The sequence below is a fragment of the Pseudoduganella ginsengisoli genome, assembly GCF_009720865.1.
Taxonomy (GTDB): Bacteria; Pseudomonadota; Gammaproteobacteria; order Burkholderiales; family Burkholderiaceae_D; genus Rugamonas; species Rugamonas ginsengisoli.
The window spans coordinates 115,343-159,601 of record NZ_WNLA01000017.1 but is presented as its reverse complement, the minus strand read 5'-3'; the positions used below and the strand labels follow the sequence as shown (position 1 = coordinate 159,601).

At 60.6% G+C, this 44,259-nt stretch carries 42 protein-coding genes (1 of these 42 running past the window's edge); 18 read left to right on the top strand and 24 right to left on the bottom strand.

The window, feature by feature from the left end:
* Positions 1–89 precede the first annotated feature (89 nt).
* From GM668_RS22130 to GM668_RS22105, 6 genes are all read left to right on the top strand, one after another.
* Positions 90–2,318, top strand: a complete 2,229-nt coding sequence (locus GM668_RS22130) for an SDR family NAD(P)-dependent oxidoreductase (RefSeq protein WP_155441117.1) — start codon at positions 90–92, stop codon at positions 2,316–2,318.
* A gap of 30 nt (positions 2,319–2,348) precedes the next feature.
* Entirely contained in the window at positions 2,349–6,887 is a 4,539-nt protein-coding gene (locus GM668_RS22125; protein ID WP_155441116.1) for a type I polyketide synthase, read from the top strand.
* A 13-nt stretch (positions 6,888–6,900) separates the two neighbouring features.
* Complete coding sequence (locus GM668_RS22120; protein ID WP_155441115.1) at positions 6,901–7,191, top strand: hypothetical protein; 291 nt, start codon at positions 6,901–6,903, stop codon at positions 7,189–7,191.
* The gene (locus GM668_RS22115) at positions 7,188–8,021 is read left to right on the top strand and encodes an alpha/beta fold hydrolase (RefSeq protein WP_155441114.1); all 834 of its coding nucleotides are present in this window, start codon (positions 7,188–7,190) and stop codon (positions 8,019–8,021) included. Before GM668_RS22120 ends, GM668_RS22115 begins: the two co-directional genes overlap by 4 nt.
* Before the next feature lie 2 nt (positions 8,022–8,023).
* Positions 8,024–9,307 carry a nucleotide disphospho-sugar-binding domain-containing protein gene (locus GM668_RS22110; protein WP_155441113.1) on the top strand — a complete coding sequence of 428 codons (1,284 nt, stop codon included), beginning with the start codon at positions 8,024–8,026 and terminating at the stop codon, positions 9,305–9,307.
* Positions 9,308–9,411: 104 nt separating this feature from the next.
* Positions 9,412–10,047 carry a carboxymuconolactone decarboxylase family protein gene (locus GM668_RS22105; RefSeq protein ID WP_229499701.1) on the top strand — a complete coding sequence of 212 codons (636 nt, stop codon included), beginning with the start codon at positions 9,412–9,414 and terminating at the stop codon, positions 10,045–10,047.
* 117 nt (positions 10,048–10,164) lie between these two features.
* Here GM668_RS22105 and GM668_RS22100 read toward each other — a convergent pair whose 3' ends face one another.
* A complete protein-coding gene (locus GM668_RS22100; protein WP_229499699.1) occupies positions 10,165–10,647 on the bottom strand; it encodes a hypothetical protein in 483 nt (160 codons plus the stop codon).
* A gap of 210 nt (positions 10,648–10,857) precedes the next feature.
* On the opposite strand from GM668_RS22100, the gene GM668_RS22095 reads away from it, so the two are divergent.
* Positions 10,858–11,484 carry a glycoside hydrolase family 25 protein gene (locus tag GM668_RS22095; protein WP_155441111.1) on the top strand — a complete coding sequence of 209 codons (627 nt, stop codon included), beginning with the start codon at positions 10,858–10,860 and terminating at the stop codon, positions 11,482–11,484.
* A 101-nt stretch (positions 11,485–11,585) separates the two neighbouring features.
* Here the strand turns inward: GM668_RS22095 and GM668_RS22090 are convergent, their stop codons facing one another.
* From GM668_RS22090 to guaB, 3 genes are all read right to left on the bottom strand, one after another.
* Entirely contained in the window at positions 11,586–11,774 is a 189-nt protein-coding gene (locus tag GM668_RS22090; protein ID WP_155441110.1) for a DUF1653 domain-containing protein, read from the bottom strand.
* Between the two features lie 180 nt (positions 11,775–11,954).
* Positions 11,955–13,565 carry a glutamine-hydrolyzing GMP synthase gene (guaA, locus tag GM668_RS22085; RefSeq protein WP_155441109.1) on the bottom strand — a complete coding sequence of 537 codons (1,611 nt, stop codon included), beginning with the start codon at positions 13,563–13,565 and terminating at the stop codon, positions 11,955–11,957.
* Positions 13,566–13,663: 98 nt separating this feature from the next.
* Entirely contained in the window at positions 13,664–15,124 is a 1,461-nt protein-coding gene (gene guaB / locus GM668_RS22080) for an IMP dehydrogenase (RefSeq protein WP_155441108.1), read from the bottom strand.
* 137 nt (positions 15,125–15,261) lie between these two features.
* Here guaB and GM668_RS22075 point away from each other — a divergent pair, with 137 nt between their 5' ends.
* From GM668_RS22075 to GM668_RS22055, 5 genes are all read left to right on the top strand, one after another.
* A complete protein-coding gene (locus GM668_RS22075) occupies positions 15,262–15,798 on the top strand; it encodes a DUF4124 domain-containing protein (RefSeq protein ID WP_155441107.1) in 537 nt (178 codons plus the stop codon).
* Positions 15,799–15,841: 43 nt separating this feature from the next.
* A complete protein-coding gene (gene gntR / locus GM668_RS22070) occupies positions 15,842–16,870 on the top strand; it encodes an HTH-type transcriptional regulator GntR (RefSeq protein ID WP_155441106.1) in 1,029 nt (342 codons plus the stop codon).
* 215 nt (positions 16,871–17,085) lie between these two features.
* Positions 17,086–17,670 carry a gluconokinase gene (locus tag GM668_RS22065; protein WP_229499697.1) on the top strand — a complete coding sequence of 195 codons (585 nt, stop codon included), beginning with the start codon at positions 17,086–17,088 and terminating at the stop codon, positions 17,668–17,670.
* Positions 17,671–17,701: 31 nt separating this feature from the next.
* Positions 17,702–19,018 carry an MFS transporter gene (locus tag GM668_RS22060; protein ID WP_155441105.1) on the top strand — a complete coding sequence of 439 codons (1,317 nt, stop codon included), beginning with the start codon at positions 17,702–17,704 and terminating at the stop codon, positions 19,016–19,018.
* Between the two features lie 59 nt (positions 19,019–19,077).
* The gene (locus GM668_RS22055; protein WP_155441104.1) at positions 19,078–20,127 is read left to right on the top strand and encodes a porin; all 1,050 of its coding nucleotides are present in this window, start codon (positions 19,078–19,080) and stop codon (positions 20,125–20,127) included.
* 27 nt (positions 20,128–20,154) lie between these two features.
* Here the strand turns inward: GM668_RS22055 and GM668_RS22050 are convergent, their stop codons facing one another.
* Both GM668_RS22050 and GM668_RS22045 read right to left on the bottom strand, forming a co-directional pair.
* Complete coding sequence (locus GM668_RS22050) at positions 20,155–20,457, bottom strand: RnfH family protein (RefSeq protein ID WP_155441103.1); 303 nt, start codon at positions 20,455–20,457, stop codon at positions 20,155–20,157.
* Positions 20,447–20,881, bottom strand: coding sequence for a type II toxin-antitoxin system RatA family toxin (locus GM668_RS22045; protein ID WP_155441102.1), 435 nt, complete (start codon positions 20,879–20,881; stop codon positions 20,447–20,449). The genes GM668_RS22050 and GM668_RS22045 overlap by 11 nt, the downstream gene beginning before the upstream one ends.
* A gap of 73 nt (positions 20,882–20,954) precedes the next feature.
* Here GM668_RS22045 and smpB point away from each other — a divergent pair, with 73 nt between their 5' ends.
* The 3 genes from smpB to GM668_RS22030 all read left to right on the top strand — a co-directional run bounded on the left by smpB (position 20,955) and on the right by GM668_RS22030 (position 22,774).
* Positions 20,955–21,404, top strand: coding sequence for an SsrA-binding protein SmpB (smpB, locus tag GM668_RS22040; protein WP_155441101.1), 450 nt, complete (start codon positions 20,955–20,957; stop codon positions 21,402–21,404).
* Positions 21,405–21,521: 117 nt separating this feature from the next.
* Positions 21,522–22,229 carry a hypothetical protein gene (locus GM668_RS22035; RefSeq protein WP_229499695.1) on the top strand — a complete coding sequence of 236 codons (708 nt, stop codon included), beginning with the start codon at positions 21,522–21,524 and terminating at the stop codon, positions 22,227–22,229.
* Entirely contained in the window at positions 22,229–22,774 is a 546-nt protein-coding gene (locus GM668_RS22030) for a FlgO family outer membrane protein (protein ID WP_155441100.1), read from the top strand. The genes GM668_RS22035 and GM668_RS22030 overlap by 1 nt, the downstream gene beginning before the upstream one ends.
* Before the next feature lie 16 nt (positions 22,775–22,790).
* On the opposite strand, the gene GM668_RS22025 is transcribed toward GM668_RS22030, so the two are convergent.
* From GM668_RS22025 to GM668_RS22010, 4 genes are read right to left on the bottom strand one after another with little or no spacing between them, the layout of a single operon-like run.
* The gene (locus GM668_RS22025) at positions 22,791–23,642 is read right to left on the bottom strand and encodes an NAD-dependent protein deacetylase (protein ID WP_155441099.1); all 852 of its coding nucleotides are present in this window, start codon (positions 23,640–23,642) and stop codon (positions 22,791–22,793) included.
* A gap of 55 nt (positions 23,643–23,697) precedes the next feature.
* Complete coding sequence (locus GM668_RS22020) at positions 23,698–24,177, bottom strand: YbaK/EbsC family protein (RefSeq protein WP_155441098.1); 480 nt, start codon at positions 24,175–24,177, stop codon at positions 23,698–23,700.
* 9 nt (positions 24,178–24,186) lie between these two features.
* The gene (locus GM668_RS22015) at positions 24,187–24,435 is read right to left on the bottom strand and encodes a DUF1272 domain-containing protein (protein ID WP_155441097.1); all 249 of its coding nucleotides are present in this window, start codon (positions 24,433–24,435) and stop codon (positions 24,187–24,189) included.
* Positions 24,436–24,444: 9 nt separating this feature from the next.
* Positions 24,445–24,978 (bottom strand): DUF1993 domain-containing protein, encoded by a 534-nt coding sequence (locus tag GM668_RS22010; RefSeq protein ID WP_170305759.1) that lies wholly within the window; start codon positions 24,976–24,978, stop codon positions 24,445–24,447.
* A gap of 102 nt (positions 24,979–25,080) precedes the next feature.
* On the opposite strand from GM668_RS22010, the gene GM668_RS22005 reads away from it, so the two are divergent.
* Entirely contained in the window at positions 25,081–26,583 is a 1,503-nt protein-coding gene (locus tag GM668_RS22005; protein WP_170305758.1) for a ComEA family DNA-binding protein, read from the top strand.
* A gap of 165 nt (positions 26,584–26,748) precedes the next feature.
* The gene (locus GM668_RS22000; RefSeq protein ID WP_155441094.1) at positions 26,749–28,734 is read left to right on the top strand and encodes a sialate O-acetylesterase; all 1,986 of its coding nucleotides are present in this window, start codon (positions 26,749–26,751) and stop codon (positions 28,732–28,734) included.
* 75 nt (positions 28,735–28,809) lie between these two features.
* Here the strand turns inward: GM668_RS22000 and GM668_RS21995 are convergent, their stop codons facing one another.
* The 5 genes from GM668_RS21995 to ppsA form a co-directional block, all read right to left on the bottom strand.
* Positions 28,810–29,223 (bottom strand): DUF4259 domain-containing protein, encoded by a 414-nt coding sequence (locus GM668_RS21995; RefSeq protein ID WP_155441093.1) that lies wholly within the window; start codon positions 29,221–29,223, stop codon positions 28,810–28,812.
* An 11-nt stretch (positions 29,224–29,234) separates the two neighbouring features.
* Positions 29,235–30,161, bottom strand: a complete 927-nt coding sequence (locus GM668_RS21990) for an SPFH domain-containing protein (RefSeq protein WP_155441092.1) — start codon at positions 30,159–30,161, stop codon at positions 29,235–29,237.
* 33 nt (positions 30,162–30,194) lie between these two features.
* Positions 30,195–30,614 carry an NfeD family protein gene (locus GM668_RS21985; protein ID WP_155441091.1) on the bottom strand — a complete coding sequence of 140 codons (420 nt, stop codon included), beginning with the start codon at positions 30,612–30,614 and terminating at the stop codon, positions 30,195–30,197.
* Between the two features lie 105 nt (positions 30,615–30,719).
* A complete protein-coding gene (locus tag GM668_RS21980; protein WP_155441090.1) occupies positions 30,720–32,078 on the bottom strand; it encodes a 3-oxoacyl-ACP reductase in 1,359 nt (452 codons plus the stop codon).
* A 73-nt stretch (positions 32,079–32,151) separates the two neighbouring features.
* Positions 32,152–34,590, bottom strand: coding sequence for a phosphoenolpyruvate synthase (gene ppsA, locus GM668_RS21975; protein ID WP_155441089.1), 2,439 nt, complete (start codon positions 34,588–34,590; stop codon positions 32,152–32,154).
* A 276-nt stretch (positions 34,591–34,866) separates the two neighbouring features.
* Between ppsA and ppsR the strand changes: the two genes are divergently transcribed.
* Positions 34,867–35,718, top strand: a complete 852-nt coding sequence (gene ppsR / locus GM668_RS21970) for a posphoenolpyruvate synthetase regulatory kinase/phosphorylase PpsR (protein ID WP_155441088.1) — start codon at positions 34,867–34,869, stop codon at positions 35,716–35,718.
* 292 nt (positions 35,719–36,010) lie between these two features.
* Here the strand turns inward: ppsR and GM668_RS21965 are convergent, their stop codons facing one another.
* From GM668_RS21965 to bamA, 9 genes are all read right to left on the bottom strand, one after another.
* Positions 36,011–37,207, bottom strand: a complete 1,197-nt coding sequence (locus tag GM668_RS21965) for an EAL domain-containing response regulator (RefSeq protein ID WP_155441087.1) — start codon at positions 37,205–37,207, stop codon at positions 36,011–36,013.
* A gap of 41 nt (positions 37,208–37,248) precedes the next feature.
* Positions 37,249–38,034: a TrmH family RNA methyltransferase gene (locus GM668_RS21960; protein WP_155441086.1), complete on the bottom strand. Its 786-nt coding sequence runs from the start codon at positions 38,032–38,034 to the stop codon at positions 37,249–37,251.
* Complete coding sequence (gene rnhB, locus GM668_RS21955) at positions 38,031–38,660, bottom strand: ribonuclease HII (protein WP_155441085.1); 630 nt, start codon at positions 38,658–38,660, stop codon at positions 38,031–38,033. The genes GM668_RS21960 and rnhB overlap by 4 nt, the downstream gene beginning before the upstream one ends.
* On the bottom strand, positions 38,657–39,811 hold the full coding sequence (gene lpxB / locus GM668_RS21950; protein ID WP_371868756.1) for a lipid-A-disaccharide synthase: 1,155 nt from the start codon (positions 39,809–39,811) through the stop codon (positions 38,657–38,659). Before lpxB ends, rnhB begins: the two co-directional genes overlap by 4 nt.
* The gene (gene lpxA, locus GM668_RS21945) at positions 39,795–40,586 is read right to left on the bottom strand and encodes an acyl-ACP--UDP-N-acetylglucosamine O-acyltransferase (protein WP_155441083.1); all 792 of its coding nucleotides are present in this window, start codon (positions 40,584–40,586) and stop codon (positions 39,795–39,797) included. The genes lpxB and lpxA overlap by 17 nt, the downstream gene beginning before the upstream one ends.
* The gene (gene fabZ, locus GM668_RS21940; RefSeq protein WP_155441082.1) at positions 40,586–41,068 is read right to left on the bottom strand and encodes a 3-hydroxyacyl-ACP dehydratase FabZ; all 483 of its coding nucleotides are present in this window, start codon (positions 41,066–41,068) and stop codon (positions 40,586–40,588) included. The genes lpxA and fabZ overlap by 1 nt, the downstream gene beginning before the upstream one ends.
* 17 nt (positions 41,069–41,085) lie before the next feature.
* Entirely contained in the window at positions 41,086–42,132 is a 1,047-nt protein-coding gene (gene lpxD / locus GM668_RS21935; protein ID WP_155441081.1) for a UDP-3-O-(3-hydroxymyristoyl)glucosamine N-acyltransferase, read from the bottom strand.
* Positions 42,133–42,156: 24 nt separating this feature from the next.
* Positions 42,157–42,618 (bottom strand): OmpH/Skp family outer membrane protein, encoded by a 462-nt coding sequence (locus tag GM668_RS21930; RefSeq protein ID WP_155441135.1) that lies wholly within the window; start codon positions 42,616–42,618, stop codon positions 42,157–42,159.
* Positions 42,619–42,722: 104 nt separating this feature from the next.
* Positions 42,723–44,259, bottom strand: the 3' portion of a protein-coding gene (bamA, locus tag GM668_RS21925; RefSeq protein ID WP_155441080.1) for an outer membrane protein assembly factor BamA. The gene runs 800 nt beyond the window's last position; 1,537 of the gene's 2,337 nt are visible here — the last part of the coding sequence; its start codon lies beyond the right edge, outside the window — the gene reads right to left on this strand; the stop codon is at positions 42,723–42,725.

The window sequence follows — 44,259 nt, the reverse complement described above, 5'->3', positions numbered from 1 at the left end:
TCACCAGTGACGCCAACTCGGTTCAGGCAACGCTGGTTGGTATCCAGAGCATGATGGGCTGGGCATAAGCAATTCAGCAGCCAGCTTGAATGCAGGCTGACGGACGGAGGCAAGCTTTTTTTCCATCACACTCTTTCCCTACGCGGCGCTCTCCCGGTCTCATCGAGCGCAAACTCCGGGCGCTGATTTGCGAGCGCACCGGCTATCCCGAGGAAATGATCGAGCTCGATCTCGACCTGGAAGCCGATCTCGGCATCGACTCGATCAAGCGCGTCGAATTGCTGTCGGAAATCGGCAAGGACCTGGGCGTGGCCGGCGCCGGCGCACCCGACCAGCTGGGCGACGATGCGGCGCAATTCCTGGAAGAAGTCTCCAGGATCAAGACACTGCGCGGCATCAGCACGTGGCTGGCCGGCTATGTGAGCCGGACTGCCGAACCTGCCGCACCGGCCCCGCAGCCATCGCATGAACCAGCCGCGCTGGTGGCGTATGACCGCAGCACCATTGAAGCCCGGCTCCGGGCGCTGATTTGCGCGCGCACCGGTTATCCGGACGACATGATCGATGCCGACCTCGATCTGGAAGCCGACCTCGGTATCGATTCCATCAAACGGGTCGAATTGCTGTCCGAGATCGGCAAAGAACTTGGCCTGGCCGGTACCGGCACGCCCGACGAACTAGGCGACGACGCCGCGCAATTCCTGGAGCAAGTTTCCAGGATCAAGACACTGCGCGGCATCAGTACCTGGCTGGCCGACTACAGCCAGCCCAAGCAGGCAGCGGTGCAAGCACAGCCGCCGCGGCAGGCTGCGCCCTCGCCCGCCCAGGCCGCGCCGCAGGTCCCGCTCAGGGTGCTGGAAGTGCTGTACACGCCGCAGCCGCTGCAGCCCGCTGCCCCAGCGCGTCTGGCTGGCAAGACGCTGCATTGCATCGGCGCCCCGGCCGCCCTGTTCGACGCGCTGCACGAGAAGCTGGGCACGCTTGGCGCTCGGCTGCAGCCGCTGGAGCGCGGTGCGCTGCAGACCGGCCTGCAGCTCGACACCAACGGCATCCTGTACTTCAACCGCGACGACGATCCCTACCAGGACGTGCTGGGACTGTTCCATGCGCTGCGCGCCTGCGATGCGCGCACCATCGACACCGTCATGACGATCCAGAGCGACGCCGCGCCACTGCGCCATGACGATGGCCGCTACCATGCTCCGTCATGCGGCAGCGGCGCCAGCGGCATGCTGGTGAGCCTGCGCTGGGAATGGCCGAAAGTGCCGGTGATCCGCCCGCTGATCCTGCATGACATGGCGCAGCTCGACACCGAAGCGCTGGCCGCGCGCGTGCTGAGCGAAATACTCAGCCAGCCCGAGATCCTGGCGCAGCCGGTCGCCTATTGCGACGGCGTCCGCCACGTGCGCAAAGCCTTGCCAAGGCCGGCCTATGTGAGTTCGGCTGAAACGCTGCAGTTGCCGCCGGAGGCCGTGGTGGTGATAGTCGGCGGCGCCAAGGGCATTACCAGCTGGTTCGCGTCGGCGTTCGCGGAACGCTACCGCTGCCGCATCGTGCTGCTGGGACGTTCGCCGCTGCCGGCTGGAGATGAACCCTTCCCTGGCGCCGACACGGCGCCCGCGCTGCGCCAAGCATTACTGGCACAGCAAGGCGGAACGACGCGTGCCCGGGATATCGAGGCAACCGTGAACGCGGTCCTGGCCGACAAGCAGATGCGCCGCACGATGGAGGAACTTGGCAGCTTCGGCAGCGAAATCCAATACCTGCAGGCCGACGTTACCGAACCGGACCAGGTTGACACCGCGCTGCGCTGCGTGATGGAACGCTATGGCCGCATCGATGGCGTGCTGTTTGGCGCCGGCATCCTGGACGACCGCTTCCTCAAGGACAAGCAGGAAACGTCGCTGGCGCGGGTCTACCACACCAAGGCCAGCGGCGTGGAAAATGTGCTCGACAGCCTGGGCCGCCTGACGGAACCGGCCTTCGTCGTGTTCTTCTCCAGTATTTCCGCGACGCTGGGCAACCGCGGCCAGACTGATTATTCAGCCGCCAACGCTTACCTCGACAAGCGCGCGATGGCGTTGAACGCCAGCCGCAGCGGCCACTACCTGTCGGTCAACTGGGGCCCTTGGGAAGGCGCCGGCATGATCGATGCGACGCTGCAAAAACACTTGGAAGGCATGGGTATCCACGCCATCACCCGCCGCCAGGGCGTCGATTTCCTGTTCGACGAACTGGGCGCCGGCAAACGGTCCAGCCGCCTGATCGCTACCTGCGTCAAGGATGAGGCGCTGTTCTGGAACGAGGAAACCTTATGAGGCGCGCGGCATTGGTACAAGGGAGCCGCCATGGGATTTAAAGTCGCCATCATCGGCATGGCCTGCCGCTTTCCGCAAGCGCCGGACCTGGGCGCCTTCTGGAACAATATTCAAGAGGGCGTGGACGCCATCAGCGCCTATCCGATGGCGCAGCGCTGGGGCAGGCAGGCCGGCTATTACACGCCCGGCAGCGCACCCAGCCTGGAACAGACGTATTGCAGCCGCGCCGGCGTCGTGGCGGACTTACATTTCGATCCGCTCGCCTACGGCATTGTGCCGCGCGAGGTCGAGGAAGCCGAGGCCGACCAATTCATCATGCTGGACCTGGCCCGCAGCGCGCTGGCCGACGCCGGCATCGTACGTACCGGGCGCGAGAAAACAGCGCTGCCGGCCGGCGTCATCGTGGGCCGCACCATGCCGATCGGGCCGGTGACGATACGCTTCCTCGACCGCATCAAGCTGCTGCCGCAATTGCGCCAGGGCTTGCGCGACAGTTTCCCCGGGCTGGACCCGTCCCAGCTCGACGCCTTCGCCGAACGTTTCGTGGCCGAGCGCAAAGCTGGTTTCGACAGCAGCCTGACGCGCAACCTGGTGCCCGGTTTTGCCGCTGCGCGCCTGGCCAACCGGCTCAACCTGAGCGGACCAAGCTACATCCTCGACGCCGCCTGCGCATCGTCGCTGGTGGCCATTGAAAACGCCATCATGCAGCTGCAACTGGGCCGCTGCGACGTGATGCTGGCCGGCGGCGTGCACGTGCCGCTGACACAGGGCTACTGGTCCATGTTTACCAATATCGGTGCGCTGTCGCGGCAAGAACAGATCCGTCCCTTTGACCGGGGCGCCGATGGCCTGCTGCTGGGCGAAGGCGCCGGGCTGGTGGTGCTCAAACCGCTGGCGGCGGCGCTGGCCCACGGCGACCGTATCCACGCGGTCATCGAAGGCGCCGGCAGCTGCGGCGACGGCCGCGCGGAAAGCTTGCTGGCGCCATGTTCGGACGGCCAGGTGCAGGCTTTCGATACCGCCTGGCGCAATGCCGGCATGGACCCCGGCCGCGCCGGCTATATCGAATGCCACGGCACCGGCATGCCGCGCGGCGACGAAGTGGAAAGCAGTTCGCTGCTGCGCTTCTTCGGGCCGCATATGCAAGGACGGCATGTGGCGCTGGGATCGGTCAAGTCGATGATCGGCCACACATTGGGCGCGGCCGGTATCGCCAGCGTCATCAAGACCGCCTGCGCACTGCGCGACGGCGTGCTGCCCCCGTCATTGCACTGCCGCGAATTGCGGGCCGACCTGGCCGCGCAAGGCTTCCACGTGCCGCGGCACAGCGTGCCTTGGACCGGCGCGGGCCGCGTGGCCGGCGTCAGCGCCTTTGGCTTTGGCGGCATCAATGCCCACCTGGTCATGAGCGCGCCGCCCGTGCCTGCGCGGGCCAGCGTGCCCGTGGCGCTGGCGCTGACGTCCCCCGCACTGGCCACGCAGGAAACCGTGCTGGCGCTGGCCCGGCCTGACCTGGCCAGCCTGCTGGCGGACCTCGACAGCGGCGCGCTGCATCCAGGCGCCGGGCCATGCCGGCTGGTGCTGTTCGACCCCACGCCGGACCGCATGGCCAAGGCGCGGCGCATTGCCGCGCGCGGCCAGCCCTGGCGCGGCAAGCAGGATATTTTCTTCACACCCGAGGGCTTGCTGGGAGCGGGCGGCAAGCTGGCTTTCCTGTTCCCTGGCTTGGGCAACCAGGTCAACCCGGATTTCCGCGAACTGGCGCAGCGCTTCGGTGTCGATCTTGCGCGGCTGTCGGCCGGGGGCGACGACGCGCTGGTCAGCACCAGCTTGCAGACCGTGTTTTCCACCAATACGCTGTACCATGTGTTCGGCGCGCTCGGCATTGCCCCCGACGCCATTGCCGGCCACTCGCTGGGCGAATGGATCGCTTGCGTATCGAGCGGCATGATCGGTGCGGCGCAACTGGAAATCCTCATTGCGCGCCTGCTGGCCCTGCAGGATAGCGTGATGGGCAAGGGTTATTACCTGGTCGCGGTCTGGGCCGGCGCCGACAGCGTGCGCGCGCTGCTGGCCGGCATCGACGGTGCCGCCATCGCGGTCGATAACTGCCCCGGCCATTGCGTCATCTGCGGCAGTGCCGCCGCTCTGGAAATTGCCCGGCAGCGCCTGCGTGCACAGGGGCTGCTGTCGGTCGATATGGGCGTCGAAGCGGCATCGCACACGCCGTTCATTCGCGCCGGCCTGCAGGGTATCCGCCCGCTGGTGGAGCAGATCGTGCTGTCCGAACCGGCCGTGCCGATCTGGTCATCGAGCCTGGCTGGCCCTTATCCGCACGCTGCAGCCGAAGTCAAGGAAGTCATCATCGACAACATGGCCACGCCAGTGCGCTTCCGCGAACTGGTCGGGCGGCTGTACGACGATGGCTTCCGCGTCTTCCTGCAAGTGGGTAATGCCGGCTTGAGCGGCTTCGTCGCCGACACCCTCAAGGGCAGCGATTACATGGCGCTCGACGCCGGCAGCGCGGGCAAGAGCAGCGAACAAATGCTGCGCCGTGCCGCGGCTGGCTTGTTCGCCGAAGGCAAAGCGATCGATTTCACACGCTTCGGCATGTGCGCGCAGCGGGATGAAGCGGCAGAGGCGCAGGAAATCGCCGCGCCGGCGCCGGTGCGGGCCGCACTGATGTCGCTGGACGGGAACTTGAATGAATTGCATGCGATGCCCGGACTTTCATTCGTGGCGGGTGCGGCGGCATCGGCTGCGGCTTCGGCTGCGGGCGCCGGTCCGGCAACGCTGCCGATGGTCCAGTCGCTGCCGCCCGGCGCGCTGGCTTACACGGACTTGCATACGCTCAGCATGGACGTGTTCCAGCGCGCGCAGCACGATGTCCTGGCGGCTTTTGGCGCGGCGTCCAGCCGGTCCCCGTCGCTCGGCCTTTCAGCGGTCCCTGCGCCCATGCCGCTGAGCGAAGCCGGCGTGGCGATCGCTACGCCGGCTGCCGCTGCGCCGGAGCCACTAAGCGCCGCGCCGATTGACCCGCATGCAGTCGTGCACCGCCAAACCATCGAGATCGACCACGGGCGCTTCCCGGAACTGTACGACCACGAGATCTACCAGTCCCATGAAGGCCGGCCAGTTGCCGAGCGTTCGGCCGTGGTGCCGATGACGATGATGATTGAACTGGCGTGCGCGCTGGTGTCGGACTATCTGCCGGGCTGCAGCATCCGCGCCGTCCACAAGGCATTTTCCTTCCGTTTCGTCGACGTGCGCGGGCCGCTGGCGCTGGAGGCGCGCATCTATCGCAAAGAGCGCAACCTGTATGCGGTGGTGGTGGAAGACCGCTTTTCGTGCCAGGTGGAGGTGGCCGACAGTCTGCTGGCAGCGCCGCCGCCGTCGGGCGCCGGACGCCTGCTCGATTCCGGCCACGTGCCGCCCTTCCCTTTGCAGCTCGAGCAAATTTACCGCGACCGCTGGCTGTTCCACGGCCCGCTGTACCAGGGCATCAAGCAGCTCGGGCCGATGGACGCCAGCGGCATGACCGGCGTGGTCGCGCATGCCGGCGGATTGGGCGCGCTGGTCGACAGCGCCTTCCAGGTCGCAGGCGTGTGGTTCTGCTCGCACTACGATGAAGACAACGTCGTGTTGCCGCTGAAGGTCGGGAAGATCGAGTTCTTCGCACCGCTGGCGGCGCTGCGCAATCCGTTGGACCGTTATGACTGCCAAGTGTTCACGCGCCGCGTCAGCGAAACAGAGTTCGTCTACGACCTTGAGCTGAGCCGCGCAGGCGTGCTGCAGGTGCGCGTCAGCGAATTCACCGGCCGGCGTTTCAGCGGCGACCCGTCGCTGTTCGCCATCTTCCGCACTCCCGAGCGGCTGAACCCGATCAGCGAACAGCTGGAGGACGGCCTGTTCGTGTTCGACCTCGCGTTCCGCTCCAACTGGACCAGGGTCATGCTGACCAAGAGCTACCTGACCGGCCGGGAAACGGAGCGCGTCGATGGCAGCAAGACGATGGGCCAGCGCAATGCGGTCTTGCGCGGCATGGTAGCGGCCAAGGATGGCCTCAAGCAGTGGCTGGCGCAGCACCGCGGTGTCGACAGGCTGTTCCCGTCTGAAATCGAAATCAGCCACGACGAGCAGGGTGCGCCGCTTGGCATCGTAGCGCGGCAAGACGCGCCGCTGCTGCTGTCAATCAGCCACAAGCCTGACATCGCTGCCGTGATTGTCGGCGGTACACAGCGCGTCGGCATTGACGTGGAATACATCGAGCAGCGCAGCGCGGCGTTTGAGCAGCTCAATTATGACGCCGACGAAATTGCCTTTTTTGCGGCACAACCGGACGCCGAGCGGGCCTTCTGGCAAACCCTGTTCTGGACCGCGAAGGAAGCGTGGGGCAAATACAGCGGACATGGCCTGGCCGGCGCACCGCGCCGTATCAAGGTACGCGACGTGCGTACGAGCGGCGCCGGCTGGCGCGGACAAGTCGAAGGAACCTTGTTCCATGCGCGCCGCCATCAGGATGGCCACGTCATCAGCTGGGTGCGCGAACAGCATGAAACACAACACTAATCTGGGAACAACGATGGTAATGACACAAGAACTGGCCATACGGGCCATCCGCGACGCGGTCCACCAGGTCGTGGGCGAGGAATGGGCGCAGGAAATGGTGATCGATGGCGACACCAGCTTGAGCGGGGGATTGGAGCTCGACAGTATCGAAATCGCCAAGGTCATTGAAATCATGCTCAGGCGCTTTCCCACCGTCGATTTCGAGTCCTGGTTCGGGCAGATGGCCATGCAACAGATCGCCGGCTTGACGGTGGGCGATATTGCCGCATTCATTGCGTCCTCTCGCCCGGAGCTGGCGGCGTGACGGCCGGCGCGCCCGAGCTCAATGCCGTGTCGCTGGGCGGCGCGAACCGGCGCACCATCCTGTTCGTGCATGGCATGGCCGGCACGGCCGGCCTGTGGGTGCTCGGCTATGCGTTCCGGCTGACGAAGGATTATCACGTTGTCGCTTATGACCAGCGCGGTCACGGCCTGTCGCCGGCGCCGCCATGCGGCTACCGGCTGGCCGACCATGCCGACGACCTGGAACGCGTACGGCGCCGCTATACGGATGGTCCGGTGGTGGTGGTCGGCTACAGCTACGGCGGCCACATTGCCACCCAGTGGGCGATGCGCTACCCGCAGTCGGCGGCGGGACTGGTGGTGATTGATACGCCGCCGCTGCCGGTGGCGGCGCAGGATATCGACGCCATGCTGGACGGCGTCAGTGCAGTGCTGGGCGGGGATTTCTCGCCCAGCGGCGGGTTCATCGATCCGCTCAAAGACACCCTGCGCGACTATATAAAGCGGCGCCGGCGGGCCGTCTTGAACGTCAAGGCCCGCCTTGACGTGTTGAAGCAGACGCGCTTCCGGCAAGAGGTGCTGAGCGACCTGCCATTCAGCGACGCGGCATTCGAAGGCATCGCCTGCAAGACCGCCCTGATTTACTCGAGCCACGCGGGCCATCACGACTACGCACGGCGGCAACAGGCGCTGGTCAACGAGTGCACGCTGACGATCCTGGAAGGCGGGCACGATTTCGTGATCGGGCGCGCCGATGCCGTCGCCGCAGCGCTGCAATCGTTCCTGGCGGAGCTGCCCGGCGCGGCGTGGCAACCAGCGCCCATACCGGCGCAGTTTGCGGTGGTGAGCTAGCGATGGCGCGCATTGTTTGTGCGGCGCCGCCGCTGTTCGGCCACGTGACGCCGCTGGTGGCGCTCGCGGAGCGCTTGCGCGCACGCGGCCACGACGTGCTGGTAATCGACTATTTCAGCAAGCCGTTCTGGCTGCCGCCGGGCCTGCAGCGCGTGGCCATCCCGTCGTTTAACATCGAGCACAAGATCGGCGCCGTGGCCGATGGCAGCCTGGTGACGGAAGCGCTGCAAGCCTTGCAAGAATTTTGCCTCGCAGTCCATGCGGATACGTTGCGCCATTGCCAGCAGTTCGCACCGGATTTGCTGCTGTTCGACCAGTTGCTGCCGCTGGCGCCGCTGCTGGCGGGAACACTGGGCTGCCGCTTTGCCTACACCATCAGTTCGCCGCTGGAATTCCTGCCAAAAGACGACCTGCCGTCCTGCGTCAGCAAGGGGATGGCGGACGCGTTCAACACGCTGTTCGCCGGACTGTGCGCGGATCTTGCGCGCAGCGTGCCAGGCTGTGGCGACGCACAACCTTTGCCAGCGCAGTATCTGTGCTTTGCCACACCGGCCTTTTGCGGTGTGGCGCAGCATGCGGCTGGCGCCAGCGGTATCAAGGACAACAGCACCGGCACCACTGGCGCCGCGCCAGTGTCTTTTGTCGGTCCGGCCTTCGTGCGCCGTGATCCGAGTGAGGACGACGCGGCCCTGGCGGAGCGGATTGCGCTTTTCAAAGGCAGGAAATTTTTCGTTTCGCTGGGCTCGGTGCTGGCCGGTGTGGAACAAAACCGTGCGGCGGCATTGCGCATCTTCCGCAATATCGTGTTGTCGCACAATGAGGCGGATTGCCTGTTCCTGTTTTCAGCGCCGCCCGCCCTGCTCATGGACGCGCTGGCCGGCTTGCCGATCGAGGCCACCGTCCTGGCCAGGCCGTTCGTCAACCAGTTCTATCTGATGGAGCACTTCGACCTGGTCTTTGCACATGGCGGCTACAACACGTCGGCGGAATGCCTGTATTACGGCGTGCCGGTCATTGCGTTTCCTTTCGTGTTCGACCAAACCTGGGTCGCACAGCGCCTCGAGCAGCTAGGCGCCGGTGCGCGCGTATCGCGGGTGCGCCATACACCGGCGATGCTGCGCGCCCTTGCCGGCCGCCTGCTGGGTGACCCGGGCGCGGAGGCGGCGCTGGCCCGCCTGCAGGGCGACGTACGGCGTTTTGATGGCGCGGCGCATGGGGCGCAGGCGATCGAGGTGCTGCTCGGCGCAGTTCCCTCACACGGTATTACTTCCGTAGCGCGCAGCTAGGGCCACTGGCAGCCTTTCGCCAGCGGTAGCGCAAGGGGTCGCTACGCCGGGCTATAATCCGCGCTTTCACTTCCTTACGTATATTGGACTCTATGGTTTGCCATTTGCGCAAAGCGCTCTATGCGGGAGCGGCGCTCATCAATCTTGCTCTTTCCCAGGTAACTCATGCGGCCGATCGCCTTCCCGTGATTCCCGCTGAGCAGTACTCAGCTGAACAAAAACAAGCGGTCGCGGAATACGAAGCCGTTCGTAAAGCCCATATTTTCGGACCGTTCGAAGTGATGCTGCATAGCCCGGCAATGATGACGAATGCACGGGAAGTCGGCGACTACATGAAAGCGGGTTCGGCAATCCCCCGCAATTTGGCGGAGCTCGCGATCCTTTACATCGCGAAGGACTGGAGTCAAGACTACGTTTGGTTCCAGCACGTGCCTTTAGCGTTGAAGGCCGGCCTTTCACAGTCTCACGTGGACGCGCTCGGCATCGGTCAAAAACCTGCGAACATGAGCGATGACGAAGACGCCACCTATGCGTTCGTAAACGAACTGGTTCGGAATCGCCAGGTGTCGGATCAAACCTTTGACCGCATCAAGGGGCGCTTTGGGAACAAGGGCGTGGTCGACCTGACCAGCTTGACTGCATTCTATGTGCACCTGTCCATGCAGCTGAATGTAGCGAAATTCAAGCTTCCGCAGGGCGCCGCAGGGATCCCTCGCCATGCGGAAGTTGGCAAACCTTAGTGGCGTAAATTTGCTGCGTTGGACGGGTTGGCACTGCGCCCGGAGCACCCTACCCGTGGAACCAGCCCTGTGGCCGATGAAAAGCATTTGCAGGCCGCCAGGGCGCTTCGCCCCCGCCTACTTCCAGAGGTAGCAGTACGTTTCGGACGACTCAATATTGTCGCCAACACTGCCATCCGGATTCACAACCTTTACCCATCCGTTTGGCTTCCCCGGGCTGCTGGGCTCCCCGCAGTTCGTGTGAACCCAATGGATGCCACCGGCGAAGGTTTGGCCGCACACCTCCAAAGTGTCGCCGACCTTGATGGCCTTCAGCGAAGCAGGGACAGCATTGCTGTTTTTCACGTAGTCCTTCGCGAACACATTGTCGATCGCGACGTCCAAATTCTTGCCGCCGCCCTGCTGAATACGGATGTGGGTATGGCTAAGCTTGACTCCCTGCAACACGTCTTTCGCCGCTTTGAAGGTCGGGCCGCTGACCACCTTCCCTACCAGAAGCGTCCCGCTCGCGGCAGTGCAGGCTTCCTGCTCGGTCGCCCCCGCGGGCGCCGCGCCGCCGATTACCAGCAGCATGACCAGAAACATCCCTTTGTTGCCCATCCTTCCTCCTTCAGCGTTAAATACGTCGTCACGAATGGAAGGGGCACGTTCATCCACCGTGGGCGTTCCGTGCTCCCCGCAAAGTTTCAGCACGTAAAGTTATCGCAGATAAGTTGACTCTTGTCAAAGTATCCTTTCCAATTCAGTGCATTGAATTACCTGTCGACTAACTTCTAATCTGCCGGTTTGCAATGCCTTGGAGAAGAAATCATGCTGAAGGGAATAGATGTGTACGCAGGCGACGGCGCCATCGAGTGGCACCGGGTGGCCGATGACGGAAATGCGTTTGCGTTTGTACGCGGCGCGTATGGCGACACGCTGGACAAATCAGCTCCCCCGAATGCGGCAGCTGCCCGTGCAGTCGGGATGAAAGTCGGCGTTTACCATTTCTTCCGCGCCCGGATCGACCCCAAGATTCAACTACAAACCCTGATTCAGGCGCTTGACCTGGCCAATGTCGGCCCTGGCGATCTGCCGCCAGTAATTGATATTGAAGATAATCCCAAATACGACGGCCCTTGGGACACGCGCGACAATGCGGCCTATCTGGCCGGCGTAGCGGACTGGGTGGCGCAGGTTCATCAGCGCATTGGCAGGGCGCCGATCATCTATACCCGAGCCAGTTTCTGGGCTCAACTGGATAATCCCGCTGGCTATAGCGCCTGTCCGCTCTGGGTGGCGAGCTACCGCCCTGATACGCCAACACTCCCCAGTGGCTGGCCCGCGTATGCGTTTTGGCAGTACAGCGACGCAGGCACAGTTCAGGGAGTCGCCGGGCACGCCGACGTCAACTACTTTAATGGCGATGCGGCGCGATTGAAGACGCTCTTGATCTAGTTCACAACTTATCCCAGTGGCATTCCCCAGCAGCGCGGACACTTGCGGTTAGTAGATGACTGAGGAGTGTGCACCATATTCATGGCGATGCAGTTCGCAAATCAGTCAATCGGCACAAAGCGTTGTACCAACTGTCCATCCACCTCAATCTGTTCGAAGAACACTGAACGCGGGCGGCACCAGATCGAGCCGTCCGCCGCCCGGTAGACAACCAGCGGCGTGAGGTCTGCCTCCATCGTGGCCTCGCAAACCAGTTCGTATATGCCGCCTTTGTAGTGTCGATATCGCATCTATTTTCCCCAAACTGTTTATACAGTATTTCAGATTATTCTTGGAGACTGCTATTCATGGGATTGGGCCGTAAGGCGACCCAGAATGCACCTATAAAGCCAAAAAGCCGCTGATGATCCAATCCGAATCATCAACGGCCTTGATTTACCGTTTTACATCAGCGACTTAAAGCGAGCTCATCATTCCCATTCAATGGTCGCAGGCGGCTTACCCGAAATATCGTACACCACACGGTTCAGCCCACGCACTTCATTGATAATGCGGTTCGACACCTTGCCCAGCAACGCATGCGGCAAATGCGCCCAATGCGCCGTCATGAAGTCCTGCGTCTGTACCGCGCGCAGCGCCACCACGTAGTCATACGTGCGGCCATCGCCCATCACGCCCACGGATTTTACCGGCAGGAACACGGCAAACGCCTGCGACGTCGCTTCATACCAGTTCTGCGGCACGGCATCCTGGTCAAAGCCCGGCACCACGGTGGCCTCATAAGGCGTATTACGCAATTCTTCAATGAAGATCGCATCGGCCTGGCGCAGCAAGTCCGCATATTCTTTCTTCACTTCGCCCAGGATACGCACGCCCAGGCCAGGGCCTGGGAATGGATGGCGGTACACCATGTCATGCGGCAGGCCCAGCGCCACACCCAGCTTGCGCACTTCATCCTTGAACAGTTCGCGCAGTGGCTCCAGCAATTGCAGCTTCATGGTTTCCGGCAGGCCGCCCACGTTGTGGTGCGACTTAATTGTCTGGCCTTTCTTGCCCTTACCGGCGGACTCGATCACGTCCGGGTAGATCGTGCCCTGCGCCAGCCATTTTGCATTGACCAGCTTGGCCGATTCCGCATTGAACACTTCAACGAATTCGCGGCCGATGATCTTGCGCTTCTGTTCCGGATCCGTCACGCCGGCCAGCTGGCCCATGAACTGGTCCGTCGCATCGACGCGGATGACTTTGACGCCCAGGTTCTTGGCGAACATGTCCATCACCATCTTGCCTTCGTTCAGGCGCAGCAGGCCGTGATCGACAAACACGCAAGTCAGCTGGTCGCCAATGGCGCGGTGGATCAGCGCGGCAGCCACGGACGAATCCACACCGCCCGACAGGCCCAGGATGACTTCATCGTTGCCCACTTGGGCGCGGATTTTTTCCACGGCTTCGGTAATGTAGTCCGGCATGTTCCAGTCAGCCTTGATGCCGCAGATTTCGTGCACGAAGCGGCCCAGGATGGCTTTACCCTGCACCGTATGCGTGACTTCCGGGTGGAATTGCACAGCGTAGAACTTGCGGTCTTCATCGGCCATGGCCGCGATCGGGCAGCTGTCCGTGTTGCCCATCAGCTTGAAGCCTGGCGGCATTTCCAGCACTTTGTCGCCGTGGCTCATCCATACTTTCAGCATGCCGTGGCCTTCGTCAGTGACGAAGTCGGCGATGCCATCCAGCAGTTTGGTGTGGTTGCGGGCGCGCACTTCCGCGTAGCCGAATTCACGTACCAGGCCGTTTTCCACTTTGCCGCCCAGTTGGGCCGCCATGGTTTGCATGCCGTAGCAAATGCCCAGCACCGGCACACCCAGTTCGAACACGGCTTGCGGCGCGCGTGGCGAATCACCTTCCAGGGTGGAGTTATGGCTGCCCGACAGGATCACGCCGGAAGCGCCATAGTTGCGCACGAAGTCGTCGCCGATATCGTACGGATAAACTTCGGAGAACACGCCGGAATCGCGCACGCGGCGGGCGATCAGCTGGGTGACCTGGGAACCGAAATCGAGGATGAGGATTTTAGAGTGCATGGATGTGGGTAAAAGCTAGGGAAATGGGGTACAGAATGACGCACATTCGGTGAAACAACGCCGGCACCGCGTTGCGCAGGTGCCGGCGTTTATGGAGCTTATTCCGAACGGTAGTTCGGCGCTTCCTTGGTGATTTGCACATCGTGCACGTGCGATTCGCGCATGCCGGCCGACGTGATTTCAACGAATTCCGCTTTTTCGCGCAGTTCGTCGATGGTGGCGCAGCCGCAGTAGCCCATGGACTGGCGCACGCCGCCGACCAGCTGGAACAGGATCGCCAGCACGGAGCCCTTGTAAGCCACACGGCCTTCAATACCTTCCGGCACGAACTTGTCTTGCTTCATGGTCGCGTCCTGGAAGTAGCGGTCTGCCGAACCATCGGACATCGCACCCAGCGAACCCATGCCACGGTACGATTTGTACGAACGGCCCTGATACAGGATCACTTCGCCTGGCGCTTCTTCGGTACCGGCAAACATGGAGCCCATCATGACGGTCGAGGCGCCGGCTGCCAGCGCCTTGGCGATGTCGCCCGAGAAGCGGATGCCGCCGTCAGCGATACATGGCACGCCCGTGCCTTCCAGTGCTTGCGCCACATTGGAGATCGCGGTGATCTGCGGAACACCCACGCCTGCCACGATACGGGTGGTGCAAATCGAGCCAGGACCGATACCGACTTTCACCGCGTCCGCGCCGTACTCCACCAGCGCTTTGGCGGCGGCAGCGGTAGCGATATTGCCGCCGATGACGTCCACTTGCGGGAAGCGTTCCTTGATCCACTTCACGCGGTCCAGAATGCCTTGCGAATGGCCGTGGGCGGTGTCAACCACCAGCACGTCCACACCGGCCGCGACCAGCAGTTCGATCCGCTCTTCATCCTTGGCGCCCACGCCGACCGCCGCACCCACCAGCAGTTTGCCGTGCTTGTCTTTCGACGCATTCGGGTGCTCGGTCGACTTCTGGATGTCTTTTACCGTGATCAGGCCGCGCAGTTCGAAGTTATCGTCCACCACCAGCACGCGCTCCAGGCGGTGCTTGTTCATCAGGCGCTTGGCTTCGTTGGTGTCCGCGTCTTCCTTCACGTACACCAGCTTGTCGCGCGGCGTCATTTTCGCGCGCACTTCCGCGTCCAGCTCTTGTTCGAAGCGCAAATCGCGGTTGGTGATAATACCAACTACTTGTTTACCCTCTACCACCGGGAAGCCGGAAATGCCATACTGCTCCGTCAGCTTGATGACTTCGCGGATTTTCATATCCGGCGGAATCGTGATCGGATCACGCAGCACACCTGCTTCGAAACGCTTGACGCGGGCCACTTCGCGGGCCTGGTCTTTCGGCTTCAGGTTCTTGTGGATGATACCGATGCCGCCTTCCTGCGCCATGGCGATGGCCAGGCGGGCTTCCGTCACGGTGTCCATGGCAGCGGACAGCAGCGGAATATTCAGGGTGATGTTACGGGTCAGGCGAGTCTTGAGGGACGTATCCGCAGGGAGGATGTTGGAATACGCTGGAACGAGCAGCACGTCATCGAAGGTGAGTGCTTTTTGGAGTAAACGCATAGTATTTCCTATTGGCGCAAAAGTAGATTATACAGAAAATCAGCCATTTCGTCTTTACCCCGTGGAAATTCCGTGATGGAGATTGACTTCAAAGGTGATTCATGGAGAATCTGCCTGTCCGACAAAGGGTTGCCACGATGAAACATTCACAATTCCACCTGCTGGCCGGCGCGCTGCTGGCGGCAGCGTTGACAGCGCCGGCCGCGCATGCACAGTCGCCTTACATCTGGATCGATGACAAGGGGATGAAACAGCTGTCGGACCAGCCGCCGCCGCCGTCCGTGCCGCCGAACCGCATCTTGCGGGCGCCGCGCAATGCGCCAATTGCGCCCGCCCCTGCCGCGGATAGCACCGCGGCGCCGGCTGCGGACAGTGACAAAGCTGCAGCCGATGATAGGGCGAAGCGCCCGCCAACGCTGGCGGAACGCAATGCGGACTTCAAAAAACGCCAGGCTGAAGCGGCATCGGCCAGCGAGAAAGCTGCGCAGGAAGCAGCGCAAAAGTCCGCCCAGGCGGCGAACTGTGAAAGTGCACGCAGCGACCAGGCCGCGCTGGACTCGGGAATGCGCATGAGCACGTTTGATAAGGAAGGGCAACGCAGCTATTTGACGGATGCCCAGCGCGCGGAACGCAGCAAACAAAACAAGGCAATCCTGGCAGGATGTGCGCGCTGACCGTACACTGCGGGATTCCGAGACAAGAACAGAACCACAATCAATGAGCAGAACAACTAATGGCAAGAGCCGCGCCAGCGGCCGTGTAACCCTGGCGGCGGTGGCCGCACATGCCGGCGTGGCGACCATGACGGCGTCGCGCGCCATCAGCCAGCCGGAACTCGTGTCGTCGCTGCTGCGCGAACGGGTGGAAAAGGCTGTCGAAGAATTGGGTTACGTGCCAAACCGCGCCGCGCGGGCGCTGGCGTCGTCGAAATCGAATGTGATCGTGGTGCTGGTGCCGTCGCTGTCGAATGCCGTGTTTACTGCCGTGCTGGCAGGGATACAGGATGCGCTGGATCCATATGGCTACCAGATCCTGATTGGTAACACGCGCTATTCGGATGCCGAAGAAGAAAAGCTGTTGAATGTGTATATGCAGTCGAATCCGGACGGGATTTTGCTGTCGGGACTATCGCACAGCAAGGGCGTGGAAAAAATGCTGGCCACGTCGCGCGTGCCGGTGGTGTCGATGATGGATATTTCCACCGACCCGGACCGGGTTTCCGTGGGCTTTTCGCAAATCCAGGCCGGCTACCAGATGACGCGCTATCTGCTGGAAAAGGGATATAAACGCATCGGCTTCATGGGGGCGCAGCTCGATGAACGGACCATCAAGCGCCAGGAAGGCTACCGCATGGCGATGGCCGAAGCGGGCAAACTGGATCCCATGCTGGAAATGATGGTGCCGGACCCGTCCACCATTGCACTGGGGGCCGAACTGGTCGAACGCATGCACGCCAGCATGCCCGGGCTCGACGCGATTTTCTGCTGCAACGACGACCTGGCGCACGGCGCGATTTTCCAATGCCAGCGGCGCGGCATTGCCGTGCCGCAGCAACTGGCGATTTGCGGCTTCAATGATTTACCCGCATCGGCGCTGATGCACCCGTCATGCACAACGATCGCCACGCCCCGCTACAAAATCGGCTTTGAAGCGGCAACCCTGCTGCAAGCGCTGATCAAGGGCGAACAGCCAAAACACCAGCACGTGGACCTCGGTTTCACTGTGATGGCGCGCGAAAGCGCTTAACCAGACACGACGCATGAATGCCTCCGGGGTCCTTCGCCCCGGGGCCGCCATCCCGCGCTCCGCAGGCACGCGCCAGGCGCAGGCAACCTATGCAAAATCCTCATGCATGCTGCAGTGCGGCATAAGATTTTCCTTGACCATCGGTTCATGTTGAACCAAACTGCGCATCACTGATAGCGCTATCATTTTGATGACAACCTTATAACCCGACCGAAATGAACCACATAAAACAATCAAGCCGATGGGTCGTGATGGGCGTGTGCGGCAGTGGCAAAAGTGAAGTGGGACACCGGGTGGCGCAAGCCCTCGGCGCCGCTTTCATTGAAGGCGACGATTACCATTCGCCTGCCAACGTCGCGAAAATGGCGTCCGGCATTCCCCTCGACGACACGGACCGCGCGGCGTGGCTGCAACGTCTGCGCGAGGAAATTGCCATGGCGCGGGAAACCGGCGCCGGCCTGGTGGTTTCCTGCTCCGCGCTGAAGCGGCGCTACCGCGACGTGCTGCGCGAAGGCGATCCTGCGCTGCGCTTTGCCCACTTGCACGGCGAACGCGGCGTCATTGCGCAACGCCTGGCCGCGCGCAAAGACCACTACATGCCCCCTGCCCTGCTGGACAGCCAGCTGCAGGCGCTGGAACCACTGCAATCCAATGAGGCTGGCGTGACCCTGGACATCACAGCCACGCCACAGGAATTGGCCGACGCCATTGTGCACGCGAATGCCGCGGCGCCCCAGGCAAGTGCAGCGCCGATGGCCACAGCGCGTCCACAGCCGCCAGCAACGTCCAACGCCGCATAGCGCCGGCATCCACTTCTTCCCGGAGACACACATGCATAACAACACCAAACACATTCCAAAACGGCGCTGGGGCATCGGCGCTTTGCTCGGCATTGGCGTACTGATCAATTACATCGACCGCATCGGCTTGTCTGTCGCCGCGCCGCAAATCCAAGAGGCATTCAACTTGTCGCCGGTTGACATGGGCATCCTGTTTTCCGCTTTTGCCTGGTCCTACTCGCTGCTGCAAATCCCGGTCGGCATGGTACTGGACCGCTTCGGCCCGACCACGGTGGGACGCTGGGGCGCGTTCCTGTGGGGCCTGGCGTCCACCATCACGGCCCTGTCGAGCGGCTTTGCCGGCATCTTTGCCGCCCGTATCCTGCTGGGCATTGCCGAAGCGCCGGCCTTCCCCGTCAGCTCGAAAGCCACCGGCTACTGGTTCCCCCGCAAGGAACGCGGCACGGCGACAGCCATCTTTGACGCGGCTGCCAAGTTTTCCAATGTGATTGGCGTGCCGCTGGTGGCGCTCACCATCGTGCATTCCGGCTGGCGCTATGGCTTCGCCTTGTCTGCCGTCCTCAGCTTTGCATACTTCATTGCGTTCTATGTGTTTTACCGCGACCCTAGCGCCGACAAAAAACTCAGCAAGGAAGAACTGCGCTATATCCAGCAAGGCGGTGCGGCGCCCGAGGGACCATCGGATGCCGGCGCGCTGAACATGCTGGGCTACCTGCTGACCAAGACGAAAATCTGGGGCTTGACCATCGGCTTCGCGGCCTACGGCTATACGTTTTACCTGTTCCTCACGTGGCTGCCCGGCTACCTGGTGCAAACCATGAACATGAGCATTTTGAAGTCGGCCGGCTTTGCGGCCATTCCATGGATGGTGGCAACCGTAACGGATTTATTTGTCGGCGGCTGGCTGATCGACCATTTGATCGCCAAGGGCAAGGATGAATCGGCGGTGCGCAAAGGCGTCCTGGTGACGGGCATGCTGTTTGGCCTGGCCGTATTCGGCGCCACGCAAACCCGGGATCCGGCGTGGGCCATCTTCTGGATTTCCATTGCGCTGGGCGGGCTGGCGGCGGCCGCACCGGTCGGCTGGTCGCTGCCTTCGCTGATTGCGCCAAAAGGCGGCGCCGGCACCATCGGCGGCATCATGAATTTTGCCAATAATTTGATGGGCGCCGCCGCGCCTATCGTCACCGGTGTGATCGTGGGCGCCACCAATTCGTTTGCCAATGCCTTCCTCGTTGCGGGCGTGCTGCTGATCATCGGCATCGTGTCGTTCGTGTTCGTGCTGGGAAAAATCGAACCGATTCCCGACCCGGAACCGGCCAGCGCCTTGCCTGCCACCGCCCAGTAATCCATTCCTTCGCGGCCGGGCTGGCACGCCCGCCGCATCTGATCTTCCGGAGACCAATCATGAAGCGCATATTCGCGCTGGCCGCCCTGTGCGCGGCCGGCAGCAGCGCCGCGTCCGACGTTACCTTTTATGGCGTCATGGATGTCGGCATTTCCCAGGACCGTGGCGGCATCAACGGCGTTTCGACCCGCGTGACCAGCGGCATGGCGACGCAAAGCCGCTGGGGTTTCAAAGGCAGTGAAGACCTGGGCGATGGCATGTCGGCGTTCTTTGCCGTCGAAGGCGGCATCCATGCCGATACCGGCATTCCCACGCAAAATGGCACGCTGTTCGGCCGCACCAGCATAGCCGGCTTGCGCGGCAGGCTGGGCGCCGTCAGCGTAGGGTTGCAGGATACGCCGCTGTTCACCACGTTAAATACTGTCATTGATCCCCTGCGCAATGGCGTCGGCCGTTCCAACAACCTGATGCCGCCTGCAGGCTTCCGGGCCGGCAATTCCATCCTGTTCCGCAGCGCGGACTGGCATGGCTTCAGCGCCGACGCCATGGTGGTGGCGGGCGAAGCGGCGGGCAACAGTGAAATCGGACGCCAGTTTGGCGGTTCGGCCGGCTACAGCAATGGGCGGTTCAATGTTCGGCTGGCGCTGCACAACCGCAGCAACGTGACCGCCACGGCGCCGGATGCGCCAGCGGCACGCAACTGGCTGCTGGGGGCTAACTATGACTTGCAGGCCGTGAAACTGTATGGGGGGCTGGGTGTCAACCGCGGGCCGAACTCGTCGCCATTAAACAGCGCAGGCGCGCCGTTTGGCGGCGTGGCGCCGGTGGCGTCCAGCGCCAGCAACGACGCGCTGCTGGGCATATCCGTGCCGCGTGGATCGTGGACGTATATCGCCACTGTCGTGCACAAGGATGACCGCACGCGGCTGAACCAGGATGCGTTGCAGACGGCGCTGTACGCGGCGTATGCATTTTCAAAGCGGACCGACGTATACGCGGCGCATGTGCTGATACATAACCGTCACGGTGCAGGCTATACCGCCGGCAACAGTGAAGAACCGGGCACGGGTAACCGGCAAGTGGCGGTGGGGCTGCGCCACCGGTTCTGAGTCCGCCACAGGCGGCACAGCGCGGGATCAGTCCGCTTTTGGGGCAGGCTTCCTGCGCCGTGCATTTTTCGGATCGGCAATCAGGCCGCGGTACACTTCCACGCGGTCATGTTCGCGTAGCACGGTGTCCATGGTCTTCTTCTTGCCATAAATGCCCACCGCCATTGCGGACAAATCGATCCCCGGCACTTCATATGCAAGGCCGGACACTCTCAAAGCATCGGCAATCGTCGCGCCCGCGTCCAGCCGCAGTTCGCGCAGGAATTCCACAGTGTCCGTCGCATAGCACACGGACACATTGATTTGCGCATTCGCTGCATCACTTGCCATACACTGTCTCCGCCCGTTTGCAGAAGGAATCCACAAAACTGTTGGCAATCATGCTGAACACCGGCCCGATCACCTGTTCCAGGATACGGCTGGAAAATTCATAGTGCAAATCCAATTCCACTTTGCACGCATCTTCCCGCAGCGGTTTAAAGGTCCACGTGCCATCAAGCGTCTTGAACGGGCCATCGACCAAGGTCATGCGGATACTGGTCGGCCGGGTATTGGCATTGGACGTGGTAAAACTTTGGTGAATGCCGTGGTAATGGATCGCTACGCTGGCAACGACACCATGTTCGCTACGGTCACGCACTTCGACGCCGCCACACCATGGCAGAAATTTGGGATAATCTTCGACCTTGGCCACCAGTTCGAACATTTGTTCGGCTGAAAAGCCAAGAATAACCGACTTATGCACTACTGCCATTGTGTTACCGTTGTTATGATGTTGGTCTGCAAAGACCGTAGTTTAACAAACAAGCTTGTATTTTCGCACCCACATGACTATTGCCGATAACAAAAAAGCCTTTCACGATTACTTCATTGAAGACCGCTATGAAGCGGGCATCATGCTTGAAGGCTGGGAAGTGAAGGCAATCCGGGACAATAAAGTCCAGATCAAGGAAGCCTACGTCACCATCAAAGGCGACGAGCTGTTCCTGTTTGGCGCCCACATCAGCGCGCTGCCGACGGCATCAACCCACATCCGTCCGGATGCCGTGCGCACCCGCAAACTGCTGCTGCACCGCCACGAGCTGGACAAACTGATCGGTAAAGCCACCCGCTCCGGCTATACGCTGGTGCCGCTGAACCTGCATTACAAGGGCGGCCGCGTGAAATGCGAAATCGGCTTGGCCAAAGGCAAGAAACAGCATGACAAGCGTGCCGCGGAGAAAGATCGCGATGCATCGCGCGAAGTGGCGTCCGCCATGAAACAGCATCGTCGTTAATGCGCCACGTTCTGGCATGAATCCCGGCCATTCGGGTACAGGTGTGATTTTCTCGCTAGAAACATACGTGATAAACTGGGGAGGCAGCTGCAAGCACCAACCCGAGGCGAGGATGACATGGCAAAAGTAAATCAGGCGAAATCAATGGCAGGCGTGCTGGCCGTTATGGCAGCAGGCGCGCTGGTGGCTGGATGCGCCAACCGTTATGCGCCCGCGCCGTCCGCCGTGGACTTCCCGGCATCAACCCAGCCCAAGCTGCAAGCCGCGGCGCACTGGGGTGCGATTGCCGGCACCATTGAACAGCGCTTGACGGAAGACTTGCGCAAGGCGCCGCAGCGGCCGTACTACATTTCCGAGCCGCCGCCGGAAGCATCGCAATTCCAGCGTGCGCTGACGGAACACATCACGTCGGCGCTGGTAAAGTCCGGTTACGTGGTGTCGCGTGTCCCGGCCGGTTCGCTAAAAGTCGATATCGACGTGCAGGCGCTGACCTTCTCTGAAAAACGCATGCAGAAAATGCCGGGCGCCGTCCCCACCGCCATTGCGGTTGGCGTCTGGATGCTGGCGGCGACAGCCGACCCTATCCTGTCCACCGCCGGCGGTGTGGCCGCGCACGAAGGCTATAACTATTACTATGGCCAGTTCGGCACGGGACCGGTGCCAAAAACTGAATTGATCGTCACGGTTTCCGTTTCCGACCAGTACCGTTACTACGCCCGCAACAGCTCGGCGTATTATGTGGCGGACAGCGACCGTACGCTGTATGGCTTGCCGGAAGAAAACGACAAAGCCTTTAAAACTTATACCATCCGGGGTGATAAATAATGCGCAAGCTGGCCACCTTGCTTTGCGTGCCGCTGTTACTGGCCGCGTGCTCTTCCTTCACGTCGCCGCCAAAAGAAGAAACCAACTACGCGACCGTGTCGTCGAACCAGTTCATCGCGTCCAACTATAAAGCTGCCGATGCACTGATGGCGCAACTGAACGGCAAACTGGCGACCGACAAGCCGCTGATTATGGCCACGGTGGTCAATATCGATGCGCTCGAACAGACGACAACGCTGGGCCGCCTGATTTCCGAACAAATTTCCACCCGCCTCGCGCAAGGCAAGCTGAACATGCTGGAAATGAAGCTGCGCAACAGCGTGTATATGAAGCGCAACCAGGGCGAAATGATGCTGACGCGTGAAGTCAACGACATGGCGCAGACGCACAAGGCGCAAGCGGTAGTCGTGGGCTCCTATGCTGAAACCAGCGACATGGTGTTTGTCAACGTCAAAGTCATCCAGCCGAACACGAATTACGTGCTGGCGGCGCATGACTATGCGCTGGCCAAGGAAGGCATCGTGCGTTCGATGCTGATGCAATAAACCCGCAGTAAATCGTTTACACCATTTCAACGAGGCGCGGCAGCACGTCCTGTGCCGCCGCCGCGACTTTCAGCCCGATCAATTCATCGGCCCGCGTCACACCGGCATTGATTGCGGCGATCGGTTTTCCCGCTTGCGCCGCCAGCCGGCAAAAGCGGTAGCCAGAAAACACCATCAGCGACGACCCCACGACCAGCAACGCGTCGGCCTGTTCCATTGCGTGCAGGGCCGCTTGTGTGCGCTCGGCGGGAATGTTATCGCCAAAGAACACGACGTCCGGCTGCAGCACGCCGCCGCATTGTTCGCAGTGCGGGATGCTGAAGTGCTCCAGCGCTTCGGGCTCCACTTGCGCATCGCCGTCCGGCAGCGCCTTGACTTGCTGGTCCTGGTCTTGCAAGTGGGGATTGTCGTCCAGCAGCCGTTGCTGGATGACGGTGCGCGCATAGCGGGCCTGGCACGCCAGGCACACGACATGGTGGATATTGCCGTGTAATTCAATCAGGCGCCGGCTGCCTGCGCGCTGGTGCAGGCCGTCGACATTTTGCGTAATGACGTGGCCGACCTGATTTTGCTGTTCCAGCGCGGCCAGCGCCAGGTGTCCGGGATTCGGCGCCGCGCCGGCCAGGGTCGGCCAGCCCAGCAGGCTGCGCGCCCAGTAGCGGCGGCGCACCGCGTCGGATTTTCGGAAGTCCGGCCCCTGGATCGGCGCCCTGCCGCGCCGCACGCCATCCTTGTCGCGGTAATCGGGAATGCCGGATGCGGTCGACAAGCCTGCGCCTGTCAGCACCAGCACATTGCGGCGCCGGGCCAGGAATGCCGCCAGCGCCGCAGCGCCGGCTTCGGTATCGTGTTCAGGGTAATAGTGCATGGCAGCTTCCGCTTGTTATGCCGCCATGCTACCTGATCTGGCCGCAAACCGTGGCTCAGGCCGCTTCCGCCACGGGAACTTGGCACACGTCAACCCAGGCGCCTGCCGTGATGTCCGCCAGCTGGGAAACCGCAACCTTCACTGCCGTGTGCACGTCGCCCGCGGCAGGCAGCACCACATCGTATGCTTGCAGCGACTGGTCCAGGTATACGGGCAGCGGATGCGCCAGGCCAAACGGGCACACGCCGCCGACCGGGTGGCCCGTCAGTTCCACCACGTCTTCCGCGGGCAGCATCTTGCCTTTGCCGAACGCTTCCTTGAATTTGCGGTTATCGATACGGGCGTCGCCCGCCGCCACCAGCAAAATCACGCGGCCCTCCCCCAGCCGGAATGCCAGCGTCTTGGCAATGCGCCCCGGCTCCACGCCATGGGCTTGGGCTGCCAGCGCAACTGTTGCCGTGCTGGTTTCCAGTTCAATGATAGGGATGTCGAGTTGACGCGCGGCGAAAAATTCGCGGACAGATTGCAGGCTCATAATGGTAAGTCAGATGGTCTTGCCGCACCCGGCGGGTTTTACGATGCGTTCAGTGGAAGCGGGATATTTTGCCAGTTTCTCAAGGGGACGGCGCGGACGGGCCACCAATTCACCGCCGCAATTCGGGCAGGCGCCTTTCAATACATGGTCCGTACAGTCGGCGCAAAAAGTACATTCAAATGTGCAGATGCGTGCATCTGGCGTATCCGGCGGCAAGTCTTTATCGCAGCATTCGCAGCCGGGCCTCATTTGCAGCATGGTTGTTCCTTATTTGGTTTGGGGGAAGCTGAAGCCCGCCTGGTATTGATGATAACCATCGAAATCTTCCTTGCCCACGGGGACCCCGTGGCTGCGCAAGATCGAGTGCGCCGTCACCAGGTGGAAGAAGAAATTCGGCAGCGCATACGACAGCGCATAATCGCTACCGGAAAACACAGGGGAAACCAGGCCGGCCGTCGTGACGATCTGGCGCTCTTCCGCTGCATTGATTTTATCGGCAGGGACTTGCTCAAGGAAACTGACGGTCGCCTGGATGCGCAGCCGCAGCGCATTCCAATCCTGGTCACCGCCCGCCAGCACCGGCAAATCCGCGCCCAGCAGCGGGCACACGGCGCGCACGGTGAAGCCGCATGCGGTCGTCACTTGCTGTGCAAACGGGAACATGCCCTCGGCCAGCGCAGCGCCGATCAGCGCCCGGCCCGTACGCCGTTCGTGATTTTCTGCAACAGCCAACGTTGAATGCAGTTGCTGCAGATAATGGATAAATACGGGCACAAAGGCCGAATACAGCGTAGTACTCACGATAGTCCCGAATAGTTGACGCCAAGCTACACAATGCCACTTTGACTGAGTGTTGGCAACCGGCCTAGTATGGCACCTTCTACATCCCGCACTGGAGACGGCATGCAGTTCCCGCAACACCTGCTATTTGCCTGCGCGCTGGGCGCGGCATCGGCCGCAAATGCAGCAGAACTGGGGGTTTTGTCCCCTGTGATTATCAACCAGGAAGCACAAATGCAGGCGCGCCCTACGGGTCCCGGCAGCGCGCCGGTACTGGCCCGGGTGTCGTCCGGCGCCCTGTTTGACGCTATCCAAAAGGAAGCCACCAGTGGATTTACTGCGTCGGCCATTGCGCTCGATGCGCTGGCTTCCGAGGTGGCCGGCGTGAAAAACAGCGGCATCACGTGGCTGATGCTGTCACAGGAAGACGGCGGCTTCCCGCGCTGGGGCTTCTGGCTGCAGGAAGGCGAACAGCGGCGCTATATCGATGAGCCCATGGTGGACCTGGTGGTCGACGCCGACAGCGTCGCCGATGGCAGCTTTGAAGAAATCTTTGCGCATGAACTGGGACACGTGATGCTGCGCCGCCTGCTGCCGCTGCCGGAAGGCTATTCGCGCACGCCCCACCACAGCTACAGCATGACGGACCAGCCTACCGCGTTGGACGAAGGCTTTGCCACACACTTCCAGGCGCTGGCGCGGCAGCATACGAAAAATGCGCAATTGCGGGCGCAGGACATGGGCGTGGGGGCGCGCACCTACGTGGCGCTGTGGCAGAGTAACCTGGACCGCGCGTACCGCATCGATGGCGTGCGGCAAAACTGGTTCGTACACCGGCAAGTGACGTTGCCTGGCGATGGCGGCGCTGCCGACGCGATTGAGCGGCGTGAGCTGAGTACGCTGTTTGACCGTGAGCATTTGAAGTCTGCACCGCAGATGCTGGCTTCTGAGGGTGTGGTGGCGACATTCTTTTACCGCTGGCTGGGCGCGGGGGAAGGAACTGCCGCGGCATTGCGTAGCCGCTATCTGCCCCTGTTCAATGGCTTGAAGGCGATGCGCGCGTCAGCGCTGACGCCGGAAACGCCGCTGCTGCCGGCACTGGCGGCAGTGCTGGCACGTACCGAACCAGAAGCCGGCAGGCACTTTGCGCAAGTGCTGGTGGAAAGCAGCTATGGTGCGCTAACGTCTCCGGCGCTGGCCGCGCAATCGGAAGCCGTGGCCCAAATAGGGCGTACAGGCAATAGTAAAACATTTGTGCCTGCATTGAAGGCAGCTCGCAGAGCCTTGGCTGCGGAAGTGGCGGAGGTACAGGCGCATCCAGAAAAGCTGGCGGTGCAGGCCGGTCCAGCCCTGTGGGTCAAGCATCCAACCCGCACATTGGCAGCCTGGGGCGAACCCGTCCCATTAGTGGTTGATTTGAATACTGCGGAACTGGAACACTTGTCGGCCTTGCCGGGCATCGACGCCGCCACTGCCAAAAAGGCGCTGGCGAGCCGCCAACGCGATGGCAATTTCACGTCGCTGGCGGATTTTGCGGCGCGGGCGGGCTTGAATCCCGCACAATTAAAAACGTTGAAATCCATGGCTGCTGACGCACGCGCGGCAGGCACGTACGCTCGTTCATAGTGATAGGCCGAGGATTTATTAAAATAATAATTCAGCTTCCTTTCCGCGAATCAATTCTCACCAATTATTGCAATTTCCCCTTCAAATACCGGGGCTATTCAACAATATTAATATGATAACATCGGGCTCCCATGAACCACTTGCGGATCATTATCCCTGTACTTTATGACCTTTCAGAAATCTGTTATTTCAGCCAGTATCGCGGTGGCCTTGCTGTCCGTCGGGCAGTTGGCGCATGCGCAGCTCGTTGGTGGCATCAGGCCCAATGAAATCTTCCAGCGCAACGGCAATTCGCCTAGCTCGCCGGCTAACATCACGCTGAAAATGCCGATGAAGTCCGCGCTGCTCCCTGGCGTCACGACATTCTCGGCACACTTATTGACCAACGGGCAGCCAACAGCAACGTTGCAACCGAGCCGGACGTTCTCGGACAACGAGCAAATCAAGATCTCTACCGGTACCGGAACCGGCATGAGCTGGAAAAAAGTCCGCGTCGTATTTTATGACGCGATGAACCGGGCGGTGCAATCTTGGGATAGCGCCGATTTTGCCGTCGGCGACGTGTTTTTAATTGCAGGCCAAAGCAACGCCGCCAACCATAGCTCGGTGGTCACCTCGGCTATCTCGCCATTCAACCGCGCATTTAATCCCGCTCCCGCTTCCAATACCTGGAGCGCGCTGACCCATACGCAGCCGTACGCCAGCAGCTGGGCTGACCAGCCGTGGGGAAATGCTGGCTATCCACCCAAGGGCTCGCCATGGGGCGTTTTCGCTGAAAAGCTGAGCGCCAGCACTGGCGTGCCGGTCGGCATAGTCAACACTGCCTGGGGCGGCTCGCCGCTGGCCTGGTGGGCCAACAATTGGAGCCCGACTTCGAACGAAGCGCCTGAGAGCCTGTTTAACCGGCTGGTCAAGGCGGCAAACGCCGTTGGTAATTGCGGCTTCAAAGCCGTGCTGTGGCATCAGGGCGAGAGCGACGCGCCGAACAACCACACCCCTAAAACCACGTATGGCGCGGACCTGATGCAGCTGGCGCGCAATTTCAGGAACCAAACGCAAGGCAATTGCGACCCTGCATGGATGATCGCCAAAGTGGCATGGGTGCCGGAGTCGACCTGGACCAGTGCCTTGCTGCCGCAAAAATTCGCGACGGAAATGAATCATCGGCGCGGGTTAACCTTTACAGCCAAGCGTAATTATCCAGGCGATCCCAAATTCCTCGAAGGCCCGGACAGCGATATCCTGACTTGGGCGAAATACCGCTACTATGATCCGGATCCAAATAACTATAACCAATATACCCACTTCAACGAAGCGGGCATCAAGGCGCACGGCGGCTTGTGGGCGTCTTATGTTGGCCAATGGCTCAATGGGACCGTGCGGACACCAACCAATAAACCGGAATATCTGAACTTTGCGGATGTACCGGAGTACAAACAAGTCTGGGATGACTTTAAAACCACCCTGGGGCGCAGCGATGCTGAAAACCTGGCTGATGCGGAAGGAATGCGCTACTGGACCGAAATTATCACTAATGGACGAATCAGTAGCAAATGCATCAGCGCCGGCAAAAATACGCCGCGCGATTGCATGAATTATATTCTGAGCTACTCACCGGAAAAGGCAGTCCGGCTGGCATTTGCGCAGCTGAAGCTGCAATTGCCGAGCCGCGTTCCAACCCAGGCGGAAATTAATTACTGGACAGCACAGGCCAACGCGCAATATACGCAATGGGATACGACTGCGCCAACCATGTCGGAAGCGGACAAGCAGACTGCCATGAAAAATACGGTATATGACGGCATCAAATACGAGCTGACGCTCGATGCGAGCGCCCGCGCCGTATGGGGGTCATTCATCAATGTGCTGTCCCGGACGACACCGCAAATCACCAGCGATTCGGCTGGGTTCAACTGGTGGCTCGGCCAATACAATGCCCAGCCCGCAGCTCAGCGTGAAACGTGGCGCACTACGGTGATGGAGCCGACAATGAAGACTTCGGAAGAGTACATTGTCCGTACCAATTTCTACGCGCTGCAAAACCGGCAGCCGGACAATACGGAGTTGACGAACTTTATCAATTACTTTATCAACAATGGCAGGAATGAAGTCCAGCTGCGCGATGCCATCTTCATGGCTGACCTGCGCTAAGGACGCCGCCGAAACCGTGTGAAACCATCATTCACACAGGCCGCCCGGGTTCGCCCGGGCGGCTGCCTGAACCGCTTACATTGCCGTCACACGTGCCCGCAACTGCTCCACCATGCCGCGCCACGCCACGTGCTCATCGGTCTGCGCCCATTCATTGGCCAGTTCCGATTTTTCCGACACGATCAGCTCCAGCGCCTTCAGTGATTTTTCCACCAAATCCGCGCGGCGCTTGAATTTCTTGCGCAGGGTTTCCACCCATGCGTCCACATCGTCCACCGCTTCGTCGCCCGGCTGCCCCTGCAGGCGCGCCAGCACGTCGATGGCGGCCAGCGCTTCGCAGGCGAACGGCATCGGGATGAAGGTTTCGCCCTCTTCCAGCACATTGTTCAGCGTATCTTCGATGTAATACAGGTCATTCGATTCCTGTAAGTCCTGTACCCAATCCAACGCCAGGTCGTTGTCGAACGGCCCGATATCCCATACGCTCATTGCTTTCCCCTTTACGTCTTTTGCTGTGACTTCACCACTTGCAGCGCGGTGGCAATCAGGCTGCTCATGTCGCCCATGTTGGCGGGCACGATCAGCGAGTTATTGGTCTTGGCGAGTTTTTCAAACGCGCCCACATATTGTTCCGCCACCTTCAGCTGCACGGCCCCATCTCCGCCCGGCGACTGGATGGCGGCGCCCACCTGGCGCAATGCGGCAGACGTCGCGTCGGCAATTGCAATGATGGCCGCCGCTTCGCCTTGCGCGCGGTTGATGGCCGATTGCTTGTCGCCCTCGGAGCGGGCAATTGCCGCTTCCCGTTCACCATTGGCGATATTGATTTGCTCTTGCTTGCGGCCTTCCGATGCCGCGATCAGTGCGCGCTTGCTGCGCTCTGCCGTGATTTGCGCCTGCATCGCGTGCAGGATTTCTGCCGGCGGCGTCAAATCCTTGATTTCATAGCGAAGGACTTTGACACCCCAGTTGGCGGCCGATTCATCGATCGCATTGACCACCGCCATGTTGATGTGCTCCCGTTCTTCAAACGTTTTATCCAGCTCCATGCGGCCCACGACGGAACGCAGCGTGGTTTGCGCCAGCTGCGTAATGGCGGCGATGTAGTTTGACGAACCATACGACGCGCGCATCGCATCCGTCACCTGGAAATACAGGATGCCGTCCACTTGCAGCTGCGTGTTGTCCTTCGTGATGCACACCTGCGGCGGCACATCGAGCGGGATTTCCTTCAGCACGTGCTTGTACGCGATACGGTCGACAAAAGGCACGACGATATTCAGGCCCGGCCCCAGCGTCGCATGGTATTTGCCCAGCCGCTCCACCACCCAGGCGTGCTGCTGCGGCACCACGTTGATGGTTTTAAAGACGAACACCAGCGCAAGAATAAACAAGATAAACGTGACGTTGCCGATTCCGATTTCCATTCAGTTCTCCGGTAGTTAAATGAGGCACCGTGTTTAAGCCCCGACAATCAGCCTGCTGCCCCGTACTTCGCGTATCGTGTACACGCCTGCCGCCAGCGGACTGCCCGCCGCCAGCTCCACATCCCACAGCGCGCCCCGGTACATCACGCGCGCCATGCCGTTTTGCCAGCCCGGCACATTGACAGTCTGGCCGATATCCATATTCACGTTGGGGTCGACCGCCGCATCCACCGTCTGCGGCCGGCCTGCCTTGCTGCGCCACAGCAGCCCCGTCGCCAGCACGCCCACCACGGCGGCAACCAGCGTTTGCGCCGGCCAGCCGCCGCCGGCAAAGGCAGCCAGCGCCCCTGCCGCCAGGCCGATGGCAATCATCAGCAGGTAAAAGGTACCCGTCAGCAGTTCCAGCACCACCGTCACGCCCGCTGCCCATAACCAGAACGACCAGTCAGACATACAGCCTCCGAAAAAAATAAAACCTGCGGCCCGGTCAGGCGGCAGGTTTGATTGGATTCAGGCTGTCAGCCGTGCCGCCCGCCTTACTTGCATTGTAGCCAATTTTCAAGCGCCAATCAGCCCCTGGCCGCAGACGCGGATGGTATTGCCCGTAATGCCGTGTGCACCGGGCGTGCACAGGAAGGTAATCAGCTCGGCCACGTCGCGCGGCAAACCGCCCTGCTGTACGGAATTGAGGCGGCGCCCCAGCTCCCGCGTCATGAATGGCATTTTCGCGACCATGGCGGTTTCAATGAACCCCGGCGCCACGGCATTGACAGTGATGCCGCGCGCCGCGACCGCAGGCGCCAGCGCCGCCACATAGCCGATCAATGCGGCTTTCGTAGCGGCATAGTTGGTTTGCCCGAAATTGCCCGCCACGCCGCTGATGGACGACAGGCACACGATGCGGCCTTCATCGCGCAACACGCGCCCGGACAGCAGCGCCCGGTCGATGGCGGCAATGGCGGCAAAGTTCACGTTCAGCACGGCATCCCACGCGCCGCCATCCATTTTGCCCAGCGTCTTGTCGCGGGTAATGCCCGCGTTATGCACGACGATATCCACGCCGCCGAAGCGCTCGACCAGCAAAGCAGCCAACTGTCCGGCAGCATCTTGCGCGGCAATGTCCAGTTCCAGCGGCATGCCGCCAATCCGGCTGCACAGCGCATCAAGTTCCCGCGACGCGGCCGGCACGTCGGCGCAAATGACGGTAGCGCCTTCCTGCGCCAGGCGTTCCGCCGTGGCCAGTCCGATGCCGCGCGCGGCGCCCGTCACCAGCGCGACCTTGCCCGGCAACATGGGAGCAAACAGCACCGCGTTAGGCGCTTTGACCTGCATCGTCACGGTGACGGCCTGGCCGGATACATACGCCGCCTGTTTGCCGCAAAAGAAGTGAATCAAACCATCGAGCCGGTCCGCCGCTTCGCGCTGCACATACGCCAGGTTGGCCGTGATGCCTTTGCGGCCCAGCTCCTTGCCCAGCGAACGGCAAAAGCCTTCGACGCCGCGCGCCGTTGCCGCCGCCACCGCGTCGGCCGCTTCAGCCAGATCTGGCGCAGTGATCAGCACCCGGCCATTGCGTGCGATGCGCGGCATCACGGGGTGGAAGGCATCGTACAGGGCCCGCATCTGGCCCGGCGTCGTGCAGCCGGTGGCATCCATGACGACAATGTCGATTTTTTCATTGGCAGCCTGCGGCAGCGCGTGGATGACCGCGGCGCCATCGGCCGCCAGCGCGCACGCCAGCTGCCCTGCCGCGTAGCCTTCCGGCGAACGGCACAGCAAGGCGCGTCGGCCTTTCAGCGGTTGCGCTTCATAGCTGCCGCCATGGCGCGCCAGGTCCACGGGATTGGGCAGCCCCAGTGCGCGCACCAGCCAGCCGGTGAAAGGATTGCGGTTGAGTTTTTTCAGTAAGTCGGCCATGTGAGGAAAGAAATTAAAAACCCCCGCCACCATAACGGCGGCGGGGGTTCAGTCCTGCTTCAGCGTCAGTGAATTACTGCATCGACGCCAGTTTTTGCCACGTATCGATGACCGAGTCCGGGTTCAGCGACATCGATTCGATACCTTGCTGCATCAGCCACACGGCCAGTTCCGGATGGTCGGAAGGACCCTGGCCGCAGATGCCAATGTACTTGCCCTGCTTGCGGCACGCCTGGATCGCCAGTTTCAGCAACTCTTGAACGGCTGGATCGCGCTCGTCGAAGTCCGCCGCCAGCAATTCCATGCCGGAATCGCGGTCCAGGCCCAGCGTCAGCTGGGTCAGGTCGTTCGAACCAATCGAGAAGCCGTCGAAGTGTTCCAGGAAGCGCTCGGCCAGCACAGCGTTCGAAGGCACTTCGCACATCATGATCAGGCGCAGGCCGTTTTCGCCGCGCTTGAGGCCATTGGCTGCCAGCAGGTTCACGACTTTCTCGGCCTGGCCCAGCGTACGCACGAACGGCACCATGATTTCCACGTTGGTCAGGCCCATGTCGTTACGCACGCGCTTCATGGCCGCGCATTCCATTTCGAATGCACCGGCGAAGTCCGCCGACAGGTAGCGCGCCGCACCGCGGAAGCCCAGCATCGGGTTTTCTTCGTCCGGCTCATAGCGGGAACCACCGATCAGTTTCTTGTACTCGTTCGACTTGAAGTCGGACATGCGCACAATGACTTTCTTCGGCCAGAATGCTGCGGCAATGGTGGCGATGCCTTCGGCCAGCTTGTCGACGTAGAACGCCTTCGGCGAAGCGTGGCCACGGGCCACCGATTCCACGGCTTTCTTCAAGTCGGCGTCGATGTGCGGGTATTCCAGGATGGCTTTCGGGTGCACGCCGATGTTGTTGTTGATGATGAATTCCAAACGGGCCAGGCCCACGCCGGCATTCGGTACGGACTGGAAGTCGAAGGCCAGCTGCGGGTTACCCACGTTCAGCATGATCTTGGTCTTCAGTTCCGGCAGCGCACCGCGCGACACTTCCGTTACTTCAGTTTCCAGCAGGCCGTCGTAAATCTTGCCTTCATCGCCTTCCGCGCACGATACGGTCACGAACGTGCCGTCTTTCAAGACGTCGGTCGCGTCGCCGCAGCCCACGACGGCTGGCACGCCCAGTTCACGGGCGATAATTGCAGCATGGCAGGTACGGCCGCCACGGTTGGTCACGATGGCCGAAGCGCGCTTCATGACAGGTTCCCAGTTCGGGTCGGTCATGTCGGCAACCAGCACGTCGCCAGGCTGCACACGTTCCATTTCCGACGGGTCGGAAATCACGCGCACAGGGCCCGCGCCGATCTTCTGGCCGATGGCGCGGCCGGACGCCAGCACGGTGCCGGTGGACTTCAGCTTGAAGCGCTGCTGCGCCTCATTGGATTTCTGTTGCGATTTAACGGTTTCCGGGCGGGCTTGCAAGATATACAGCTTGCCGTCACGGCCATCCTTACCCCACTCGATGTCCATCGGACGGCCGTAGTGGCGTTCAATGATGACAGCGTATTTCGCCAGTTCCACAACTTCCGCATCGGTCAGCGAGTAGCGGTTGCGCAATTCCACCGGGACGTCAACGGTTTTCACGGAACGGCCGGCTTTGGCTTCGTTGGTGAATTCCATTTTGATCAGCTTGGAACCGATGTTGCGGCGGATGACAGGGGACTTGCCCTGTTCCAGCATTGGCTTGTGCACGTAGAACTCGTCCGGGTTCACGGCGCCCTGCACCACGGTTTCGCCCAGGCCATACGACGACGTGACGAATACGACATCCTTGAAGCCCGATTCCGTATCGATAGTGAACATCACGCCAGCCGCGCCGACATCGGAACGCACCATGCGCTGCACACCGGCCGACAAGGCCACTTCAGCGTGGGTGAAGCCTTTGTGGACGCGGTATGAGATAGCGCGATCATTGTACAGCGACGCAAACACGTGTTTCATTGCGTCCAGGACATTTTCAATGCCCACGACGTTCAGGAAGGTTTCTTGCTGGCCTGCGAACGATGCGTCTGGCAAGTCTTCCGCGGTCGCGGACGAGCGGACAGCGAACGACACTTCGGTCGACGAGTCAGCCACCAGCTTTTCATAGAAGGATTTGATTTCCGCTTCCAGGCGTGGCTGGAACGGGGTGTCGATGATCCATTGGCGGATTTCCGCGCCGGCCTGGGCCAGCGAACGGACATCGTCAATGTCCAGCCCGGCCAGGCGGTCGGCGATACGGTCTGCCAGCGATTTGCCGCCGTCCACCGAGTGCGACAGGAAGTCGCGGAAAGCCTGGGCCGTGGTGGCGAAACCGCCAGGCACGCGCACGCCGGCGCCAGCCAGCTGGGAAATCATCTCGCCCAGCGAAGCATTCTTGCCGCCAACGGACTCGACGTCCGTCATGCGCAAGTGTTCGAACGAAGCCACGTACGTGGCTTGTCCATCTTGCTGCTCCTTCAAAGTTGCTACGTTCAAGTTAGTCATATGACACCTTCTGATGATAGAAACTTGTTGAGGTGTCTGATAAACCTGCTGCGCGTTGCACTGTTGGTCTGCGCTGCTCGCTGTACAAGCGTACAGCTGCGCTGCTCGGCCAACATTGCCGCCGCTCGCGACGGTTCCTCAAACACCTTACGCAGCTGCACGGAGCTTGTTCTTGTTAATCTTGACGCTGTGCAGCACAATCGTACCGTTGCGTGCCATTCTACAGCCAATAGCGCAAATTGACGATTCACAATTATTAGATTGAGTAATACTACTATGACGCTTGAGCAACGCCCCGCTCCCCTGCCGGAAGCTTCCCGTACGGTTTTCTTTGTTTCGGATGGTACCGGCATCACGGCTGAGACCTTTGGCCACTCCGTGCTGACCCAGTTTGATTTACGCTTCCGTCAAGTCCGTCTGCCATTTATTGATACCCTGGATAAAGCGTATGAGGCTGTCCGCAAAATCAATGAAGCGGCAATTGCCGATGGCCAGCGTCCCATCGTATTTTCAACGCTGGTAAAAACTGAATTATCGGAAGTCATTCAGCGCGCCCACGCCATGCACATGGATTTGATTCAAACCTTTGTGGCGCCGCTGGAACAGGAATTAGGCGTCAAATCCACGCACACGATAGGCCGGTCGCATAATATCGTTGATAGCGAAGAATATAAAAACCGCATCGAGGCGATTAATTTTTCACTGGCCCATGATGACGGCCAGTCGCATAAGAATTTGTCGTCGGCCGACGTGATTCTCGTTGGCGTGTCGCGCTCGGGCAAAACGCCGACCAGTTTATATCTGGCGATGCAGTATGGTATCAAGGCAGCAAATTACCCATTGATCCCGGATGATTTTGAACGCGGCAAATTGCCTTCGGCATTATATTCGTTTAAAAACAAGATTTTTGGCTTGAGCATTACGCCGGAACGCTTGTCGGAAATCCGTAACGAGCGCCGCGCGGGCAGTAAATATGCGTCGATCGAGAATTGCCGCTATGAAGTCAATGAAGCGGAAGTCATGATGAAACGCGAAGGTATCCGCTGGCTGTCTTCCACGACCAAGTCAATTGAGGAAATCTCGACCACGATCTTGCAGGAGATCAAGCCGAACCGCCGAGAATACTGATACTACGCGGTTCCGGTAACAGCCCGCCTTGCGCAAGCTGGCGGGCTTTTTTACGCCCATTGGTTAGCCTTGCCTGCCCTCATAGGCCAGCTTGCGATAAAAATTGGCACGTTCAAGCCAAATATTGGCATAAAACCCACCAAAACCGGCTGAGTATGCACAATCTGTCTATACAGGATTATCTTTTAGAATTGTTTCAAAACCGTTCGGTGCCAGGCACCTTTTTGAAATGCGGAAATAAAATGCCGGTGGGTGTTTAACCGACCGGCATTTTTTTGCGGGAGGAATGTTTTTAGAAGAATTGGCGCCAGTCATTCAGCCACGCGGGGAATTCTTCGACAGGCATGGGTTTGGCGATGTAATAGCCTTGCGCATAGGTACAACCCAGGCCCTGCAGGAAATCCCAGTCTTGTTTGGTTTCCACGCCGACCGCCACGGATTTACGGTCCAGGCTGCGTGCCAATCCCAGGCAGGATTTCAATACCGTGCTGATCGCGCGTTTTCTCGAAGCGCCATCAACAAAACTCCGGTCGATCTTCAATTCCGTAAATGGCACAGCAGCCAGCAATTGCAGATTAGAACGGCCCGTACCATAATCATCAATCGCCAACCCAAAGCCCTGCATCCGTAATCGTAATAAACGCTCCAGGAAATGCGGATCCGCCGATAACACGGCGGATTCCGTCATTTCAAACGTAATGTAATCCGCCATAATGCGATGGCGCAGCAGGCACGCATTCATTTGCGCAATGAATTGCGGATGCGCCAGCGTTGCCTGGTCAACGTTTATGGAAAATGAAATAGGAATACCCTGGTCATGCAACGTGCGGCAAGCGGCCACCGTCTTTTCAATCATCGACCAGTCAAGAAAATCAATGCGGTTATGGTGTTCCAGCGCCGGCATAAATGCGGCAGGACCTAATATTCCGTGCTGCGGATGGCGCCAGCGCGCAAACATTTCCAAGCCTTTTACCTGGCCTGTTTCCAATTCGATTTTAGGCTGAAAAAATGGATCAAATTCGCGTGCCTGTAATCCACGCCCCACATCCGTAAACGAAAATTGCGCCGCAGAAGGCGCATGGACACGCTGTTCGGGCAATGCATAATTATCAACTAATGCCTTGATGCGCTGTTCGCCGGCTGGCTTTGCTATCGCGCCCAGCAAGTTCACACCGTACGCTTGCGCCATGGTTTCAATGGAAAACAGCACGTCGGCCTTCTGCGCACCTGCAACAATAATGCCGGAAGTGGAACCCATTTCCGCCAGGCGGCGGATCAATTCCAGTGCATCGACACCCGGCAAAGCCAGGTCCAGCAAAACAATGTCCGTCGGCGCACCGATGCCGGAAGACAGGTGGCGCAGCACCGCGTGGCCATCCGGCGCGTCCGCCACATGGGCTGCCCCCAGCCGTTGCAACATTGCAACTAAGGCTTCACGCTGCGCCGCTTCGCCTTCCGCGACCAGGAAATGCAACTCCGAAATATCCATTAAAAGCTCCAGGTTGCCGCTAGTTGACGCTAGTCAACTTCTCAAACCTGATTCTGCCTGACTTGCTCGAAAAAGCATACTGCCGCACAAGCCGCCACGTTCAGCGATTCGACTTTACCCAGGTGCGGGATGACCACGGTTTGCGTGGCAGCCGACAGCAACGCGTCGGAAACGCCCTGCCCTTCATGGCCAAACACCCATGCCACGGGGCGTTTCAAATCGACGTCGTACAGCGTTTTTTGCGCATAGCCGCTGGTAGCCAGTACAGGAATGCTAGATGCAGCAACCAGCGCCGGCAAATCCACGTTCTCAAAGATGTCCAGAACAAAATGCGCTCCCATGGCGGCGCGCAGCACTTTCGGCGACCAGCAAAAGGCTGTGCCGGCGCTGCAAAACACTTGCTTGATGCCGGCCGCTGCCGCACTGCGCAAGATCGAACCGACGTTACCCGGATCTTGCACGTTATCCAGCACGACGGCATTTACAGCCATGCGGGCAGGCAACGCCTTGTGCGGCGTTTCCACCAAAAACATGACGCCGACACCATGTTCCACCTGCGACACCGCCTGGTACAGCGCCTCCGGCAGGCACAGGATATGCCCGTGCGCCAGCTGTACTTTATTGACAATGTCAGCCACTTCCGGGTTGTTCAGCGCGGGTTCAGCGACGATGCACTGTTCCGGCAAGCCCCGCAAATCCAGCCACGCCTGCGCCAGGTGCACGCCATCCAGCAGCGTCCGCCCGGCTTTCTTGCGGGCCTGCGAACTGGTGGCCAAATGTTTTAAATCCTTGTATTGCGCGTTGTCGCGCGATGTGATTGTTTTCATGATAATAAATCGCGCATCAGCAGCGCTTCGCGTACGGGCGCAAATGAGCGGCGGTGCACTGGCGACGGGCCGTGCAGCTTCAACCGTTCAAGGTGCAGCGCCGTGCCATACCCCTTGTGCTGGTCGAATGCATATTCCGGGTACTGCCCATGCAATTCCACCAGCGCCGCATCGCGCGCAGTCTTGGCCAGGATCGACGCAGCGGAAATTGCCTCTTCCTTGTCATCCCCGCCGATGATGGCAATGGTCTGGATTTTCATGACCGGGCAACGGTTGCCATCGATCAGCGCCAGGGTCGGCACGACCGGCAACGCTTCCACGGCGCGGCGCATGGCCAGCATCGACGCCTGCAAAATATTGATTTTGTCGATTTCCGCTTCCGACGCCTGCGCCACGGCCCATGCCAGCGCATGGGCGCGGATCAGCGGCGCCAATTCATCGCGCTTGGCTTCCGTGAGTTTCTTAGAGTCGCGCAAGCCGGGAATCGGCTGGTTAGGGTCCAGGATCACCGCCGCGGCAAACACGGGACCGGCCAGCGGCCCGCGCCCGGCTTCATCAACGCCGCAGATGATTTCATCGGCCGAATAGGGCAAGTCGTCAAACAAGCCAAGCTGCGGGGTTTTCATTTGCCTATCACTTTCAAGACAGCGGCGGCGCTTTCCTGTGCGCTATTGCGCAGCAGGCTGTGGTGCATCGCCGTAAACCGCTCCGCCAATTGCAAACGGTGCGGCGCATCCGTCAATTGCTTCCACATGGCGTCCGCCAGCTTATCCGGGCTCGCATCATCTTGCAGCAATTCCGGCACAACAAATTCCCGCTCCAGGATGTTCGGCAAGCCAATCCACGGCTGGTAGCCAAAATGGCGCAAAATCTGCCATTCCAGCGCCATCATCTTGTAAGCAATGACCATTGGTTTCTTGTGCAGCGCCACTTCCAGGGTGGCCGTACCGGACGCCACCAGCACCGCATCGGCCGCGGCAATAGCGGTATGCGACTGGCCGTCGAGCAGCGTGATTTCCACGTCCTGCAAGCCTGCCTGCTCCACCATTTGCAAGAACATCTGGCGCTGGCGCTCGCCGGCCATTGGCGCAATAAAGCGCAGCGACCTGTCGCGCTTCAACAGCAGCCGGGCGGCGCCAACAAACGCAGCCGTGTTGTACTTCAATTCCGACATGCGGCTGCCAGGCATGATGGTGACGACGTTCGCATCTTCCGGCAGCCCCAGCTGCCGCCGCGCCGCGCCTTCATCAATGGTCACCGGCACCAGTTCCGCCATCGGGTGGCCGACATAGCTGACCGGCACGCCGGCCTTGCGGTAGATTTCCTCCTCAAATGGAAATACCACCAGCATGTGCGACACCGCCTTGATGATTTTCTTGATGCGCCCGCCGCGCCATGCCCAGATTTGCGGGCCGATGTAATGGACAGTCGGGATCCCTGCCGCCTTCAGCTGCATTTCCAGGCCCAGGTTAAAACCGGGGTAATCCGCGCCGATAAAGCACGCAGGCCGCTCGGCCAGCAACTGGTCGCGCAGCGCGTTCTGGATGCCCTTGATTTCACGGTAGCGGGGAATCACGGCCAGCAAGCCGCGCACCGTCAGCTTGTCCATTGGCCAGTGCGACTCAAAGCCATATTGCGCCATGGCGGGACCGCCGATGCCATGGAACCGCGCGTCCGGCAAATGCGGACGCAAACCAGACAGCAGGCGTGCAGCCAGCACGTCGCCGGACGGTTCGCCGGCGGCCAGTGCGATGGCAAGGTCAGCGGACGATGCCACGGGTCGACGTATCGAGGAATTCGCGCATGGCGCGCGCATGCACGGCCACATCATCCGGCAACGCCTGTTCCTGCGCCAGCATGGCAGCTTTCGCTTCTTCCAGCGTCAGGCCGGAACGGTACAGCGTTTTATACGCGGCGCGGATCGCATTGATCTGCTCGCGCGTGAAACCGCGGCGCTTCAAGCCTTCGATATTGACGCCATGGGCGGCAGCCGGATTACCGTTCAACAGCACGAACGGCGGCACGTCTTGCGTCAGGCTGGTGCTCATGCCGACAAACGCGTGCGCCCCGATCTTGCAGAACTGGTGCACGTTGGCGAAGCCGCTCATGATCACGTAATCGCCGATTTCCACGTGGCCTGCGATCTGCGCATTATTCGAGAAGATCGTGTTGTTGCCCACCACGCAGTCGTGCGCCAGGTGCACATAAGCGGAAATCCAGTTGTCGTTACCCAGTTTGGTGACGCCCTTGTCCTGCGCCGTACCGGTGTTGAACGTGCAGAATTCACGGATGGTATTGCGGTCGCCAATTTCCAGGCGCGTCGGCTCGCCCTTCCACTTCTTGTCTTGCGGCTGCGCGCCGATCGACGAGAATTGGAACAGTTCATTGTCGCGGCCGATGGTCGTGTAGCCGTCGATCACCACGTGCGGGCCGACTTTGGTGCCGGCCCCGATCGACACATTGGGGCCGATGATGGTGTATGGGCCGACCGTAACGCTGCTATCGAGCTGCGCTTTCGGATCGACTATCGCGGTTGGGTGGATGTTGGTCATTACTGCCCCGCTGGTTTGCTCGCGTCGGCTGCGTTACGGATGGTGCACATCAGTTCGGTTTCCACTGCGACCTGGCCGTCCACGCTGGCCGTCGCCTTGTATTTCCAGATGCCGCGCGACACGCGCAGGATTTCCACGTCCATTTTCAGCTGGTCGCCAGGACCTACCGGACGCTTGAAACGGGTGTTGTCGATACCGACGAAGTACACGACGGAATTTTCATCGGGCTTCACGCCCATGGTTTTAAACGACAGCAGTGCGGCGGTCTGCGCCAGCGCTTCCACCATCAGCACGCCCGGCATGACTGGCTTGTGCGGGAAGTGGCCGTTAAAGAATTCTTCGTTGACGGTGACGTTCTTGATGGCCGTAATGGACTTGTTTTCTTCAAAGCTGATCACGCGGTCCACCAGCAGCAGCGGGTAGCGGTGCGGCAGGTACGCTTTGATTTCGCAAATGTCCATCGTTTTGTTTTCAGTAGTCATCTCAGTGGTCATAATCGTTATTCGTCAGTCTTTGTTTTAATGTTTTTTTCCAGCGCGCGGATTTTATCGCGCATCCCCGGCAAATTGCGAACAATCGCCGCGGATTTCTCCCAATCCGCATTTTTCGCCAGCGGGTAAAAGCCCGTGTACTGGCCTGGTTCCATGATGGAGCGCGACACCATCGAACCGGATGAAACGTGTACGCCATCGACGATCGTCAAATGGCCCAGCACCATGGCCGCGCCGCCGAACGTGCAATGCTTGCCGATGATGGCCGAACCGGCCACGCCGACGCAGCCTGCCATGGCCGTATGCGCGCCGATCCGGCAGTTGTGGCCGATTTGAATCTGGTTATCCAGCTTGACGCCATCTTCGATCACCGTGTCGGCCAGCGCGCCGCGGTCGATCGTGGTGGAGGCGCCGATATCGACGTCGTCGCCGATAATGACGCGGCCCGTTTGCGGAATGCGGATGTATACGCCGCCCTCATTGGCAAAGCCGAATCCGTCGGTGCCGATAATCGCGCCGCTATGAATAATGCCGCGCTGGCCGATTTTGCAGCGGGCCTGGAACGTCACGTTGGCAAAGAAATGCGTGCCGGCGCCGATTTCCGCGTCGCGCCCAATAAAGCAGCCATGTTCGATCACGGCGTTTGCGCCAATCACAGCGCCCGCCTCCACCGATACGAACGGGCCGATATGCGCGGTCGGATCGACTTTCGCCGTGGGATCAATGAAAGCGGACGGATGAATACCCGCCGGTTTCACGATGGCCGTCAGCGATTCAAAATACTGCGCCGCACGGGCAAAGTAGGCATAGGGATTCTTGCAGACGATGCGCGCGCCCTGGTAATGGGCGGCGATATAGTCATCGTCTTTCTCCGACACGATCAGCGCGGCAGCGTGGGACTGGCCTGCCTGCGTGCGGAATTTGCTATTGCTGAGAAAGCTGATGTGCGAAACGCCGGCGTCAGCCAGCGGTGCTATCCCGGAAACTTCCAGGTTCGCATCGCCTACCAGCTGTCCGCCCAGGCGTTCGACCAATTCTCCTAGTCGAGTGCCCATCGGGTGATCCTTGTCGTTATTTAATTACTTACCCTTGTCCAGCGCAGACAATACCTTGTCCGTGATGTCAATGCGGGGGCTGGCCCACACCGCGTCTTGCAGCACGATGTCATAGCCTTCGGTGGCCGCCAGCTGCTTGATGATTTGCGTGGCTTTATCGGAAATCACCGCGCGCTCTTCATTGGTGCGCTGGTTCAGATCTTCACGGAATTCACGCTGGCGGCGCTGGAATTCCTTATCCAGCTCGAAATACTCGCGCTGGCGCTTGATCCGCTCCGCTTCCGGCAGCGTCGGCAATTCTTTTTCCAGCTTTTCCGATGCGCCTTTCAAGCGGATGGCCAGGTCTTGCACGGCGCGCTCGCGCACTTTGAATTCCTCGGCCAGCTTGTCGCCAGCCAGTTTGGCCAGGCGCGATTCGTTATAAATGCGCTCGGTACTGAGCCACGCAATCTTGGACTGCGCCTGGGCCGGCGACAGCACGCACATGCCGATCGCCAGCGCGGCGCCGGCCGAGACGGTGATGGCGCGCGTAGCGCGGGCAGCCAGGGCGGAAACGGATGCAGTCTTCAACGTGTTTCTCCGAGTAAATATTAGAAGCCTGTGCCCATCTGGAACTGGAAGCGTTCCAGGCGGTCGCCCGGCTTGGCGTTCAAAGGCTTAGCATAACTCAACTTCAGCGGACCGACCGGAGAAATCCAGGACAAGCCCAGACCGGTCGAGTAGCGCAGTTCCGATGCGCGCATGCGCTGGCCTTCCTGGTACACCTGGCCGCCGTCGAGGAAGCCGAACCAGCGCAAGCTGCGGTCCTGGCCGGAACCCGGGAATGGCATCTGCAATTCCGCGTTGCCGATCAGGCGCGACGCGCCGCCCTGGGCATCGCCAAAGGTCGGGTCAACAATACCCAGCGACGAGCTCAGGTAACCGCGCACGGAACCGATACCGCCGGCGTAGAAGTTCTTGAACACCGGGTATGGATGGTCGCCGATACCGTGGCCGTAGTCGATCTCGCCGCGCAGCGCCAGTGTGACTTTCGGATGCAGCGGTTTGTACCACTGGTGTTCATACACGGCGCGGTAGTACTTGGAGCGGCCGGCAAAGTCCAGTTCCAGGTTGACGCGCTGGTACATACCGATGGTCGGCGTGATGGCCGAGTCGCGCGAATCGCGCGCCCACGCAGCCGTCAGCGGCAGCGCGGTCGTGGTGGCGGTGCCGATGCCGTCCACGTTGCCGGTCACGTTGGTCACGTACGTCTTGTACAGGATCGGCGACGAAATATCGGTCGTGATGCGCGAACGCTCCAGACCGGCGCCGAAGAAGATGGTGTCCACTTCGGAGAACGGCACGCCCCAGCTGATACGTCCGCCCTGCTGCTTGATCGAATAAAAGCCCTGGTTCAGCGCCGGAGGATTCATCGTGCGCAGGTACAAGTCAAACGAACGGCTGACGCCATCATCCGTGTAATACGGATTGGTGTTCGAGAATTCAATCGTACGGCTGTATTTACTCGTATTCAGGTTGATGCCGACGGTATTGCCCGAACCGGCAAAGTTGGCTTGCTGGATCGATGCATTGAACGTGAATTTCTCCGCCTGCGAGAACGCGCCGCCGATCTGGAAGTTGCCGGTTGGTTTTTCCGTCACCGTCAGCTGCACGTCAACCTGGTCGGACGTGCCTTGCGCTTCCGGCGTATCGATCGTGACTTCCTTGAAGAAGCCGGTGCGGTCCACGCGGTCGCGGGTCAGCTTGATCTTGTTGGCGTCGTACCACGACGATTCAAACTGGCGGAATTCACGGCGGATCACTTCATCACGCGTCGTCGTGTTACCGGCGATATTCATGTGGCGCACGTACACGCGCTTGCCCGGATCGATAAAGAACGTGAAGGCGACTTCGCGCTTGTCACGGTCGATTTCCGGATTCGCATTGACGTTGGCAAACGCGTAGCCAAAGGTGCCGAGGCGGTCCGAGATCAGTTTATTGGTGGCCGTCAGGCGCTCGCCGGAATACGTCTCGCCCTTGCGCAGCAAGACCAGGCTGCGCAATTCATCTTCGCGGCCAAACATTTCGCCTTCGAATTTGATGTCCGAGACTTTGTACTTTTCACCTTCCGTGATGTTGATGGTGATG

Bases quoted from the DNA above. Each gene is read 5' to 3' on its own strand.
- GM668_RS22050 (WP_155441103.1), bottom strand. From the start codon at position 20,457: ATGGCAAGTGATGCAGCGAATGCGCAAATCAATGTGTCCGTGTGCTAT.
- GM668_RS22075 (WP_155441107.1), top strand. From the start codon at position 15,262: ATGAAACATTCACAATTCCACCTGCTGGCCGGCGCGCTGCTGGCGGCA.
- guaB (WP_155441108.1), bottom strand. From the start codon at position 15,124: ATGCGTTTACTCCAAAAAGCACTCACCTTCGATGACGTGCTGCTCGTT.
- GM668_RS22020 (WP_155441098.1), bottom strand. From the start codon at position 24,177: ATGAGCCTGCAATCTGTCCGCGAATTTTTCGCCGCGCGTCAACTCGAC.
- GM668_RS22030 (WP_155441100.1), top strand. From the start codon at position 22,229: ATGCGCAAGCTGGCCACCTTGCTTTGCGTGCCGCTGTTACTGGCCGCG.
- GM668_RS21990 (WP_155441092.1), bottom strand. From the start codon at position 30,161: ATGGAAATCGGAATCGGCAACGTCACGTTTATCTTGTTTATTCTTGCG.
- GM668_RS22110 (WP_155441113.1), top strand. From the start codon at position 8,024: ATGGCGCGCATTGTTTGTGCGGCGCCGCCGCTGTTCGGCCACGTGACG.
- GM668_RS21960 (WP_155441086.1), bottom strand. From the start codon at position 38,034: ATGAAAACAATCACATCGCGCGACAACGCGCAATACAAGGATTTAAAA.
- GM668_RS21980 (WP_155441090.1), bottom strand. From the start codon at position 32,078: ATGGCCGACTTACTGAAAAAACTCAACCGCAATCCTTTCACCGGCTGG.
- GM668_RS22100 (WP_229499699.1), bottom strand. From the start codon at position 10,647: ATGGGCAACAAAGGGATGTTTCTGGTCATGCTGCTGGTAATCGGCGGC.
- GM668_RS22060 (WP_155441105.1), top strand. From the start codon at position 17,702: ATGCATAACAACACCAAACACATTCCAAAACGGCGCTGGGGCATCGGC.
- GM668_RS22125 (WP_155441116.1), top strand. From the start codon at position 2,349: ATGGGATTTAAAGTCGCCATCATCGGCATGGCCTGCCGCTTTCCGCAA.
- GM668_RS21995 (WP_155441093.1), bottom strand. From the start codon at position 29,223: ATGAGCGTATGGGATATCGGGCCGTTCGACAACGACCTGGCGTTGGAT.
- GM668_RS22065 (WP_229499697.1), top strand. From the start codon at position 17,086: ATGAACCACATAAAACAATCAAGCCGATGGGTCGTGATGGGCGTGTGC.
- GM668_RS22120 (WP_155441115.1), top strand. From the start codon at position 6,901: ATGGTAATGACACAAGAACTGGCCATACGGGCCATCCGCGACGCGGTC.
- lpxD (WP_155441081.1), bottom strand. From the start codon at position 42,132: ATGGGCACTCGACTAGGAGAATTGGTCGAACGCCTGGGCGGACAGCTG.
- GM668_RS22045 (WP_155441102.1), bottom strand. From the start codon at position 20,881: ATGGCAGTAGTGCATAAGTCGGTTATTCTTGGCTTTTCAGCCGAACAA.
- GM668_RS21965 (WP_155441087.1), bottom strand. From the start codon at position 37,207: ATGGATATTTCGGAGTTGCATTTCCTGGTCGCGGAAGGCGAAGCGGCG.
- GM668_RS22090 (WP_155441110.1), bottom strand. From the start codon at position 11,774: ATGCGATATCGACACTACAAAGGCGGCATATACGAACTGGTTTGCGAG.
- ppsR (WP_155441088.1), top strand. From the start codon at position 34,867: ATGACGCTTGAGCAACGCCCCGCTCCCCTGCCGGAAGCTTCCCGTACG.
- guaA (WP_155441109.1), bottom strand. From the start codon at position 13,565: ATGCACTCTAAAATCCTCATCCTCGATTTCGGTTCCCAGGTCACCCAG.
- GM668_RS21985 (WP_155441091.1), bottom strand. From the start codon at position 30,614: ATGTCTGACTGGTCGTTCTGGTTATGGGCAGCGGGCGTGACGGTGGTG.
- fabZ (WP_155441082.1), bottom strand. From the start codon at position 41,068: ATGACTACTGAAAACAAAACGATGGACATTTGCGAAATCAAAGCGTAC.
- lpxA (WP_155441083.1), bottom strand. From the start codon at position 40,586: ATGACCAACATCCACCCAACCGCGATAGTCGATCCGAAAGCGCAGCTC.
- GM668_RS21930 (WP_155441135.1), bottom strand. From the start codon at position 42,618: ATGTGCGTGCTGTCGCCGGCCCAGGCGCAGTCCAAGATTGCGTGGCTC.
- GM668_RS22095 (WP_155441111.1), top strand. From the start codon at position 10,858: ATGCTGAAGGGAATAGATGTGTACGCAGGCGACGGCGCCATCGAGTGG.
- GM668_RS22055 (WP_155441104.1), top strand. From the start codon at position 19,078: ATGAAGCGCATATTCGCGCTGGCCGCCCTGTGCGCGGCCGGCAGCAGC.
- gntR (WP_155441106.1), top strand. From the start codon at position 15,842: ATGAGCAGAACAACTAATGGCAAGAGCCGCGCCAGCGGCCGTGTAACC.
- GM668_RS22015 (WP_155441097.1), bottom strand. From the start codon at position 24,435: ATGCTGCAAATGAGGCCCGGCTGCGAATGCTGCGATAAAGACTTGCCG.
- GM668_RS22035 (WP_229499695.1), top strand. From the start codon at position 21,522: ATGGCAAAAGTAAATCAGGCGAAATCAATGGCAGGCGTGCTGGCCGTT.
- GM668_RS22005 (WP_170305758.1), top strand. From the start codon at position 25,081: ATGCAGTTCCCGCAACACCTGCTATTTGCCTGCGCGCTGGGCGCGGCA.
- GM668_RS22000 (WP_155441094.1), top strand. From the start codon at position 26,749: ATGACCTTTCAGAAATCTGTTATTTCAGCCAGTATCGCGGTGGCCTTG.
- rnhB (WP_155441085.1), bottom strand. From the start codon at position 38,660: ATGAAAACCCCGCAGCTTGGCTTGTTTGACGACTTGCCCTATTCGGCC.
- GM668_RS22130 (WP_155441117.1), top strand. From the start codon at position 90: ATGCAGGCTGACGGACGGAGGCAAGCTTTTTTTCCATCACACTCTTTC.
- ppsA (WP_155441089.1), bottom strand. From the start codon at position 34,590: ATGACTAACTTGAACGTAGCAACTTTGAAGGAGCAGCAAGATGGACAA.
- smpB (WP_155441101.1), top strand. From the start codon at position 20,955: ATGACTATTGCCGATAACAAAAAAGCCTTTCACGATTACTTCATTGAA.
- GM668_RS22025 (WP_155441099.1), bottom strand. From the start codon at position 23,642: ATGCACTATTACCCTGAACACGATACCGAAGCCGGCGCTGCGGCGCTG.